Genomic DNA, 56564 nt, shown 5'->3' with positions numbered 1-56564 from the left:
CCCGGTGAGGTTGGGCAGCACCCCCGCGCCACCGCCCAGTTCCGCCGCCGCCAGATGGTTGCGCATCGCGGTGATCGGCTGGCCAAGCTCATGCGTGACCGAGGCCGCGATCTCGCCCAGGGCCGCCAACCGGCTGGCGCGGGCCAGTTCGTCACGGGTGCGTTCCAGCCGACGTTCGGCGGTGCGGCGGTCCTCGATCTCGACGGCGAGGCGGTCATTGGCGAGGCGCAGCGCGGCCTCCTCGGCCTCGGAGCGGTTGAGCGCGGCGCGGATCAACCGGTTGCGGCGCAAGAGCACCAGCACGCCGATGCCGCCCGCGATGACCAGCGCCAGCACCGTGGCCAGCCAGCTTCGCGTCGTGACCGGCCCCAGCGAGGCGAAATAGTGCAATTGCCAGCCATGCGGCAGGTCGTGGCCGGTCAGGTGGATCACCTCGTCGCCGCCGATCCGCGCCCGCCCCGTGCCGTCGCTCTGCCAGTCCAGCAGGTCCAGCGCCTGCCCGCTGAACTGCCGCGCGTCCCGGATCGCGGCGCGTTGACCGGCCTGCAACGGGGCCAGCGTGCGGTAGCGCCATTCGGGGTCCGAGGCCAGCAGCACGACGCCGTCGGCATTGGCCAGTAGCACCTGTTCGCCGCCCTCGCGCCAGGATTGTTCCAGGTCCGACAGGTCCAGCTTGATCGCGATGACACCCTGCACCGTGCCATTCGCGCCGATCACCGGGTCGGCGATGAAATAGCCCGGCAGGCCGGTGGTGGCCCCGATGCCGTAGAACCGCCCCTGCCCGCCTGCCAACGCTTCGCGGAAATAGGGGCGGAAGCCGTAATTCTGGCCGACGAAGGAGCCTTCGGCCCCGGCGTTCGAGGCCGAGATCGTCAGCCCCTCGGGCGTCATCAGGTAGATCGCGTCCAGCCCCGCCTCGGCGGCAAATTCGGCCAGCCGCGCGTCGAGCGTGTCGGTATCGGCCCCCTGCGCCGTGGCGATCACGATCGGATCCTGCGACAGAACGAAGGTCAGGTGCGAGAACCGGTTCAGCTCCGCCACCACGGTGGAGCGGTAGAGCGACAGGCGGCCCTCGGCGCGGGTCACCTCCTCGGAGCGGAAATAGCGGCTCGACAGCAGGTAGGCCCCGGTGGCGATGGCCAGCAGCAGCAGGATCGACAGGAGGGTCCGGGTCGGTTTCAACGAGCGGCTCCGCGCAAGGGTGGCCAAGGTGATATCGGGTTTCGACCGCGATGCAAGGGTGGCGCCGGTCGCCTCATGCCGCCGCAAAGCGGATCACGAAGCGCGCGCCGGCGGCCTGGGACAGGGCCTCGATCCGCGCGCCATGGGCGGCCAGAAGGCTGGAGACGATGGCCAACCCCATGCCGGTGCCGCCCGCATCGCGGCGGGTGGTGTAGAACGGCTCGAATATATGCGGCAGGTTGCCGGACGAGATGCCGGGGCCGTTATCGGTGACGGTCAGGGTGCCATCGCGCGCCGCAAGGGTCACCGCATCCGCGCCCATTTCACGGGCATTGGCCAGCAGGTGCTGAAGCACGATCCCCAACCCCTTGCAAGCCAGCGGCAGAGGGGTCGTTTCGCCCGCGATGGTCAGCGTCAGGCGGCGGTGATCGCGCCGCAGGTCATCCGCCAGATCGGCCAGCGTGCAGGTTCCCCGGTAGCTTGCCTCGCGCGCCCGCATGACGTGGCGCAGCGCCTCCAACTGGCCCTCGATCTGCGCGCCGGCGCTGCGGATCTGGGTCACGAGGCGGCGGTCTTCGGCGCTCAGATCCTCGCTGTCCTCCAGCAGCTCGGTCGCCGCAGAAATCGCCGTTACGGGTGTCTTCAACTCATGCGTGACATGGTCGGTATAGCTGCGGATCGTCGCCTCGCGGTCTTGCAGGGTTGCGGCCATGTCGATGACGCTGCCCCCCATCCGCGACAGCTCGCGCGTGCCGAAATGGGCGGGCGGCGCGGCAGGCTCATCCGGCGTGGCGCGTACCGATGCGGCATAGCCCGCCAGCGCCGTGATCGGGCGCAGCAACAGGCGCAGCAGCAGCCACCACAGCACCGCCGTCAGCCCCGCGATGATCAGCGCCAGCAAGGTGGCCGCGTTGCGAAACCCGATCTCAGGCCCGAGGTAGCGCAGCGCCACCAACCCAAGGAAGGACAGCGCCAATGTGCCCGCCAGCGCGCCGCCCAGAACCAGCCAGAGCGACGGGCGCCATTTGCCTACCTGCCCCGGCATGGCCCCATCCGCATCCCCACGCCATGCGCGGTCTCGATCCCGTCGGCGCAGCCCGCATCCGCCAGTTTCCGGCGCAGGTTGCGCAGGTGGCTGTCCAGCGTCCGGCCCGAAATGTCGCTGCCCGCGCCCCAGATCGCATCGACCGCCTGCGCGCGCGACAGGACGCGGGCCGGGTCGCGCAGGAGCAGCGCCAGAAGACTGCACTCGGTCGCGGTCAGGACCACGTCGCGCCCGTCGAAATCGCAGCTATGCGCCGCGACATCGAGGCTGAGGGCCCCGTGCCGCAGCACCCGCGCCGCGCCACCCATGGCCCGTTTCAGGATCGCGTTCACGCGGGCCACCAGTTCGCGCGGGGAAAACGGCTTGGTCACGTAATCGTCAGCCCCCAGTTCCAGCCCCAGGACGCGGTCGATCTCGTCGTCGCGGGCGGTCAGGAACAGGATCGGCACGTCCGAGGTGGCGCGGATGCGGCGGCAGACCTCGAACCCGTCGCGTTCCGGCAGGCCGACATCCAGCACAATGAGGTCAGGCGCCTCGCGCGCGGCATGGGTGAGGGCGCGCTGCCCGTCGCCCGCCGTCACCACGGCGAAGCCTGCACGCTCCAGCGCGATGCTCACGAGCTCGCGCAGGCGGGCATCGTCATCGACCACGAGTATCTTCATACGCTCCCTCCGCCGCCGCCAGTAAACGCGCCACGCGCCAACTGCGAAAGCCCCAATCGCGCCAGCCGTCGATATGGGGCGCACGCGCGCAGGTCTGCCCCTGCAACGCCACGGCGGCCATCGGCGCGAGGGAACAGGCATAGGACAGGTCGACGCCGCGATCCTGCGACGGATGGGTCAGGTTATAGGCCGCGATGATCTGCGCGAAATTGATGAAGGCGCAGATGTAGAGCGTGACCAGCGCCAGCCCGCCACCGCGCAGCACCAGCCAGGCAGCGGGACGGCGCGCGTGGATGAACCAGCCGATCAGCACCAGCCCCACGGCCACCAGCCCCATCCAGATCGCCGCATGAAGGCGCAGGTAGGTCAGGCCATAGACCTCGACATAGACCCAGAGCCGGTAGGCCGCCGAGGCCGTCAGCAGGACATTCTGCGCCAGCCAGATCATCATCAGCGCCGACAGGCTCTTCCGGCCCCCCAGATGGGGCCGCGCGGCCAGCGCAAAGCCCCCCGCCAGCAGCGCCGTGACCAGCAGCGGATAGGCGCCGCGGCGGGCATAGGTGGCATGGCTCATCCCCTCGGGCAGCGGGCCGCCGCCCCAGAGGAGCGCGATATCCATCAGGGTTTGCAGCCCGAGCAGCAAGTTGAACACAATCAGCGCATTGGCGACCGAGGCGGTGTTGAAACCGAGCGTTGCGCGGGCGCGGGGGCGGTGGGGGCCGATGAACGGGGCGGGCGGCGTGAAGCTGAGGAATGGCCAGACGACCAGCGCCAGACCGGTCCAGAACATCAGGCGCAGCAGGGTTTCCTCGAGATCCCAATCCTCGAACAGCGACAGGTCCAGCCAGCCCTCAAGCACCGGGTTGGCCTGCACCAAAAGCGACAGCAGCACCATCCCGCCGCCAAGCGGCACCGCCCAATTGAGCGCCAAGATGCGCCATTGGCCGGGGGCCGCGCGCGGGGATTTCCGATCCATCGCCCAGGCAATCCCGTCCAGCACCCCCGCAACCGGCAGCGCCGCCCAAAGCCGCAGCGCGCTGCGCGCAAGACCACTGCGCCCGGCCCGCAGCCAGGCGATCGAGGTGATCAGCCCGCCTGCCAGCAGGAAAACGGAAAGGGCTTGCAGATGCTCGATAACGGGCAACCCCGCGAGGAACATCAGCACCGCGGGTCCGACCACGCCGCCCCGGTTTGGCAGCACGGCAACGCTGGCGGCAAAGATCGCGTAGGCGTAGAGGGCAAGGGACAGCCCGACATCGTGCCCGTAGAACAGCAGGTCGCCAAGCGCCAGCAGCACGGCCAGCGCAATCGCGGCGCGGGTCAAGCGCGGGCGGCGGTCGGCGGCAACCGGGGCCGGGGGCGCGGGCGGCTTGACGACGTCGGCCACTTCCTCGCTCAACCACCACGCATCGCGCAAAAGCCCGCGCGGCACGCCGCGCACTGTCATTGTCCCGATCATCCGTGCATCTCCTTGACGGTTTCTTTGCCCGTCAAGATGGCAGGCCGCCCGTGCAGAGCAGGCGCAGGAGATGTGCAGGTTTCGTGCAGAGGCTAAGGGGTCAGCGAAGGGGCGATGAGGAGGCGCCTAATAATCATGGACATGTTCCAGCCGCAGCCCCTGGTCGGCCAGCCCGCGCAGGGTCTCGTCAAGCTCCGTCACCGGCACCAACAGCAGGTGGCGGTAGTCGCCATAGCCCTGCCGCGCGAAACTGTGGATCGCATCCGGGTGGGTCGGCGCATCGGACAGCGCCGTCAGCATGATGTCGTCATTGCCCGCGATCTCGACAAAGCCCGCGCCCGCTTCGGCCATCTGCGCCAGCAACCCGGTGAGTTCGCGATAGCGCGGTGTCTCGATCTCCCATCCCTGCGCGCGCTCGGCGATGACGGTGACGCCCGGAAGTGCCTGCAGATCTGCGCGACCCACCCCCGTCACGATCATGCGCAGGGTCAGTTCGTCAAAACCCACGCCCGCCACCGCCTCGGCGATCACCCCCGCATAGGCGGCTTTCACATTGTTCTCGATCCCCAGGGCAAAGGCGCGTTCCCGGTCGCGCAGCTGATCCGTCGCCGCCGCCTGCAACGCGTCGGCATCGCCCGCGAAGTCCCACCGATACCACGGCACCTGTTGCAGGAACGTGGCATAGCCCCGCGCCTGAACCGCCGCCATCTCATCCAGCGGCGCGCGGGTCTCGCCCCTGATCCAGGTGAAGACGCGGCCCACGGTTTCCTCATAGGCGGCCTTCAGCGCGAGTTCGGCGGTGAAGCTGACGCCGATGACATAGACCATCTGCCGCGTCTCCCAATCCACGCCGCCATGATCCGCCGAGGCCCGCGTGAGCGAGCAGAGCGAGGACCAATAGCCGGTGATCGAACGAAAGAACGCATAGTCATGCGGATCGCCCTCCGAGATCACCTCGGCGTAATCGTCATAGGCATGGACGATATGCCATTCCGGGTAGGTCATGAGGGTGCGCGATTCCAGCCGGCGATGCTCGGGCGGCAGCAGCGCGGCATAGTCGGTCACGGCCGTCTCGCCCTGGCAGGCCAGTTCGACATAACCGACAGGGGTCAGCAAAGCGGCGAGGAGCACAGCGAGGAGCAGCACCAGGCGCTTGAGCCACCGCCACAGGAAGCGCATCACGCCCGGTCCAGCTTGAGGCCCGCGAAGAGGGCGAAGCCGCCAAGCGCCAGATGCGGCAGGTTGGCCAGCACGCGCACGACAGTAAGGGACATGCCCTCGGACGGGTTGGTGAAGATGCCGAGGTCGAGATAGCCGTAGCCGGTGAAGAAGCCGAAGACGCCATCGCCGAGGTAGAGCGCGCCGAAGAGCAGCAGGAAGATGCGTGACGCGCGATGCGAGATCAGCCCCGCCGCCAGCGCCCAAAGCGCCGAGGCGACATGCAGCGCGTCGTCGAATATATCCAGCGCGAAGATGCCGAAGGCGAGGCCGTCCTCATCGGTCAGGCCGGGGATGTAGTTCAGCGACGCGGCGATCATGAGCGCCACGAAATAGCCGAACGCGATAATGCGGAGCGTGGTCATAGCGCCTCCAGGTAGCTGTCCCACAGGGTGTTGCGGAAGATCAATTGCGGGTCCAGCTCCCGCTTGGCCGCCGCGAACGCTTCCGCGCGGGGATAGCTTCGGGTCAGTTGGTCGATCGTGGCATGGGGCCGGTAGGGCAGGTAATAGCTGCCGCCGATCTCGACGATCCGGTCAATCAGGTTGCGCGTCATCCGGGCCATGTCGGCCTCGCCGCGCTGCGTCATCTCCTGGGAAAACGACATCACGGCGGCGATGCGGGGGGTGCGGGCATAGCTCAACACGGCTTCATCATCCTGCGCGACATGGCGCAGGGTGACGTTCAGAAACTCCTGGTAGCTGGCCGGGATCACCTCGCGGCAGGCGGTCAGGAAATCGCCGAAGCGCTCAGGCGCCACGAAATATTCATGCAGAATGTCGGTGCGGTTGTCGTCGCGGTCATCCAGCGTCACCACCGGTTCGTTGATCAGGCTGTTGCGCGTCGCGGGGCCGTCGCCCAGAGCGGGCCCGAGCGTGGTTTCCGTCCACCAGCGCAGGCGCTTCATCGGCTCATTGCCCAATTGCCAGCGGTAGATGCGGCTGGCCAGCCGCGCCATCAGGCCCGAGCCCTCGGCGGGCGGCAGGTCGGCCTGATCCTCGGTGGCGCGATAGGTGATCATCAGCGCGTCTTCGAAAAACCGGGCGCGACCGACGTTGAGGCGGCCATAGGCCATGCTCACGGCGGGCGTGGCGACGGCGTTGGTGAAGGCGGTCGAGAAGGCTTCGGCAGGCATCGTCTCGAAGGACGGCTGCAGGCGCCGGTTCGGGATCATGTCGACCTCCATGTCGATGATCGCGCCGGTCAACCCGTAGCCGCCCATCGTCAGGTTGAAGATCTCGGCGTTCTCTCTCCGCGAGCAGGTCACCAGATCCCCCGTCGGCAACACCATGCGGAAGCTGCGCACCGTCGCCCCCATCGGGCCGAAGGGAACCGGCCAGCCATGCGCGTTGACGCAGAAGGTGGCGGCAACGCCGAAATCGTTGTTCGACTGCATGACGGCGGGCGAAAACCCGATCGGGTCCAGCGCGGCGATGACCTGGGACCAGCGTGCGCCGGCATGGGCGCGATAGGTCTGCGCGGCGGTGTCGGGTTCCACCATGCCGTTATCAAACGTGATCGCATGGCCCGCGCGCGGGATCGCCTGACCGCCCATGGAATGGCGCGCGGCACCGATATTGACCGGGCGGCGATTGCTGGCAGCCTCGGTAATTTCCGCGCGGATCGCGGCGATGAGTGCCTCGCCGGGGTCCTCAGACAGGGTGATGTGGCGGTGGATCGGCGTGCGCGACAAGCCGCTGGCATCGTTGAGGAACCCGGCCTCTGCCGGCATATCCAGCCGGGCCGTGCCCTCATAGACAGGCAGGTGATGTCCGAACTGCCGCGCGCCGATCCAGCCCGCCGCACCACCCGCCCCCACCAGCAACCCGCGTCGTGTCACTTTGCCCATATGGCCCTCGCTTTGCCGGGATAAGACAGCAAGGGTGCCGTCCATACAATCCATGATTGCACGATAGGCACAGGTCCAAGGGGCCCGCGATGGCAGAATACTGGAGCCTGCCGTCGCGTCACGAGTTGACCAACGACCCCTCTATCCGCGCAGGCGGGTGCCGTCCGGGTCGAATGGCGCACCGTTCAGAATGCGCGCGCCGTGTGGCTGGCCAAGGACGGCGACATGCAGCTCCGTCCCCGGCGCGGCGTGCGCGGCCTTGACGTACCCAAGCGCCAGCGACTTGCCGACATGGTAGCCATAAGCGCCCGAACTGACCTGCCCCACCGGCGTGCCGTCGGGCAGAAAGACAGGCTCTCCGCCGCTGGCATCGGCGGTTTCGGCATCGACCTCCATCAGCACCATGATTTCACGCGGCGGGTTGTCAGCCACAGCCTCAAATGCGGCTTTGTTCAGAAACTCCTTGTCCATCTTGATGAGCCGCGCCAGCCCCGATTCCTGCGGCCAGTATTCCGGCGAATATTCCCGCCCCCACGATCCATAGCCCTTCTCGATGCGCAGCGACATCAGGGCGCGGCTGCCCACCGGACCCGCGCCGAACTCACGCCCTGCCTCGATCAGGGCCGAATAGAGCGCCACCTGATCGGCCTCGGCGCAATGCAATTCCCACCCCAGATCGCCGGTAAAGCTGACACGAATGGCAAGAACGTCGATCCCCGCCACCGCGATCCGGGCCGAGCGCATGAAGGGGAAATCCAGGTTCGCCAGCGGCGCATTGGTCAGCCGTTGCAAGAGCGCGCGAGATTGCGGCCCGGCGACGTTGAAGCCGCAAACACCTTCCGTCCGGCTTTCGAATGTCGCGCCCTCGGGCAGTGGCACCGCCTTGAAGAAGCGCTGGTGAAACCGCTCGGCCATGCCCGAGCCGATGATCCAGAATTCCTCCTCCGCCAGCTTCGTCACGGTGAAATCGCCTGCCACGCCACCGCGCTTGCCGATGAGAGGCGTCAGGCAAGAGCGGCCCACAAGGCGCGGCATCCGATTGGCGAAGACCGCGTTCAGCCAGCCTTCCGCCCCCGCCCCCCGCGCCACGTATTTGGCGAAATTGGAGATGTCGATGATCCCCGCCCCGTCGCGCAGCATCCGCGCCTCGCGGCCCACGGGCTCCCACCAGTTCTGGCGGTCGAAGCCATAGGTCTCGTGATCCGGCTCGCCCTCGGCTGCGAACCATAGCGGATGCTCCCACCCGTAATTCAGGCCGAATTGCGCGCCCATGTCCTTTTGCATCGCGTAGCCGGGCCGTGTCCGCACCGGTCGCCCCGCCGCGCGTTCCTCGTTCGGGAAATGGATCTTGAAGCGGTGCGCATATTGATCGCCCACCCGCGCCTTGGTGAAATCCTTGCCCGCCCAGGTCCCGAACCGCGCCATGTCCCAAGCGAACATGTCCAGGCTCGGCTCGCCCTCGACCATCCATTCGGCGGCCAGCTTACCCATGCCGCCGTTCTGGCTGAACCCCGGAATGATCCCGTTGCAGCAGAAATAGCCCGTCAGTTCCGGCGCGGGACCAAAGAGGACATTGCTATCGGGCGACCAGATCATCGGCCCGTTGATCACCCGCTTGATCCCGGCCTCGCCCACGGCGGGCACCCGGTCGATGGCGCGCATCATGTTTTCCTCGATCCGCTCCAGATCGTCGGCGAAAAGCTCATGCCCGAAGCCCTGCGGCGTGCCATCCTCGGCCCAGAAGCGCACATCTTTCTCGTAGGCCCCGACCAGCAGGCCCTTGCCCTCCTGCCGCAGGTAATATTCCCCATCGCGGTCGGCGACCGAGGGCAAACGCCGGTCCATCGCGGCGATCTGCGGGATGGTCTCGGTTACGAAATACTGGTGTTCCGTGGGCAGAAGCGGCAGTTCCAGCCCCGCCATCCGCGCCACCTCGCGGCCCCAGAGACCGGCGGCATTCACCACCCAGGGCGTGCGGATATCGCCCTTGGCGGTGCGCACGATCCAGGTGCCATCGGGCTGCTGCTCCGTGCCTGTGACCGGCGTGAAGCGGTGGATCTCGGCCCCCCGCTGCCGCGCACCCACGGCATAGGCATTGGTCACGCCCGAGGGGTCGACATTGCCGCCATCGGGCTCATACATGATGCAGCGGATGCCATCGTAATCGACCAGCGGATGCAGCCGCTCGGCCTCATCCCGGCTGACCTCGTGGAAATTCATGCCATAACGGCGCGCCTTGGCCTCCTGCAACCGCAGCTGATGCTCGCGCGCCTCAGTCTGCGCCAGGTAGAGCGATCCGGGCTGGAACACGCCACAGCTTTGACCGGTCTCGGCTTCAAGCTCCTTGTAAAGATTCATCGTGTAGTGCTGCAGGCGACTGATATTGGTGCTGTCATGCAGTCCGTGAATATTCGCCGCCGCGTGCCAGGTGGAGCCTGAAGTCAGCTCATCGCGTTCCAGCAGGATCACGTCGGACCAGCCCAGTTTGGCAAGGTGATAGAGGATCGAGCAGCCGATGACGCCGCCGCCGATCACGACGGCCTGGGCATGGGTTTTGATCTCGGGCACGGGGGACGTCTCCGGGGTTTCATACATGTCAGGGTCATCATGCGTGGGTGACCGGCCCGGACTTGCCGGAAACCGACGCGGGCATGCCGGTTTTGTCACGCATCAGGGGCCGACAGCACCAGATCCATCAGCCGCGCGAACCCGACCGCATCGAGCCTGTCGAACCGGCCGCACAGATCCTCGACCTCGGCGGCACGCGGCCCGAGGATATCGCCCGCCAGAAGGTGAAACTTGGCGCTGATCTCACCGTCGCTGAGCGGATCGTCCACGTCGCCGCGCGGGGTGCGGGGCGGGGCCTCCAGCCTCTGGCCATCGGTCAGGACCAATGCCACCGCCGCCCATCTCTGCGCCACGGAGCGCGCCGTCAGGTCCGGGTCGTCGATGAGCCTGGTCGCGCGGCTGAGGCGCAGGATCTCGGGGTCGCGCAGCGCCTCGGGCGTCAGTTCCTGCGGGCCGAGGCGTCCATGCGCGATAATTGCGGCAACCGGCCAGGCGATAGAATAGGCCACGTCGTCCATGGTCTGCGGCTCATGCCCCGCCAGCCGGGTCGCATAGTGAAACGTCCGGATCTCGACCGAAGCAACCCGGTCCGCGGTCAACCCGTGCGCCGCCATCAGATCCTGCGCCGCGTCCATCGCCGGATGCGCCCACCTGCAACAGGGATAGCGCTTGTAATGGGTGTGGGCGATGGTCAGCCAGTCCTCGCCCAACCCTTGCCAGAACGGCGCGGCCTCGCCCCCCTCGCAGGTCAGGGCCGGGGCGCCGGTGAACCCCTCACGCGCCAGGTAGGCCGCCGTGACGCCCGAGGGCGCGCCCCAGCCGACCCCGTCGCGCAGCATCGAAGGATGGTCGATACAGCGCATCATTTGGCTGCGCGGCCCGTGATATTCCCCGATCCCCGCCGCGTGCCGGATCTGTCCCGCGTCACAGCCCAACATCCGCGCCACCGCAACCGCCACGCCCACGGCGGTCCAGGAGCCGGAGGTGTGGTAATCGGGGCAGGTCGCGTGCTGCACCTGACCCGCGCGGTAGGACACCTCGTAGGCCAGGGCCAGCCAGACCGCGAAATCCGCGCCCGTGACGGGCGTGTCCATCGCATCGGCCACTGCCAGCACAGCGGGAAACACCGCCGATCCGGCATGGCCCTTGTTCGGCGTGGTGCCGTCATGCGCGTCGATGCTGTCGATGGTGAAGGCCCCGGCCATTGCCGCGCCCGCAACGCCGAGGGCGCTGCCCTCCATCAAGACCCGTGCCGCGCCGCCGCTGCCCGGCCCGAACACCGCCCGCGCGCCCGCCCGCGCCGCCGCCGCCATCTGCGTCCGCGACCCGATCGCGGCCACCCCCATCGTGTCGAGGAAACTGCGCCTCAGCGTCACGACAAGCGCATCGGGCAAGTCGCCATGGAGAAGGCCAGTGGCAAACTCGGGCATGGTCAATGACATCTGCAATCCCCTCGGGTTGGCGTAACCCAAGAGAAGCCCGCATCGCTGACCTGCCGCAATCCCGGAACCGACATTTCCCGGTCCATGCGTGAAGGTCGGACAATAAGGGGGATGGTGGCGGTGCAGGGACTTGAACCCCGGACACGCGGATTATGATTCCGCTGCTCTAACCAACTGAGCTACACCGCCGAACGACGCGCTAGGTAGGACAGCGGGCACCGCGCGTCAAGGGACAAATCGCGGGCTCTGCGCGGCTCACAGGTCGAAGAACCCCTCGCCCGCCTGCGCGCGCATCTTGCGGGCCATCTCGGCCCCCGCCTCGGCCCCGTCGGCAACCGGCACGCTGACATCGTCGGTGATCACCTCGGAGCCGTCGGGCCGCAGGATCTCGCCCCGCAGCCGCAGGTCTCCGCCCGCCAGCTCGGCGAGCCCCGCAATCGGCGTCTGGCACGACCCGTCCAACCCGGCCAGAAACGCCCGTTCGGCGGCCAGCCGCTGGCCGGTCTCGGCGTCGTGAATGGCCTCCAGCATCGCCGCCACGCGCGTGTCGCCTGCCCGCCGCTCGATCCCGATCGCCCCTTGCGCCACGGCGGGCAGCATGTCCTCGGGTTCCAGTGCGGTCCGCGCCACATGCACCATGTCCAGCCGCCTGAGCCCTGCCATCGCAAGGAAGGTCGCATCGGCCACGCCTTCCCCCAGCTTCCGCATCCGTGTCTGCACATTGCCGCGAAACTCGACCAGCTCCAGGTCGGGCCGCCGCGCCATCATCTGCGCCCGCCGACGCAGCGAGGAGGAGCCGACGCGCGCCCCCGCAGGCAGGGCGTCCAGCCCGCCATGGGCCAGCGAGACGAAGCCGTCGCGCACATCCTCGCGTGGCAGGTAGGTGTCCAGCGCAAGCCCCCCCGGTTGCGCCACCGGCATGTCCTTCATCGAATGCACCGCGATGTCGATGCCCCCCGCCAGCAGCGCCTCCTCGATCTCCCTGGTGAAGAGGCCCTTGCCGCCGATCGTCTTCAGCGGCTGGTCGGCGTCGATCATGGCGCGGTTGTCGCCTGTGGTCTTGATCACCACGATCTCGAACGCCTCGGCGGCCAGGTCAAACGCATCGGCCAATCGACGCCGCGTCTCATGCGCCTGCGCCAGGGCCAGCGGCGATCCACGGGTGCCGATCCTGAGCGGCGCGGAGGGGGAGGGCAAATCCAGTGTCATACCCTTCCCCTAATCCACCCATCCGCCAATCTGAAGCCCCCTCCCATCTTCTTGGCCCAAATACTCGAACTTGCGGCGGCGTCAGCCGCCGCCCCCGGTCGGCGCGCGCGCCCCGCGCGTCGAAACCGCCCATCCCCGCGCACCTCGCCTTGACTCCGGACCCCGCCCGCGAAACATCTGCCACCAGCCCACCGGAGAAGGACGATCCCGATGACCAAGACCCTTTTGCGCGCCCTTGCCGGTGAGACCCTGCCGACACCCCCCGTCTGGATGATGCGGCAAGCGGGACGCTACCTGCCCGAATACCGCGCCACGCGGGCCAAGGCGGGCGATTTCCTGTCGCTATGCTACACCCCGGACCTCGCCGCCGAGGTCACGCTGCAGCCCATTCGCCGCTACGGCTTCGACGCCTCGATCCTCTTCGCCGATATCCTGCTGATTCCGCAGGCGCTCGGCGCCGATCTGTGGTTCGTCACCGGCGAGGGCCCGCGCCTTTCTACGATCACCAGCGCAGGCGACATGGCCCATTTCAAGGGCAAGGACGACATCCACGACACCCTCGCGCCCATTTACGAGACAATCCGCATCCTGACCCGCGACCTCCCCGCGGAAACCACGCTGATCGGCTTCGCCGGGGCCCCCTGGACGGTCGCCACCTACATGATCGCCGGGCGCGGCACGCCGGATCAGGCCCCGGCCCATGCGCTGCGCGAGGCCGACCCCGAGACCTTTGACGCCCTCATCGACCTCATCACCGGGGCCACCATAGAATACCTGTCACAGCAGGTGCAGGCCGGGGCCGAGGTGATCAAGCTCTTCGATTCCTGGGCAGGCAGCCTCAAGGGCGACGCCTTCGAGCGCTATTCCCTTCAACCGATCAAGCGCATCGTCACGGCGCTGAAATCGCGCCATCCCGGCCTGCCGGTCATCGTCTTCCCGCGCGAGGCGGGGGACAATTATCCCGGTTTCGCCAAGGCCGTCGGGGCCGATTGCCTGGCGCTCGACACCAGCGTCGATGCCACCTGGGCCGCCGAAACGCTGCAAGCCCAGACCTGCGTGCAGGGCAACCTGGACCCGAAGCTCCTGGTCACCGGGGGCCAGCCCCTGATCGACGAGGCGCAGCGCATCACCCGCGCCTTCCGGGGCGGCCCGCATGTCTTCAATCTCGGCCACGGCATCACGCCCGATGCCGATCCCGAGAATGTCCATGTCATGCTGGACGCGATCCGCAGCGCCTGACCCCGTCATCTTCTTCGTGCAAGTACCTTCGGGGGAGCGCGAGGGGGCAGACAGCCCCCTCGCACCGGTCGACGCGCGGCACGCGCGGCGAAGCTCCTGTCAGACCCATTTCGCCAGTGGCGGCAGGCTCATCAGCACCGCGTTCGCGTCATGCCCGGTGGCCAGCCCGAACTTGGTGCCGCGATCATAGACCAGGTTGTATTCGGCATAGAGGCCGCGATGGATCAGCTGCGTGTCGCGCTCCGAGTCTCCCCAGTCCATTCCCCGCCGCGTCTCGATGATCGGCAGATAGGCCGGCAGGAAGGCCCGGCCGATATCCTGGGTCAAGGCAAAATCGGCCTCCCAGTCGCCGCTGTTGCGGTCATCCATGAAGACCCCGCCGACGCCGCGCGCGCGCCCGCGATGGGGAATGAAGAAATACTCGTCTGCCCAGGCTTTCAACTCGGGATAAAGCGCCTCGCCATGCGGGGCCAGGTAGCGCGCCTGCACGGCGTGGAAATGTTCGGTATCCTCGGCATATTCGATGCAGGGGTTCAGGTCGGACCCGCCGCCGAACCACCAGGCATGCGGGGTCCAGAACATCCGCGTATTCATGTGGACGGCGGGACAATGCGGGTTCTGCATATGCGCCACCAGGCTGATCCCCGAGGCCCAGAAGCGCGGATCCTCTTCCATCCCCGGCACGCCGCGCGCGGCCATCGCCTTTTGCGCCGCCGCGCCCAGGTTGCCATAGACGGTGGAGATATTGACGCCGACCTTCTCGAACACCCGGCCCCCGCGCATCACGCTCATCACGCCGCCACCCGCGTCCGATCCGTCCTCGGTGGCGCGGCGTGTCTCCGTCACCTCGAATCGCCCGGCGGGGGCTTCGTCCGGCTGGCTTTCCTCAAGGGCTTCAAAGGCGGTGACGATCTCGTCGCGCAATTCGGCGAACCAGGCGGCGGCGCGCGCCTTTCGGACGTCAAACGGGTTACTCATGAGCCGGACCTCCTTCATACCAGGGCACAGAGTGCCGCAGCGCCCCGGCCCCGTCCAGTGCCGCAAGGCACAGATGTAGCGGCCACGCCGCGCGCCGGGGCCAAAATCTGCGCCTTTCCGAAATTGCCTTGAAATCGCCACATTTGGACGCCGCTTTATGATGGATTTGGCTGCGGAAATCGCCTAGGGTTTTCTCAATCGCCGCAACAGACGGCATCCCGAGGTAGACAGAGCAATTTCGTGATCCGAAGACCGCTCCTTTTCACCCTTGTTGGGGTATGTGTGCTGTTCAGCGCGCTGGTACTCGCACCGCGTGCGACCCATGCCGCGCCCTATGCGGCGATGGTGATCGACGCGCGCACCGGCGAGGTGCTGCACAGCCGCAACGCCGACGCCCGCCTGCACCCCGCATCGCTGACCAAGATGATGACGCTCTACATCGCTTTCGAGGCGATCCGCCTGGGCGAAATCACGCTGGATACCGAGGTGACCATTTCGCGCAATGCCGCCTCCGAACCACCTTCGCGGCTTGGCCTTCAGGCAGGCACGCGCATTCGCCTGCGCTACCTGATCCGAGCCGCCGCCGTGCGCTCGGGCAATGACGCCGCCACCGCCATCGGCGAGGCGATCTCGGGCTCCGAGGCCGCCTTTGCCCGCCGCATGAACCGCACCGCCATCGCGCTTGGCATGAACCGCACGACCTTCCGCAATGCCCATGGCCTAACCGAGAACGGGCACCTGAGCACGGCGCGCGACATGACCACGATGGGGCGGCGCCTCTTCTACGACTATCCGCAATACTATAACCTCTTTTCGCGCCGCTCGGCGGATGCGGGCATTGCCACCGTGCGCAACACCAACCGCCGCTTCCTGGATGCCTATCGCGGGGCCGACGGGATCAAGACCGGCTACACCCGCGCGGCGGGCTACAACCTTGTCGCCTCGGCCGAGCGCGGCCAGGAACGGATCATCGCCACCGTCTTCGGTGGCCGCTCGACCGCGACCCGCAATGAACGGATCATGGAACTCCTGGACATGGGCTTTGCCCGCGCGCCCTCGACGGCCACGGTGCGCCGCCCGGAACTGCCGGTCTATGATGATGATGACCGCGTCGGCAGCAGCATCCGCGCGACCGGGGCCGTCACCAGCAGCCTGCGCCCCCTGCCCCGCCCCGGCACCCAGGACGAACTGCCCGAGGTCGCGCCGGAATTGCTGGCCGCCGTCGAGCATGCCGTCGAAGACGCGCTGACCGACCCGCCGACCGAGGAGGTGGCCGAGGAGATCGCCGAGAACCTGCCGACGCCCCGGCCCGACGACTTGCCCGAGGAGCCTGACATCGTGCTGGCCCGCGCCGAGGAGGCCGAGGCCCCCATCCCGACCGCGGAGGGCGCGACAGCGCCGGCCGCGCCCGAAGAACTGCTGGAGGTCGCGGAAACCCGGACCGCGGCAGAAACGCCATCGGTCATCCCGGTCCCGCGTCCCGAGATCCCTTCGGTGGATTCCGCCGAGATCGAACTGGCCGTCATCGACCCCGATCCCGAACCGCCACAGCAGGAAATCGTGACCCGCGCCTCATCCACAGGCACCCGGCTCTACGGCGTCTCGCTTGGCCGCCACCCTTCCCGCAACGCCGCCGAACGCCTGCTCCTGCAGACCGCGCTGACCGAGCTGTCGACCTTTGGCGAGGCACTGCGCAACGTGGTCAACCGGCCCGGCGGCTTCGAGGCGCAGTTTGCCGGCATGAGCGAGGAGGCCGCCGAACGCGCCTGTGCCCGGCTGATGTCGCGCAACGTGACCTGCACCACCTACGGCCCGTAATCGCCATTCGCGATTGCCAAACCCAGCGCCGCGTGTAGCCTGCGCCGCAGAATGGCCGATGCCGACCCGCGCATTGGCCAGACCCGTGGGGAACGCCTGCCATGACACGCCAGCAAGACACCGCGCGCCTGAACGCCGCCATTTTCGCGGGCTGCATGGTCGCCTTCCTGGGTTTCGGGTTCGCCGCCACCTTCGGCGTCTTCCTCGCGCCGATGTCCGCCGAGCTTGGATGGGGGCGCGAGGTGTTCTCGCTCTCGGTCGCGGTGCAGGCGCTGGCCTGGGGCTTTGCGCAACCCGTCGCGGGCGCGGTGGCCGACCGATACGGCACGGCGCGGGTGCTGGCCTTCGGGGCCGTTTGCGCAGGCGCGGGCTTTGCCCTGCGCGGGGTGATCACCGATCCGACCGGTTTCGTGCTGACCGGCGTGCTGGTCGGCGCAGGCACCGGCGCGGCCTCCTTTCCCATCGTCATCGGCGCGCTTGGCAAGATCGTGACGCCCGACAGGCGCAGCTTCATCCTGGGGCTCGGCACGGCGGCGGCATCGCTTGGCATGTTCGTCTCGGCCCCCACTGCCACCTTCATGATCGGCGGCGTCGGCTGGCAACCCGCCCTCTTGCTGATCGGGGCGAGCTTTGCCCTGATCCTGCCCTTCCTCGTCTTCATCGCGCGGGTCTCTGCCCCCACGGCCTCCGGGTCTGGCGCGGGCGCCTTCGGCACCGCCATTGCCACGGCGTTCAGCGACCGCAGTTACCTGTGCCTCTTCTTCGGCTTCTTCGTCTGCGGCTTTCACGTCGCCTTCATCCAGACCCACCTGCCCGCCTATGTGATCGACGCCAATCTCGCCGCCTGGGTCGGCGGCCTGTCGCTGGCCCTGATCGGGCTGTTCAACATCGCGGGCTCGTTCCTGTCGGGTTGGTCGGGGCAGGTCTACTCCAAGAAAAAGGTGCTGAGCGGCATCTACCTGGCCCGCGCCGTGGTCATCACCGCCTTCATCCTGCTACCACTGACCGAGGCCAGCGTCCTGATCTTCTCGGCCATCATGGGGCTTCTGTGGCTCTCGACCGTGCCGCTGACGATGGGGCTGGTCGCGCAGACGCAGGGGCTGCGGTTCCTGTCGACGCTGGCCGGGCTGGTCTTTCTCAGCCACCAGTCGGGCAGCTTCATCGGCGCGTGGTTGGGCGGGCGCATCTATGACCTGACGCAGGATTATACGCCGATGTGGTGGGCCGCCGTGGCGCTTGGCCTGCTGGCCGCGCTCATCCACCTGCCCATCCGCGAGGAACCGGGGCCGCTGGCCCGCGCCGAGCAGGTCTGAGCCTCACTGTTTCGGATGATCGTCGTAATCGTCGCGCAGGATGCGGTTGGCATCGCCGTCAGGGTCATCGAACTGGCCCTTTCTGAGCAGCCAGAAGAACCCCACCAGCCCAAGCGCCCCCAGGAACAGAGAGACCGGGATCAGGATCACCAGAATATCCATGACAGCCCCTATTTCAGCCGCAGCGCGTTCAGCGACACGGTAATCGAACTGGCCGACATCGCCAAGGCGGCGGCGAGCGGCGTGGCGAAGCCCGCAACCGCGAAGGGCACCGCGACGATGTTGTAGACCGTGGCGATCGAGAAGTTTTCCCGGATCCGCTTGCGCGCTTTCACGGCGGTATCAAACGCATCGGCAATCGGTGACAGGTCTTTCCCCAACAGCACCATGTCCGAGGCCACCCGCGCCGCATCCAGCGCCGAGGCGGGCGAGATCGAGACATGCGCCGCCGCCAGCGCCGCCGTATCGTTGAGCCCGTCACCGACCATCAGAACCTTCGCGCCGTCCTCGGACAGCGCCGCGATGCGCGCGGCCTTCTCGGCGGGCAGCGCCTCGGCCAAGACCTCCTCGATCCCGATCTCGTCGGCAAAGCGCCGCACGGCCCCGCGCGTATCGCCCGAGATCAGCATCACCCGCAGCCCTGCCCGTTTGAGCCCGTCCAGTGCCTCCCGTGCGCCGGGGCGGAGGCTGTCGGTGAAGGTGAGCGCGACAGGCTCCGCATCGCCGATCTGCAGGAAGGTCGCGGTGACATCGGGCGCCTCTGCCCCAACCCACGCCGCGCGCCCGAGACGAACGGGCGTCGCGTTCCACATCGCCTCGACCCCGTAGCCCGGAACCTCGCGCAACCCGTCCAGCGCCTCGGCCTCCCGCCCTGCAAGACCGGCGGCCAGGGCCTGCGCCAGCGGATGCGACGAGCCTTGCGCCAGCGCCAGTGCCACCCGTGCCTGCGCGTCCGAAAGCCCCTCCAACCCCACCGGCTGCGGAATACCGAGCGTCAGGGTGCCGGTCTTGTCGAACACCACCGTATCGACCTCGGCCAGCCGCTCCATCGCGGTGCCGTCCTTGATCAGCATGCCCTTGCGGAACAGCCTGCCCGATGCCGCCGTCGTCACCGCGGGCACGGCAAGGCCAAGCGCGCAGGGGCAGGTGATGATCAGCACGGCGGCGGCGATATTCAGCGAAATGCGCAGGTCGAACGTGTAGAGATACCAGCCGACAGCCGCCAGCGCGGCCATGATATGCACCCCCGGCGCGTAAAGCTTGGCGGCCTGATCGGCCAGCGAGGTGTAGCGGCTGCGCCCGCTTTCGGCGATGGCAACCAGGTCGGCGATGCGGTGCAGAGAGCTGTCCTTGCCCGCCGCCGTGACCTCGACCCGCAAGGGGCCGGTCAGGTTGACCTCACCCGCCGAAACGGCGCTGCCGGGGCCTGCATAGGCGGGCAGGCTTTCGCCCGTCATCAGCGCGCGGTCGATCTCGGATTTGCCCTGGGTCACGGTGCCATCGACGGGGATACGCCCGCCGGGACGCACCAGCACGACATCCCCGGGGGCCAGATCGGCGATGCCCACGGTTTCCTCGACCCCGTCCCGCAGCCGGATCGCGCGCGGCACCTCCAACGCGGCCAGTTCCTGCGCGGCAGAGCGTGCCGTGGCCCGCGTGCGGTAATCCAGGTAGCGGCCCGCCAGCAGGAAGAAGGTCAACGCTATCGCCGCGTCGAAATAGGCGTGTTCGCCCGACATGATCGTTTCATAGAGCGACGTGGCCACGGCCAGCAGGATCGCCAGCGTGATCGGCACATCCATGTTCAGCCGCCCCGCCCGAAGCGCCGACCACGCATTGACGTAGAAGGGCTGCCCGGTGAAGACGATGGCGGGCAGCACGATGGCCGCCGACACCCAATGCATCAGGTCGCGCGTCACGCCCTCGGCCCCGGACCAGACCGCGACCGACAGCAGCATCACGTTCATCATCGCAAAGCCCGCCACGGCGAGCCGCATCAGCAGGTCGCGTGCGCCCTTGTCGGCCTCGGTCGCCGCCAGAACGCCGGGGTCCAGCTCATGCGCCTCGTAGCCCGCGCGCTCCAGCACCGCGACAAGGTCACCGGCGGTGATCTCCGGCCCCGCCTCCACCGCCGCCCGTTTCAGGGTCAGGTTCACCCGCGCCGCGCGCACCCCCGCCACGCCCTCCAGCGCGCGTTCGACGCCCGAGATGCAGCCGGCACAATGGATGCCCGGCAGCGACAGCATCAGCCGCGCATCGACCGGCTTGGCGGCCAGCGCTTCCGCCGCCGGGGCGGCATTGCAGGCCGGACAGGCGGCAGGGCGGGGATGTGTGAGGCTGGCGGTCAAATCGGCCTACTCGCGGATCGTGAAGGTGATGTTGTGGCGGTAATCGGTGCCGTCGCGCGCGGTGCCCGTCAACCGCAACCGCCAGCGCCCCGGCGCGATATCGACCGGCGCGGTAAGGGCGCCGCGTTCACGGGTCAATTCCAGTTCCTGATCATCGACCCGGCTCGTGGGCCGGGTCAGGAGCGCGACAAGCTCCGCCGGGAGCGCCGGGCTGCCATCGGCCTCCAGCAGATGCAGGGTCAGGATGCCCTCCTCCACATCGACCTCGACCTCGGCGGTCCAGCCAAGCGCCTCCTGCGCCTCGCGGCGAATGTCGAAATCCTGGCTGTCGGCATAGGAGGACGAGACCTCGAGCCCCGGAAAGGTGCGCACGGCCTGGAACGCCATGAACAGGTTGACGCCGATGATCAGGCCGAAGCCCAGGACAAAGATCAGCAGCACCTTGCGGCCGGTCAGTTCGCGGGGGCGTTTTTCCTCGTCGCTCATGCCGTCACTCCCCTGTGCCGTCGAAGACTGTATCCTGGTAGGCCCTGATATCACTGATCGCATCTTCCACCCAGAACCGGAAATCCGTCCGGTCGGCCTCGGCCGCGGGATCGCCCGGCTCGGCTGTCACATAGGCGCGCAATTGCTGCGTGCTGTCGGCGGGCACGGTGACGCGATCCCCCTCGGCCCCCTCAAGGTCCAGTGCCAGGTCGGCCTCGGAGGTCAGGGTGATCTCGAACACGCGATCCTCATTGGCCATGTTGCGCAGGCGCAGGTCATAGGCGTTGCGGATCGAGCCATCGCTGAGGGTCACAAAGGTCGGGCTGCGCACCGGCTCGACCGTGATGTCGATCTCGGAGCGGATGAAGAGCAGCACCACCAGCGCGATGCCGATCGCCGACCAGAGCACGGTGTAGATGATGGTGCGGGGCCGGAAGATGTGCCGCCAGACCGATTTCGGCGGATTGCCCGCGCGCTCGTTGGTCTCGTCGGTCAGCGCCATATAGTCGATCAGGCCCCGCGGCTTGCCGATCTTGGCCATGATGTCGTCGCAGGCGTCGATGCAGAGCGCGCAGGTGATGCACTCCATCTGCTGCCCGTCGCGGATGTCGATCCCCGCCGGGCAGACATTGACGCAGGCCATGCAGTCGATGCAGTCGCCAAGCTGGTCGGCATCCGCGCCCTTGCGATGCTTGCCGCGCGGCTCGCCCCGCCAGTCGCGATAGGCAACCGTGATCGTGTCCTCGTCCATCATCGCGGCCTGGATGCGCGGCCAGGGGCACATGTAATTGCAGATCTGCTCGCGCATGAAGCCGCCGAAAACGAATGTGGTGGCGGTCAGGATGGCGATGGTGGTGTAGGCCACCGGATGCGCGTTGAGGGTGAAGAGGTCCACCAGCAGCGTCGGCGCGTCGGTGAAATAGAACACCCAGGCCCCGCCGGTCGCCACCGCGATCAAGAGCCAGATGGTCCATTTCGTGACGCGCAGCCGCGCCTTGCGGGCGGTCCAGGGCGCTTTCAGCAGGCGAAGCTGCGCGTTGCGGTCGCCCTCGACCCACCGTTCGACATGTACGAACAGATCGGTCCAGACCGTCTGCGGGCAGGCATAGCCGCACCAGACCCGGCCAAGCGCCGAGGTGAACAGGAACAGGCCGAGCCCCGCCATGATCAACAAGCCCGCGACGAAATAGAACTCATGCGGCCAGATCTCGATCCAGAAGAAGAAAAAGCGCCGGTTGGCCAGGTCGATCAGCACCGCCTGGTCGGGCAATGACGGGCCGCGATCCCAGCGGATCCAGGGCGTCAGGTAATAGATGCCCAGGGTCACCACCATGATGATCCATTTCAGGTTACGGAACGGGCCCTTGACGCGCTTGGGAAAGATCGGCTCACGGGCCGCATAGAGGCTTTGGGGCTGGTCACTGGAACTCATGCGCGGGGGACGCTCCTTGGGAGGCGGGATCGGGGCTATTGTCGCTTCTAGGCAGCACCACGTCACGCAGCCTTGACCCAGATCAAACCCGCACCCGCATGGCGCAACTGTCAGACAGGCCGAAACTAGACCTCCTCTGCACCGAATTCCAGCCGCGCGAAGGTTTTGTCGCAGGGGGGCGTTCTGTGCCAAGGTGGGGCACGCGACGAACAGGATGAAGCGATATGGACGACACCCAGGGCAGGCCCGAGAAACGCAACCCCGACTGCGCGCAGGAATTCACCGCCGCCGAGATCGGGGCCATCGCGCATCTCTATCGCGGCGAGATCTATCGCAGCACGATCTGGCGCACGCGGCTGGACACGACGACGAACTGGGCCGTGGTGACGCTTGGCGTGGCGCTCTCGATCTCCTTCGCAACGCCCGAGGCGTCGCCCCTGCCGCTCTTGCTGGTCGGTATCCTTATGCTGCTGTTCCTGGCGCTGGAGGCGCGGCGCTATCGCTATTTCAACGTCTGGCGGGCGCGGTCGCGCTGGCTGGAGACGCATTTCTACGCGCCGATGCTGCGCGATGGCGGCGATCTGCACACGGAAGAGAACTGGCAGGCGATCCTGGCCGAGGATTACCTGCGGCCGCAGTACCATATCGGGTTCATCACTTCGATGGCGCGGCGGGTGCGGCGCAACTATGTCTGGATCCTGCTGATCCAGGCCGTTGCCTATGTCGGCAAGCTGATGATCCACCCGATGCAGGCGCAGAGCTTTCAGCAATTCGTCGACCGGGCCGATATCGGCCCGGTGCCGGGCATCATCGTGCTGCTGATCGGCGTGATCTATTGCGGCACATTGGCGGCGCTGGCGATCTGGGTGTCCCTGACCGACCGCAAGAAGGTGCGCCTGCGTGGCGAAAAGGGCGGGCAGATGGGATAGGCGCTGCGCCGCCCTTTCCCGGTCAGGACGGGGCCGCGACCAGGCCGCGCGCGATGGCCTCGTCCCGCGCGATGAAGAACTCGTCGTGATAGGTGTCATAGGGGTGACCCGATCCCGCCGGGTAGGAGGCGTATTGCTCCATGTTGTTCATATGCGCCAGCAATTGCGCGTCGTCGAACCCGGCCATCCAAGAGGAATAGCTGTCATAGATGCCGGGATTGCTGGCGTCCCATTGCTGGCGTGCCCAGTCAACGCCGAAGCTGGTTTCGATTTCATAATCGGTCATGACGCCGGATGTGTCGCCCGAGACATCCTCGACCCCGGCGGACACCACCGCCGTTGTCGCCAGGCCAAGCCCGACAAGTCCAGCGGTCAACACGACCCAGTCCACCGTGACGGCGCCTGCATCGTCGGCCAGAAAGCGGGCCAGCTTGGTATCAAGTGTATTCATTGCGCGTTTCCTAGATTGATCCGACGGCGACACTGGCAACGAAAACGTCGGGGATAGGTCTGAATCTAGACGATTTTCGTTTTTTTTGAGGTAAGGTGATGCCGGTTCTGTAGGAAACGCGCGAACAGGACCAGAACCGGCATCTACCGGTGGCCCGCGCGAACGGGCCACCGGGTCTCTTGTCGGGGACTACTCCCCGCCGCCCCGCGAGTGGACGTATATCGACACCGAGCGAAGCTCGGCTTCCGACAGGCGGCCCGCGGACGAGGCTTCCGCCGACCAGGGCGGCATGACCCCGAAGCGGGAATTGCGCACGGTATATTCCAGCGCCTCTTCATCGCCGCCATAAAGCCAGATCGCATCGGTCAGGTTGGGCGCGCCCAGGGCCCTTTCGCCGGTGCCGTCTTCCATGTGGCACGCGGAGCAGTTGTTCAGGTAGACCTCTTCGCCGGCAGCGGCCAGCTCCGCCTCATATTCCTGCCCCGAGATGTTACGGACATATTGCACCACCTGGGAGACTTCCTCGTCACTCAGGACGTCGCCGAACGCGGGCATTTCCGACCAGCGCGCATCGGGATCGTCCTCGTTGCGGATACCGTGGCTGATCGTGTAGTAGATCTCGTCCAGCGAGCCGCCCCAGAGCCAGTTGTCATCCAGAAGGTTGGGATACCCCACCGCGCCCGCCGCGTTCGAGCCATGGCACTGCGCGCACCAGGTGCGGAAGATCGCGCCGCCGCCCTGGACCGCGAAGTTGTAGAGGTCGGGGTTCTCGTCCGGCGTGATCGCGGCCAGCTCGACCTCCTCGATACGCGCCCGGATCGGGTCGTTCATCGCGTCGAACTCGGCGATTTCCTCCGCCACCTCGCCGCGGGTCGAATACCCCAGCAGACCCGCCGTCGCGCCGTTGATCAGCGGCCAGGCCGGATAGGCGATGGTATAGGCGATGCCCCAGAAGATGGTCAAGTAGAACGTCCAGAGCCACCAGCGCGGCATCGGGTTGTCGAACTCCTTGATCCCGTCCCAGACATGGCCCGTGGTGCGGGGATCGCCCTCCTGCAGTTCTTGTTCTTCAGGGTCGGGGATGTGCTTGTCGGTCATTGCCGCGCCTCCGTCTTCTGGCTGGCCGCGGGCGACCTTGCAGGCTTGTCGTCATGGCGGAAGGGGATGTTGGCACTGTCCTGGTGCAGTTTCCGGCTTCCGGGGCGGAAGGTGAAGACGACCGCCACCACGAAGACCGTGAACATGAACAACAGGCCCCAGCTTCCGGCGAAGACCCGCATGATGGTATAGGTATCGTTCATGACGTTCCCTCCTCCTCAGCGGCTTTCATCGGGCGTGAAGGTCGAGAAATCGACCAGGGTGCCCAACATCTGCAGATAGGCGATCAGCGCATCCATTTCCGTCACTTCCGGGTTGCCGTCGAAATCGCGCTGCTGTGCGTTCGGATAGCGTTCCACCACCGCGTCATCGCCGAAATCGGTGGCCTGTTCGACAAAGTCATAGGCCGCGTTCTCGATCATGTCGTCGGTATAGGGAACGCCCACGATGCGATGCGTCTCCATCAGGTCGGCGATATAGGTCGGCTCGATCACCGTTTCGGCCAGGAACCCGTAGGAGGGCATGATCGATTCCGGCACCACCGATTGCGGGTCCGTCAGGTGATCGACATGCCATTCGTCCGAATAGCGCCCGCCGACGCGCGCCAGGTCCGGCCCGGTCCGCTTCGATCCCCACTGGAACGGATGGTCATACATCGATTCCGCCGCGAGGCTGTAATGCCCGTAGCGCTCGACCTCGTCCCGCATCGGGCGGATCATCTGGCTGTGGCAGACATAGCAGCCCTCGCGGATGTAGATCTCGCGCCCCTGCAGCTCCAGCGGGGAATAGGGGCGCATGCCTTCTACGTCCTCGATGGTGTTCTCCAGGTAGTAGAGCGGTGCGATTTCCACGATGCCGCCCACCGACACCACCGCGAGGCTGAGCACCAGCAGAAGGGTCGCGTTGCGCTCGATCTTGCCGTGCTTGTTCAGGAACCAGCTTTGATGCGGCAACTCGTTCGGAACCTCCTCGGGGATGTCCGAGACGGTCGAGACATTGGGGTCGCGCTCGGGGTCGAGGATCTTGTCGTTATCGTCGTTGTTGTTGGCCATTCTCCGACCCTCCTTATTCTGCCGGGGCCGCGGCGCGGGCGGGTGCAGCAGCAACGCCTTTGCGAACGGTCATCCAGAGGTTGTAGGCCATGATCAGCGACCCGCCGAGGAACAGCACGCCACCCAGGCCACGCACGACCAGCATCGGGAACTTTGCCGCCACGGTGTCGGCGAAGGAGTTCACGAGGAAGCCCTGCGCATCCACTTCGCGCCACATCAACCCTTCCATGATCCCGGTCACCCACATGGATGCCGCGTAGAGGACGATGCCGATCGTCGCCAGCCAGTAATGCCACGAGACCAGGCGCAGACTGTAGAGACGCTCACGGTTCCACAGTTTCGGGAACAGGTAGTAGAGCATCCCGAAGGTGATCAGCCCGTTCCAGCCAAGCGCGCCGGAATGCACGTGCCCGATGGTCCAATCGGTGTAATGCGACAGGCTGTTGACCGCCCGGATCGACATCATCGGCCCCTCGAAGGTGGACATGCCGTAGAACGCGATCGAGGTCACCATCATCCGCAGCACCGGGTCGGTGCGCAGCTTGTCCCAGGCCCCAGACAGCGTCATCAACCCGTTGATCATGCCACCCCAGGAGGGCATCCACAGCACGACCGAGAACACCATGCCAAGGGTCGAGGCCCAATCCGGCAGCGCGGTGTAGTGCAGGTGGTGCGGACCCGCCCAGATATAGAGGAAGATCAGCGCCCAGAAGTGGATGATGCTGAGCTTGTAGGAGTAGACCGGACGCTCGGCCTGCTTCGGAATGAAGTAGTACATCATGCCCAGGAAGCCCGCGGTCAGGAAGAAGCCGACGGCGTTATGGCCATACCACCACTGGGTCATCGCGCTTTGCACGCCGGCCATCACGTGGACCGAGCGCGAGCCGAAGATCGACACCGGCACCACCAGGTTGTTGACCACATGCAGCATCGCCACGGTGACGATGAAGGACAGAAGGAACCAGTTGGCGACGTAGATATGCGGCTCTTTCCGCTTGATCAGCGTGCCCATGAAGACAGCCAGGAACGCCACCCAGACCACGGTCAGCCAGATATCGACATACCATTCGGGCTCGGCGTATTCCATGCTCTGCGTGACGCCCATCAGGTACCCGGTCGCGGCCAGCAGGATGAAGAACTGGTAGCCCCAGAAGACGAACCAGGCCAGCCCGCCACCCCACAAACGCGCCGCCGTTGTGCGCTGCACGATGTAGAAACTTGCCGTGATCAGCCCGGTGCCGCCAAAGGCGAAGATCACCGCCGAGGTGTGCAGGGGCCGCAGCCGTCCGAAATTCAGATAGCCTTGCGCCCATTCGAAATTGAGCTGCGGAAAAGCCAGCTGAAACGCGATGAACGTGCCGACCAGAAAGCCGACAACGCCCCAGAACGCGGTCAGGATGGCGCCCCATCTCACGGGCCCATCCATGTATTCGGTTTGCAGCACCGCCGCGGGTACCGGCTCATCCGTGCGGCGCAACTGCCACAGAAACAGGCCCGCCGCGGTGATCATCACGATGATGGCGTGCACCATATAGCCCACGTCGAGCGCGTAATTGGCCGCGATCGCGGCGCTGATCACAACCAGGCCGAGGATCAAAAGCTTCACATAATCCAGCATGGATCGTCCCTTCATCTACCCCCGGTTGCGACTCGAAAGCCTTCCGGAGTGTTCCGTATGATCTCAAATCGCGTTTTAGGGCGATGGAGACCTTGATCCATGTCAAATTGCCGGAAAGGATAGGGTTGATGCAAGTCAAAGCAGCACGGGCGGTACGGCTCTAGTCTGCCCCCGACACCCAGGAAACAAAGGAGCGCCGCCATGGGTTACAAGAGCATTCTGACGATCCTGACCGACATCGACGATGTAGCCCCGGTGCTTGAGGCAACGCTGCCCTTCGCGCGCAGCCAGGGCGCGCATCTGGACGTGCTGTGCCTGGGCATCGACCGGACGCAGACGGGCTATTACTTCGCCGGGGCGACCGCCATCATCCACGAGGAAACGCAGAGCCAATCGCGCGATCACGCCAAGGCGCTGGAGGACGCGGTGCGCGACCGCCTCGGCCGGACCGAGATCACCTGGGCGGTCGAGGCGCTGGTGGCGCAAAGCGCGATGGTCTCGGGCCTCGTGGCCCACCGGGCGCAGTTTTCCGACCTCGTGATGCTGCCCAAACCCTATGGCGAGGGGCGCGCCTCGGACGCGCCGGTGATCGTCGAGGCGGCGATGTTCCAGGGCTCGGCCCCGGTGATGGTGCTGCCCGGCAATGACAGGCTGCCCTCGGACAAACCCACCCGCGCCGTGGTGGCCTGGAACGAAAGCGCCGAGGCGCTCGTGGCGGCGCGCCGCGCCCTGCCGCTTCTGATCGCCGCGGATTGCGTCGAGATCCTGATCATCGACCCGCCGCGCCACGATACCGGGGCCGCCGATCCCGGCGCGGAACTGTCGAAGATGCTGTCGCGCCACGGTGCCCGGGTCGAGGTCTCGGTCATCGCCTGCACGATGCCGCGCATTTCCGACATGATCGAACGCCACGTCCGCGACAGGGATGCGGATCTGCTGGTGATGGGGGCCTATGGTCATTCCCGCCTGCGGGAGGCCATATTGGGCGGGGCGACGCGCAACCTTCTGGAACAGGCCAGCGTGCCGGTCCTGATGGCGCGTTAAGCCCTTTGGTAGAGTAACGAGTGCCGCAGGCGCGCAGGGGATCCCCTCGCGCCTGTTTTCGTATCCGGCACGGGACTGCCGCTGTCTCTTCTCCGAATCACCCTGCACCCGCCCCGATTTCCGCATGATTTCATGGGATATTTCTGGCATGGGGCCACGGCTCCACGACGATGTTCCGGATACACTCTTGCATACGTGTATTTTTTACACTAAAGTGAGTCGCAGAGATCAGAAACGCATTGCCCCAAAGGACCAAGCCCATGTTCTGCACCGCCCATCACACCCCCCGCCCGATCCCGGCCCAGGCCGAGCTGCAACGCCCCGCCGACCGCCGCATCAACGCCACCCCGGCCACGCGCAAGGCCCCCCGCCAGGTCTTTACCGACTGGGCCAGCATTTAAGGGTTTTCAGACAATTCCGACCTTGTTTCAGGTCACCAGCCCGCCATCGGTGTCATCGCCGGTCTCCGCCATCAGACGATGGAAATCGGGCACCACGACATGGCGCTTGCCCTGCAATTCGATCACGCCATCGCGCTTCAGCGCTGACATCTGCCGGCTCACCGTTTCCAGCGTCAGACCCAGGTAATCGGCCATCGCCTCGCGCGTCAGCGGCAGGTCGAACGCCACCTCCGCCTTAAGGGGAACGACATTCGCCGTAGTCCCGCGCCGCGCGATGATGGTGAGGAAACTCGCGATTTTCTCGCGCGCCGTCTTGCGCCCCAGAAGCAGCATCCATTCCCGTGCCGCGTCCAACTCGTCCAGCGTCATTTCAAGCAGGCGCTGGCTGACATGCGGCGTGTCCTCCATCAGCTTGAGAAACGGCTTGCGCCGGAAACAGCACAGCACCACGTCGGTCGAGGCCGTCACGTCATAGGTCACGGTGTCGCGCGACGGGCGGCCCAGGAAATCGCTCGGCAACAGAAGGCCCACCATCTGGCGGCGGCCATCCTCCATGGTCTGGGTCAGGGCCGCGACCCCGCTGACCACCGAGCCCACGAAATCCATCTGATCGCCGGACCAGACGATGGTCTGCCCGGCCTCGAACGTGCGGTAATACTTGATCGCGTCCAGCTGCTCCAGCTCATCGGCTTCGCAGCGGGCACAGACCGCCCGATGCCGAATCGGGCAATTGGAACAATCTTGCAGCAGGGGTGCGGCAAGCGCGGCTTTGGGCATGGGAAAACTCCCCGGTTTTAGGCGACCGAAGTGATGGTCTTGATCTCGATCAATTACAGGAACATAGGCACAGCCTAAGGCTATCTGAATGGATAACCTTGCGCAACTTCGCGCGCTTGGTCTCTTTGAGGCCAAAGTGCCACGCTATACAAGCTACCCGCCGGCCAACAAGTTCTCGAACGACGTGCAGGCCCAAGGGTTTAGCGACTGGATTGCCGCGATTCGGCCAGGCTCGCCCGTCTCGCTCTACCTGCATGTGCCGTTCTGCCGCAGACTCTGCTGGTTCTGCGCCTGCCGCACGCAAGGCGTCAATTCCGACGACCCCGTTCTGGCCTATGTCGCCACCCTGAAACAGGAGATCGCCCAGGTCGGCGCGCTCCTGCCCGAGGGCGTCGAGGTTGCGCGCCTGCATTGGGGCGGCGGCACGCCCACCCTCCTCGGCCCCGAGGCCACCACCGACCTCGCCAATGCCGTCCGCCAGCATTTCACAATGTGCGATGACGCCGAGTTCTCGGTCGAGATCGACCCGAACGAGATCGACGAGGCGCGGCTCGACGCGCTCGCCGCCGCGGGCATGACCCGCGCCTCCATCGGGGTGCAGGATTTCGACCCCGAGATCCAGAAGACCATCGGCCGGATCCAGAGCTACGAGATCACCCGCGACGCGGTGGAAGGGCTGCGCGCGCGCGGCGTCCACTCGCTCAACGCCGACATCCTCTTCGGCCTGCCGCATCAGACCCGCGAGAAGATCGCCGACAGCGTGCAGAAACTGCTCTCGCTCAACCCCGATCGGGTGGCGCTCTACGGCTACGCGCATGTGCCCTGGATGGCCAAGCGCCAGCAGTTGATCCCGACCGACGCCCTGCCGACGCCGCAGGAACGGCTGGACTTGTTCGAGACCGCCGCGCGGCTCTTCTCCTGGGACGGCTATACCCAGATCGGCATCGACCATTTCGCCCGCGCGGGCGACAGCCTGGCACAGGCCGCCCGCACCGGCCATCTGCGGCGTAATTTCCAGGGCTATACGGATGACACCTGCGAGGTGCTGATCGGCCTCGGCGCCTCCTCGATCTCGCGCTTTCCACAGGGCTTCGCGCAGAACGCCCCCGCGACCATGACCTACCAGAAGGCGGTGCGCGCGGGCCAGCTCGCTACCGGGCGCGGCCATGTCTTCAAGGGCGAGGACCGGCTGCGCGCCCGCCTGATCGAGGCGCTGATGTGCGATTTCCGCATCGACAGCCACGAGATCCTCGGCGCGGATCTGACCACGCCCAAGCATCTCGAAACCCTCTACGCCGGCGCCGCCGCCGCCTTCCCCGAGATGGTCCATCATGACGCCTCGGGCTTCGAGATCCTGCCCCCCGGTCGTCCCCTCGCCCGCCTCATCGCGCGCGCCTTCGACGCCTACGAGATGCAGGCCAGCAGCCACAGCTCGGCAATCTAACCCCGCCCCTTCATCTTCTTGGTCCAAATACTCGAATAGCACCGGTCCCGCCCCGCGCCACACCGGCAGACCACACACTGCCTTTCCCGCTTGTCCATGGCAATCCGGTGGCGCGAGGGCTCCCGCAAGGGGGCCAGAGCGTCGCCGGCCCGCGCGGGCGATGCGCCGCAGGCGCAGCGCAATCGCTTACCCGGCGGCGTGTAGATCGAAGGCCGCCGCCATCAGCGCGCGGGTATAGTCGGTCTTGGGATTGTCGAAGATCTCGGCGTTGCTGCCGGTCTCGACCACGTCGCCCTCCTTCATCACCACCACCTTGTGGCTCAGGGCGCGCACCACCTTCAGGTCATGGCTGATGAACAGGTAGGCCAGCTTGTGCCGCTTCTGCAAGTCGCGCAAGAGTTCGACGATCTGCACCTGCACGGTCATGTCCAGGGCCGAGGTCGGCTCGTCCAGCACCACCAGCCGGGGTTGCAGGATCATCGCCCGCGCAATGGCGATCCTTTGCCGCTGGCCGCCGGAAAATTCATGCGGATAGCGGTGCATCATGTCGGGGTCCAGCCCGACCTCGCGCAGGATATTCGCCACCATCGCGCGCCGGTCATGCCCGCCCGAGACCTCATGCACGCTCAGCCCCTCGGCCACGATCTGCTCGACCGTCATGCGCGGGCTGAGGCTGCCATAGGGATCCTGAAAGACGATCTGCATATCCTTGCGCAGGGGCCGGATGCGCTTGGGGTGCCAACCCTGGATGTCATTGCGCAGGAAACTGATCCGCCCCTCCGAGGACAGTAGCCGCATCACCGCCAGCGCCAGCGTCGTCTTGCCCGACCCGCTTTCGCCGACGATACCAAGCGTCTCGCCCTCGCGGACCGAGATGGTGGCATCGTTCACCGCTTTCACATGCCCCACCGTGCGCCGCAGCAACCCCGCCTGGATCGGGAACCACACCTTCAGATGTTCGGTCTCGACGATGGTTTCGGCAAAGTCGCGCACCGGGTCCGGCCCGCCGGTGGCCTCGGCCTCCAGCAGCTTGCGGGTATAGGGGTGGCGCGGGTTGGCGAATATCTCTTCCGTCGGGCCGGTCTCGACGATCTCGCCATCCTTCATCACGCAAACCCGGTCGGCGATCCGGCGCACGATGCCCAGGTCGTGGGTGATGAACAGAAGGCTCAACCCCTCCTCGCGCTTCAAATCCGCCAGCAGTTCCAGGATCTGCGCCTGGATGGTCACGTCCAGCGCCGTCGTCGGTTCATCGGCGACCAGCAGGTCGGGCCCATTGGCCAGCGCCATGGCGATCATCACGCGCTGGCGCTGCCCGCCCGACAATTGATGCGGATAGGCCCCCAGGCGCGATTCCGGGTCGCGGATGCCGACCTTGGTCATCAGCTCCAGGATGCGCGCCCGCGCCGCCGCGCCGCGTAAGCCTTGATGCAGGGCAAGGCTCTCCTCCAACTGCGTCTCCAGCGTGTGCAGCGGGTTCAGCGAAGTCATCGGCTCCTGGAAGATGAAGCTGATATCGTTGCCGCGCACCCGGCGCAATTCGCGCTCCTTCGCGCCGATCATCTCGGCGCCGCCATAGCGCACCGATCCCGTCACCTCGGCGCTGCCAGGCAGAAGCGACACGGTCGACAGCGCGGTGACCGACTTGCCCGACCCGCTTTCGCCGACGATGGCGACGGTCTCACCCTTCTCGACCGAGAAGCTCACATTCTTCACCGCATGGTTGGTGGCCCCGTCCTGGGTGAAGCTGACCGACAGGTTGCGCACGTCCAGAAGGCTCATTGGAACGTCTTTCTGGGATCGAACGCATCGCGCACGCCCTCGAAGATGAAGACCAAGAGCGACAGCATGATGGCGAAGGTGAAGAAGGCGGTGAAGCCGAGCCAGGGCGCCTGCAGGTTGCGCTTGGCCTGCAAGGTCAGCTCGCCCAGGGAGGGGGCCGAGGACGGCAACCCGAAGCCCAGGAAATCCAGCGTCGCCAGCGCCGCGATGGTGCCGGTGACGATGAAGGGCAGCATGGTCAGCGTCGCCACCATCGCATTGGGCAGCACATGGCGGAACATGATCACCAGGTCGCTGACGCCAAGCGCGCGGGCGGCGCGGACATATTCGAAATTGCGCGCGCGCAGGAACTCGGCCCGCACCACACCGACCAGGGCCATCCAGCCGAAGGCCGTCATCAGCAGCACCAATAGCCAGAAATTCATTCGGAAGATCGCCGCGATGATGATGATGATGTAGAGCTGCGGAATACCGCCCCATATCTCCAGGAAGCGCTGGAACAACAGGTCGGTCAGCCCGCCGAAATAGCCCTGCACCGCGCCCGCCACGATACCCACGATCGAGGTCAGGACCGTCACGATCAGGGCAAAGACGATGCTCAGGCGAAAGCCGTAGATCACACGGGCCAGAACGTCGCGGGCGGTGTCGTCGGTGCCGAGCCAGTGGTCGCGATCCGGGGCGGACGGGGCCGACCCCGCGATTTCGGTGACCGTGTTGTAGGCATAGGGCACCGGCGGCCAAAGGATCCAGCCACGGTCGATCTCGGTGCCATCGACAACGCCATCCTCGGCATCCGCCAGCAGGCCGCGCGCGATCTCGCCGGAATCGTCATCGGCGCATTCCTCGATCCCGGTGACGATCAGGCATTCCACCTGAACCGAAAGGTAATTGGCCTCGGTCGGGAAGAACCCGCCGAAATCCCGCTCCGTGTAGAGGTTGAAGATGGGCGTGTAATACTCGCCCTGGTAGCGCACCAGCAGCGGGCGGTCATTGGCCAGGAACTCCGCAAAGAGCGACAGGAAAAACAGCGTCCCGAAGATCCAGAGCGACCAGACCGCGCGCCGGTTCGAGCGGAAGTTGCGCAGCCGCCGCCGGTTGAGCGGCGAAAGGGTAAAGAACGCCATGCCTCAGACCCTCCGCGATTCAAAGTCGATGCGCGGGTCGATCAGCACATAGACGAGATCGGACAGAAGGTTGATCACCAGCCCGATCAGCCCGAAAACAAAGAGCGTGCCGAACATCACCGGGTAATCGCGCGCCACCGTCGCCTCATAGCCCATGCGCCCCAGCCCATCGAGCGAGAAGATCGTTTCGATGATCAGGCTGCCGCCGAAGAAGACCGCGATGAAGAGGCCTGGAAACCCCGCCACCACGATCAGCATCGCGTTGCGGAAGACATGGCCGTAAAGCACCGCCCGTTCCGACAGGCCCTTGGCCTTGGCGGTCATCACGTATTGCTTCTTGATCTCGTCCAGAAAGCTGTTCTTGGTCAGCAGCGTCAGCGTCGCGAAGGCCGAAATCGTCGAGGCCAGCACCGGCAGCGTGATGTGCCAGAAATAATCGCCGATCTGTTGCAGGGTCGTCATGTCCTCGAACCCGTCCGAGGTCAGCCCGCGCAGGGGGAAGACCTGCCAGTATCGCCCGCCCGCGAAGAGGACCAGCAAGAGGATCGCGAAGAGGAAACCGGGGATCGCATATCCCACGATGATCAGCCCGCTGGTCCAGGTGTCAAATTTCGACCCGTCGCGCACCGCCTTGCGAATGCCGAGCGGAATCGAGATCAGGTAGGCCGCCAGCGTCGACCACAGGCCAAGCGTGATCGAGACCGGCATTTTCTCGATCACCAGGTCCACGACCGAGATGGAGCGGAAATAGCTCTCGCCGAAATCGAAGCGCATGTAATCCCACATCATCAGGAAGAACCGCTGCCAGGTCGGGATCGGCTCGGCGCGGCATTCCTCGGCGCGCAGGCGCGGCTCGCCCTCGAACCCCTCCTCGCAGACGATGCGCGAGAAGTGGAACTCGATCTCCAGCTGCTCGATGAACCCGGCGGGCAGGCCGCGCGCGCCAAGATAGCTGTCGCCGCCGCCCAGTTCCTCGGCCCCGGTTTCCGAACCAGAGCCCGAAATACCCGCGAACACGTCGCCCTCACCCTCCAGCTGCGCCATGATCTGGTCGATGGGTCCGCCCGGCACGAATTGCACCAGGGCGAAATTGATCACCAGGATCCCGATCAGCGTGGGGATGATCAGCATGAGCCGTCTGAGAATATAGGCGCCCATCGCGGATCAGAGCGCCCCTTCGGCGCGCAACGCGGCTTCGGCCTCGGCGTCGATCCACCACAGATCGAGGAAGCCCGACGAATAGGGCGGCAGTTCCTCGGGGTGGCGATACATGTTGTAATAGGCGAACCAGTAGCTGTTATTGGTCCATTGCGGCACCCGGAAGCGTTCCCACCGCAAGACGCGATCCAGCGCCCGCACGGCGACGTTCAGCTCCTCCTGGGTCTCGGCATCGACCACCGCCTCGACCAGCACGTCGATGGCAGGGTCCGAAACACCGGCAAGGTTGAACAGCGAATCTTCGCCCTGAACCGAATGGAAATACTGGCGCAGGCCAGAGCTCGGTTCCAGGTCCATGGGGAAATGATCGGTGATGATGTCGAAATCGAAACTGCGCTCGCGTTCCGTCATCTGGGCGCTGTCCACCCGCGTCAGGCGGGCATCGACGCCGATATTTCGCAGGTTCTCCACATAGGGGTTGATGATCCGGTCAAAGAGCGGGTTGGAGTTGAGGAACTCGACCTCCAGCCGGTCGCCATCCTCGTTGCGCAGCAACCCGTCATCTCCGGGGGTCCAGCCGGCCTCCTCCAGCAGGGCGGCGGCCTGCCGGGCCTGGCGGCGATCAAAGGTCCGCTCGGGGCTCGAGGACGGGAAGGCAAAGGGCGGCTCGGTAAAGATCTCGGGGGCCAATTGATCGCGCAGCGGGTCCAGCAGCGCCAGCTCCGCCCCTTCGGGCACCCCCGTCGCCTCCAGGTGATCGACATTCTCCCAGAAGGACGTGATCGGGTTGTAGAGCCCGTAGAACAGCGTCGCGTTGGTCCAGTCGAAATTGAACATCAACCCGATGGCCTCGCGCACGCGGACATCCTGGAATTGGGGGCGGCGCAGGTTGAAGATAAAGCTCTGACCGGGCGAGATATTGCCGTGGTCGATGGTTTCCAGAACGATGGTGCCATCCGTCACCTTGTCGAATTCATAGGCCGTGGCCCATTGCAGCGAACTGCTTTCCTGCCGGAACGTGTAATTGCCGGCGGCCAGCCCTTCAAAGGCGGCGTTGGAATCGCCGTAATACTCGATGCGGATGGTCTCGTAATTGTAGCGTCCCCGGTTGATCGGCAGATCGTTGCCCCACCAGTCGGGATTGCGGCGGTAAACGACGCGCTCATTCGGGCTGACGGACTCCAGCACATAGGCGGACGACCCGATCAGCGGCTCCAGCCGGGAGTCTTCGAAATCGAGGCCCGATGCCTCATGGCTGGCGCGCGAGAAGACCGGCAGGCCGCCCGCGCTTTCGATCCGCCCGCGCAGCGGCGCTTCGGGGTTGAAGTCATAGCGGATGCGCCGCTCGTCCAGCACTTCGGCGCTGGCGATGGTCAGGCCGATCGAGGCGCGGAACGACGGCAGCCCCTCATCGCGCAGGATCTCGTAGCTGAAAAGGGCATCGTCGGCCGTGACCGGCGTGCCGTCCGAAAACGTCGCATCCTCGTGAATGGTGAAGATCACGTAGGAGCGATCCTCGGGGAAGGCCATGCTTTCGCAAAGCAGGCAATAGGAGGAGCCGATCTCGTCATAGGTGCCCTCCAGCATCGCCTCGTAGAAGATGTTCGAGGCCACCGCCGAGCGTCCGTTGCGGCTGTAGGGATGCAGCGAATCGAACCCGCCCGAGGACCAGGCGAAAGACAGCTCGCCCCCCTGCGGCGCGTCCGGGTTCACGTAATCCAGGTATTCGAAATCGGGGCCATAGCGCAGATCGCCGAAGGTCGAGACCCCATGCGTCACCGTCAGCTCACCCTCGTCCTGGGCGAGGGCCGGGGCGGACAAGGCCAGCACCAGCGACAGGCCAAGGGGCAGGAACGAATGGCGGGGTTGGGTCATGAGTGTCTCCGGGGCTAGGGTCACGGGGCGTCATCTCCCTGTTATGGGCTTTCACACCGTAAGGACCAGTGCCGCCTGCGTTCAAGTTGAGATTTCGTGAACATAGCGGAGCGCGACAAAAAGGGCCGCCCGAAGCGGAGCGGCCCTTGAAAATCTGCGGCGATCCCCCGCCTCAATCGTCGAGCGAATCGAGATAGGCCACCATCGCGGCGCGGTCTTCGACGTCGCGCAGGCCGTTGAAGGACATGATCGTGCCCGGCGCGTAGCCGCGCGGGTTTTCCAGGAACCCGTTCAGGCGCTCGGGCGTCCAGTCGCCCTCCATCTCGGCCAGCGTGTCGGAATAGGAGAAGCCATCGACCGACCCGATATCGCGCCCGACCACGCCGTACAGGTAGGGGCCGGTGCCGTTCTCGCCCTGTTCGGTGACATGACAGCTGCGGCACTGACGCCAAAGGGCCTCGCCATCGGCGGGGTCGGCGGCTGCCAGGTACTCGGAGAACGGAACCTCCTCGACCTCTTCGCCGCCAGCCTCGTCTTCCTCGACCTCGATCACGTAGCCCGCGACTTCATCATCGCCGCCGACGCTGTAGAGGCCGCTTGCAGCCCAGCCGCCCAGCAACAGCACCAGCCAGCCGGCGCAGATGGCACCAACGGCCTTGGTAAGGGTCATCGTGTCAAACATGGGGGCCTTCCCGTCCAAATATCGTATCTCGAGGTATCTACCGGCTTTCGCCTCTGCCTTGCAAGGTGTAGTCAGCGCGACAGAACGCCCGATATCCAAGAAAGTCCGTCTCGATGACCGCAATGATCGCCTTCCAGGGGGAACCCGGCGCCTATTCGCATCAGGCCTGCCATGACGCACGGCCCGAAATGGAGGCGCTGCCCTGCGCGACATTCGAGGATGTGATCGCCGCGGTGAAAGGCGGCGAGGCCGACCTGGCCATGCTGCCGGTGGAGAACTCGACCTATGGCCGCGTCGCCGACATCCACCGCCTGCTGCCCGAATCCGGCCTGCATATCCATGACGAGGCTTTCGTGCGGGTCCATATCAACCTGCTGGCGATTCCCGGCACGCGGCTGGCCGATGTGCGCGAGGCCTACAGCCACCTGGTCCTGCTGCCGCAATGCGCGGGCTTCCTGCGCGAAAACGCCATCACGGGCCGCGTCAGCCCCGACAATGCCCGCGCCGCGCGCGACGTGGCGGCGTGGGGCGATGCGTCCAAGGCCGCGCTCGCCTCGGAACTGGCGGGCGAGATCTACGGGCTGGAGGTGCTGGCACGCCATATCGAGGACAGCGATCACAACACGACGCGCTTCCTGATCATGGGGCGCGACCCCGACATGACCCGCCGCGCCGAGCACATGATGACCACCTTCGTCTTCAACGTCCGCAACATCCCCGCCGCGCTCTACAAGGCGATGGGGGGCTTCGCCACCAATGGCGTGAACATGACCAAGCTGGAAAGCTACATGGTCGATGGCAGCTTCACCGCGACGCAATTCTACGCCGATATCGAGGGCCACCCCGACGATCCCATGGTGCAACTGGCGCTGGAGGAGTTGCGCTATTTCACCTCCGAGCTGCACATCCTGGGCACCTATCCGGCGGATGCGGCGCGGGGGTAGGTCATCCCCGCCGGGGCCTCATGCGCCTTCCACCGGTCGCCCCTCCAGATCGAAGATCCTGAACCCCGCCGCCGTCGCCCTCAGCCGGTCGGCGCAGGCCCGCACCGCCTGCCGGAACCACAGCATTTCCGGCTCCTCCTCGCGGCCCTTGCGGCACATCACCCATAGTTGCGATTGCGGCACGATCCCGACCGGGAACGGGGCCACCAGGCGCCCCGCCGCAATATCCTCGGCGACGACGAAATAGCCCCCCATGGCGATATGGCCGGTCTCCCGCGCGACCTCCACCACCGTCATGGTGTAACCGCAGGTCATCTCGAAGCGGTTCGGCGCGCGCAGGCCCTGAAGCTCGAACCACGGCGTCCAGAGGTCGATATGCCGCTCGGCCGCCAGGTCGAAGCCCAGCGTGATCAACCCGTGCTGCAACAGGTCCGCCGGGGCCTTGATCCTGCGCGCGACATCGGCGCGCATCAGCGGCGTGTAGAACTGCCGCAGCAGGGCCTCGGAGAACAGGCTCGGATCGGGATCGCTGGTATAGCGGATGGCGGCGTCGATACCCGACCCCTCCAGGTCCTGGAACGCCTGCGACACGTCCCAGCCGATCCGGAAGGCCCCGAACCGGTTGGTCTGCATCGTCGGCTCGTGCAACAGCCATTTCTGTACCACGGCAATCGGCGCGGTCACCTTGAAGATCCGTTCCGGTTTCGGGGCATGGGCCTCGGTCCAGGCTGCCTCGATGATCTCGAACCCCTTGCCCAGCCGCCGCATCAACGCCATCCCGTCCGGGGTCAGCCGCACCGCGCGGTGGCTGCGGGTGAACAGCGCGCGGCCAAGATCCTCCTCCAGCCGCTTGACCTGGTAGCCGATCGCGGCGGGGCTGACGCGCAACTCCTCGGCGGCCAGGGTGAAGCTCTGGTGCCGGGCCGCCGCCTCGAAGCTGCGCAGCGCGTTGATGGAGGGCAATCGCTTGGTCATCCTGGGCAAGCCTACCTTGTCCAGCGCCGCAACAGAACTGATTTGCGCGCATGTGGGGAACCTTGCCAGATTTCAGACCTGTAACAGGAGGTTTCCATGAAACATCACACGACACTTCTGGCCTGTGGCCTTGTCCTTGCCGCCGCCCCGGCCCTTGCCGACACCCTGCCAATGTCCTGGACCCCGCCCAGCGGCATGACCCCCGGTCCGATCGAAGCGACCAGCGCCCACCTCTGGACCGGTCCCGACGGCGCCTCGGCGATGATCGAGACCGGCGGCCTGACCCCCGGCAATGCCGTCACGATGTGGTTCGTCGCCATCCAGAACCCGGAGGACTGCGCCGCCAATCCCTGCACGCCTGTCGAGGCGATGGGCATGGCCGACCAGATGAATACCGTGGCCACGAATGGCGGCGGGGCCGTGGTGGGGGCCGATGGCCGGGTCCGTATCTCGGCCTTCCTGCCAACGGGCAATGTCGCGGGCAATTTCTACGACACGGCGTTTACCGATCCCGAAACCTCGGAATATCACCTCGTGGTGCATGATCACGGGCCTTTGCTGCCCGAACTGGCCGCCGATCAGCTTTCGTCCTTCCGCGGCGGCTGCACCGCGGACAGCGTCCCGCCCTTCTATCCCGAAAGCTCCCGCACGGATGGCGAGGGCGGGCCGAACACCTGCGTGTCGAGACAGGTCGCGCTGTTCGTCCCGTCGCATCTGCGGACGAACTAGGGCAGCCTTAGGGCCGCATCAGGAACAAGGGACCGGTATCTGCCCCCAAAACGTTGCAATTCTCTGATAGTATCGGTGCAAGAAAGAGGGAGGGGGCCGATGCCAAGCATGGAATACGATGAAGCTGCCGCCGAGCAGCTCGAGGCAATCTACTTGGGGCCTGACGTAACCGCGCAGAGGCAGGACACCCTTCAGCGGCTTGCAATTCGCGAGGGCGAGCGTGTTCTGGATATTGGCAGCGGCCCGGGGTTCCTGGCCGCTGCCATCGCCGAACTGACCGGGCCCGCGGGCGAAGTGGTCGGCGTGGATATCTCGCGGCAAATGGTGGACCGCGCCTGCCAAAGGGCCGACCGGTCCTGGCTGACATATCGTTGCGCTGACGCGACCGCCTTGCCGTTTGACGACAACGTATTTGACGTCATCGTCAGCACGCAGGTTGCCGAATATGTTCCCGACATCGAGATGTTCGCATCCGAAGTCGCTCGAGTGCTCAAGCCGGGCGGACGGGGTCTGATCCTTGCGACGGATTGGGACGCTCTTTGCTGGCATAGTGAAGACCCTGATCGCATGGAAAGGATCCTCGTGGCGTTCAAGTCTCACTGCGCGGACTGCAACCTGCCCCGAACCCTGGCGGCGCGCCTGCGAATGGCCGGATTGCTCGTGGCAGACGTAAGCTATTTCCCGATTGTGAATCTGGATCGGTATGAGGGCTGCTACAGCGAGATGATCGTTCCCTTCATCATGGCCTATGTAGGCGCACAAGAGACCGTATCGGAGGTGGACCTGAAAGCGTGGGCCGACGAACAGATCGCTCTCGATGCGCGGGGCGCGCACTTCTTCTCAACCGGGCGCTTCAACTTCCGGATCTTGAAACCCGACCAGGCGTAGGTGGACAGCAGCTTGTCCAACCGATCCGGCTCAACTCGGCAGGATCGACCGGGCCTCAGCCCTGCTCGCGCCGCCAGGCATCCTCGTATTCATTGGCCAGCGCCACGATGCGCGAGTTGATCTTGGCCTGTACCCGCTTGCGGGTCAGCTTGATGGACTGGATGATCAGTCGCGCGGCCAGCGTCCTTGCCTGCAATTCGGCGACGGCGCGCAGGCGGGTCCTGTCGGGGCCCAGCGCCTCGAACCGCATCTCGAACACCACGTTCATGCCGCCGACCACGGTGTCGATCCGGGCCGCCTCCGGGGGCGCGTAGCGGGTCACCACCGCCTCCACGCCCCGGGTCTTGCCGCGCACCTGCATGGTGCCGCGCCATGTCGCCCCTTCGGCGACCTCGGTGAAACCGCCGACCCGGCGGATATCGGCGCCGTATTTGCGCGCCAACCCCTCATAGCGGGTGAAATCGGTAAAGCGCGCGAAAGTATAGTCCTGAGGGGCGGCAACCTCCTCGATTGTTTCGAATTTCATGGCAGGTCCGTTTTTTCTGTCCCAGCTTTATTGGCGCGGAGTCTCGGGTCAATCCAGCCGGTCCGCAAGCCAATTCTCCATCAAAAATCGCGCGATGGCGCCGGGGCGCGCGGGCAGGAGGGTCGGATGATGACCGGCCAGCGCCGCCACCAGGTCCTCGCGGCTGATCCAGAACGCATCCTCCAGCTCCACCGGGTCCAGCGTGATCTCACGGCTCAGCGCCTCGCCGATACAGCCGAACATGAGCGAGGACGGATAGGGCCAGGGCTGGCTGGAGAGGTAATTGACCCGCCCGACCCGGATCGCGGTTTCCTCGGCCACCTCGCGGCGCACGGCGGCCTCCAGCGTCTCGCCGGGTTCCACGAAACCCGCCAGCAGTGAATACATGCCTTGCGGCCAACCCGGCGAGCGCCCGATCAGCAGGTCATTGCCATGCGTGATCAGCATGATGACGACGGGGTCGGTGCGCGGAAAATGCAGCGCGTTGCAGGACGGGCAGCGGCGGTGCCACCCGGCCAGATCGAACCGGCTTTCCGCCCCGCACTTGGCGCAGAACCGATGCGACCGGTGCCAGCCCAGCATCGCCTTGGCGGTGGCCGCGATCTCGGCCTCGCGGGCGCTCAGCGCGACCATCGCCAGCCGCAATTCGCGGAAACTGGCCTCGGGCAGCGCCGGATGCACCTGCTGGCTGTCATCCGCGAAGCTGTCCAGCGCGGCCTTGTCCACCGCCTCGGGCTCCCAGGCCGAGACATCCGCCGCAAAGCGCAGGCCCTCGCCATCGCGCCCCAGGAAGAGGCGACCCGGTGGGGCGTCGGCCAATATGGCATGATCGCCCGCCACGAATTGCAACGCATCGCCCGCCATCAGAGGCTTGCCGCGCCAGATCGGCAGCACCACCGGATCGCCGCTCTCCAGCGCCGCAGTCAACGCCGCCTGATCGCCGCGCAGTTCCGCCGCGCGCTCCAGCCCGCCGCCGCCGAAGGTCACCGTTTCCGCCAGTCTCATCGCCATCCCTTCCCCTGTCGCCCGGGGCCCATCCCCGTGCGGATCCTCTGGCGGTCATGTCGCAGATGTGGCACACCGGCGCAAACCGCTATGGTATCCTGTCCCAGGGCTCTGGCCATTTATCCACAGGGTTGTTCTAACCAACGCATGACCGACAGGCTTCATAAAAGTTAATGGAAAAGCAAGACGATACACTTGCGACGCGGCACGCGGACCCGGAGCTGCGTGTGACCCTGCTGGCCACCAGCGACCTGCACGGCCATATCCAGCCACATGATTATTACCGCGACGAACCGGCGGGCGGTCTGGGGCTGGCGCGGCTGGCCCCGCTGGTCGAGGCGCAGCGCAGGGCCGCGCCCAACAGCCTGCTTTTCGACAATGGCGACACGCTCCAGGGAACCCCGCTTGGCGACTATGCCGCGCGTGAGCGTGCCCGCGACGGCCGCCCGCACCCGGTGATCGCTGCGATGAACGCGCTTGGCTATGACGCGGCCACTGTCGGCAATCACGATTTCAACTATGGCCCGGATTTCCTGACGAGGACGCTGGCGGATGCCGAATTTCCCGTCGTTCTGGCCAATCTCACCTACCAGGATGGCAGCCCCTTCCTGCCGCCCGCGATCATGCTGAACCACCGGATGCAGGACAGCGCCGGGGAATGGCACGCGATCAGGGTCGGCGTCATCGGCCTCGCGCCGCCGCAGATCACGATCTGGGACAAGCCGGTGTTGCAGGGCCGGTTGCAGAGCCACCCGATCGTCGCCACCGCGGCCCGCGCGGCAATGGGTCTGCGCGCAGAGGGGGCCGACCTGATCGTCGCGCTCTGCCATTCCGGCATCGGCCCCGAGGATGACCGGCCCGAGCTGGAAAACGCGATCCTGCCGCTGGCGCGCCTGGCCGGATGCGATGCCATCGTCGCGGGCCACAGCCACGTCGTGTTCCCGGTCCCCGACAGCTGCGGCACCGGCAACCTGCACGGCACGCCCGTGGTCCAGCCCGGGGCGTTCGGCTCGCATCTCGGGCGGATCGCCCTGACCCTTCGGCGGCGCGATGACGGCTGGCGGGTCACCTCGGCCCAGGCCGACACCCTGCCCGCCCGCGACACGTCCGACGAGATCGGCCCGACCCAGGCCCGCATCCTCGCCGTGACCGCGACCGACCACAAGGCGACGCTCGCCTATATCCGGCGCCGCATCGGCGCCACCACACGCCCGCTGACCAGCTATTTCGCGCTGATCTCGAACACCTCTGCCCTGTCTCTCAAGGCCACGGCCAAGCGTGCCGCCGCCGTTCGCGCGCTCCAGGGCCACCCGCTGGCGCATCTGCCGCTGCTGGCGGTGGCCGCCCCCCTGAAGGCGGGCGGGCGCGGCGGGCCGCAGAACTACATCGACATTCCGGTCGGGCCGCTCTCGATCCGCAATGTCGCCGACCTCTACAGCTATCCCAACAAGCTGCGGATCCTGCGCCTGACAGGGGCCGACATCCGTGACTGGCTGGACCGCGCGGCCTCGATCTTTCGCCAGATCACCCCCGACGGGCGCGACCAGCTTCTGATCGACCCGGCATTCGCCAGCTACAATTTCGACATCCTGAACGGGCTGACCTACACCATCGACCCCAGCCAGCCCGCCGCCTATTCGGCCGATGGCCTGACCCGGTTCGAGACGCCGGGGCGCATTGCCGACCTCTGTTGCCAGGGTCAGCCGGTCATGCCGGGCGATGAGTTCCTCGTCGCCACCAACAGCTACCGCGCCTCGGGCGGCGGTCATTTCGGAGCCGCGACGCGGGGTGATCTGGTGCTGGACCCGAACCTGACGGCGCAGGACATCCTGATCCGCCATATCACCGATCACGCGCCGGTCACGCCCGAGCCGCTGAACACCTGGCGCTTCGCCCCGATGCCCGGCACGTCCGTGATCTACGAGACCGGCCCCGGTGCCGCCAACCACCCCCAGGACATCGCGGCGCTGAACCTCACCCGGCTGGAGGACAGCCCGACCGGCTTTGCCCGCTTCCGCATGGAGCTTTAGCTTGCGCCGCCTCTACATCTCCGTGCTGGCCCTCGTCGCCCTCGCCTTCCTCGCCGCGACGGGCCTGCTGCTGGCCCCGATGCTGTCCGGGCCTGCGCAGATGACGGTCGCCGACCCCACCGCCCCGCCTGGCACCCTGACCGAAACGGAACGCCCGGACCTGCGCCCCGCCCTGCCCGCATCGCTGGACTATGCGCCCGATGTCACCGGGGCCACGCGCCACCCGGTGCTGGACGGCATCATGCCCCGGACATGGTGGGGCTACGCGCCGGAGGGCCTCGACACGCCGGCCCCGGTGATCGTGCTTTTTCATGGCGCGGGCCGCGACGGGCTTTCGATGATCGACATGTGGCAGCCGGTGGCCGATGCAAATGGCCTGATCCTTGTGGCGATCGACGACGCGAATGGCGCACCGGGAGAGATCCCCGAAGGCGCCTTCCTGCACAGCGTCATCAACGCGGCGGTGGAGATCTACCCCGTCGACCGCACCCGGATGTTCCTCTTCGGTCATTCGGCGGGCGCGATCACCGCGCAGCTTGCCGCCAACCGCGTCATCGGCCCCTGGCGCGGCGTGGCGGCACATGCGGGCTATGTGAACCCGACGCTTCTGCACCCGATCCGCGACGCGCCGCCGATCCGGCTCTACCTTGGCACATCGGACCAGATCTTCGACGTGACCAGCGCCCGTATCGCCGCCGATTACCTGTCGCGCGCGGGCCATGATTATCAGTTGGTCCTGATCCCCGGCCACACGCATTGGTTCTACGAGGGCGGCCCCGACTTCGCGGCGGATGCCTGGGACTGGTTCGCGTCCCTCTAGACATGCGCCGCCCCTTGCACGGGCCGCCCCGATCCCCTAAATGACGGATCGAGGGGTTGGCGCGGGCAAGCGCCTCGCCAACCTGGTCAGATCCGGAAGGAAGCAGCCACAACGAGCCCCGCTTGGGTCGTCGTCCAACCTCTCACCCCCGTCGGGTTCTGCAAAGCAGGTTCCGACGCCCGGCAGGCGGCGAATGCCGCCGAGAGGGGACGAGGGTTCTGCGAAGCAGGTTCCGACGCGACCGCGCTTTTGCGCCAGCAAAACGCGACGCCCCGGCAGGCGCTGAACAGCGCCGAGAGGGTCCGCCGATCTCTTCGCACCGCCCCTCTCGCCCCTCCCCCAAAAACTTGACAAACCTGTTAGAAAAAGCGGACAAACCTGTCAGGTTTTGCACCCCGCAAACCCGGCCCGCCCGCAGGAGGCTTCATGGAGATTGCAGCACCCTTCCGGGCCGACGCGGCATAATTTCCGCCGTCTCGACCCGAGCAACAGACCCGCGCGGCCCCAGGGCCAGCGCCCTCTCATGACTTGCTTCGGGACACCTGAAAATTGACTGACTACACTCTGAAAGACCTCGGCTGGTCGCCTTTCTTCGCGGCGCAAACCGATCCTGAAACCCTTGATTTCGCGGCACGAATCAGCACCGTCGCCCGCGACCGCGTCACCGTTCTGTCACCGCACGGCACACTCACCCTGCGCACGCCCGAGACGACCGGGGATTATGCCGTCGGCGATTGGGTTCTGACCACGCCCGACCGCGGCGCCGTGGCTGAACGGCTGGAGCGCCAGACCAGCCTCAAACGCCGCGCGGCGGGGCATGACGTGTCGGCGCAACTGATCGCCGCCAATGTCGAAACCTTCGGAATCGTCACCTCCTGCAACGAGGATTTCAACATCGCGCGGCTGGAGCGTTACCTTGCCCTGGCCGCCAGCGCCGGATGTATGCCCCTGATTATCCTCACGAAATCTGACCTGTGCGACGATCCGCACAGCTATGCGAAGCAGGCCGACCGGCTGTCACCCCTGGTCACCGCCGTCACCCTGAACGCCACCGATCCGGACGAGCTGGACACTCTCGCACCCTGGTGCCGGAACGGTCAGACGCTGGTTCTGGCCGGCTCCTCCGGGGTGGGAAAATCCACGCTGTCCAACCTGTTGACCGGCGGCGATGCCGCAACGCAAGGCATCCGCGAGGATGACGCCAAGGGCCGCCACACCACGACATCGCGCGATCTGGCCCGCACCCGGTTCGGCGGCTGGCTCATTGACACGCCGGGGATGCGGTCTCTGCCGCTGGCCGATGTGGCGGATGGGATCGAGGCCGTTTTCGAGGATATCGAGACGCTGGCAGCCGCCTGCAAGTTCAACGATTGCGCCCATGAGACCGAGCCGGGATGCGCCATACAGGCCGCCGTGGAGGCGGGCGACCTTGACCCCAAGCGACTGAAACGATGGCAGAAACTGAAGCGCGAGGATGCCCATAACTCCGAGGCGCTGCACGAGGCGCGGGCGCGGCACAGGTCTTTGCACAAGACCTATCGTGGCGCGCAATCGGCCAAGCGGGACCGCGACGGGCGCTGAGGTTACCGGGGCGCGCTGGCCCAGGCCAGTTGTGCCTCGGTCTCGACCGCGCAAGGGCGCACGGCGCGCAGGCGGATCAGCGCCGCCTGCGCGTCCTCGCCCGCCTCGACCATCAGCCGCAGCACCGCCATGCCCGAGCGCCCGCAACCGCCATAGCAATGCGCCAGCACCCCGCCGCCGCTGGAGAGGATCCCTGCTGCCAGCGCCGAGACCTCGGGCCAGGCCGCCACGACCCCCTGCCCCGGCGCACCGAAATCGACGATGGGCAGGTGCCGCCAGCCGATGCCGTTCCGGGCCAGGTCTTCGCCCAGATGCGCCGCCCCGGTCCCCGCCATCTCGGGCAGGGTCGTCATCGACAGAACCAGGTCGGGCTGCCAGTCCAGAATCCTTGAGAAATCAACATCGTAAGACACACCCCGCCCCGGCAAGCGACACAGGCCAAGCCGACCGCCACCAACCGCAAGGTCGTGGATCGTGAAGCCCACGCTCATCCGTCCATGACGATCACGTAGAGGATGATCCCGCCCACCAGCAGCACCAGCGCCAGCGCCAGCAGGATCGGCACCAGCGTCAAGCGGCGCAGCCAGCGCGCCTCGGCCCAACCGCGCACCGACAGCACGATCAGAGCGATGACCAGCGCCGCCGCCTGAAAGCCGAGAAACCCCTCGATCCGGTTCAGCCCGCGGGCGAAGCCATCGCCGGTCGGCGGCTGAAACATGGCGTTCACCGACAGCGCCACAGCGACCGCCCAAAGCGCCAGCAAGACCCAGATCACACCCAATCGCATCGCCCTGTTCCCCCTTGTCCGGGGCCAGCCTAGCGCAGACGGGCCCCTTTCCCAAAGGCTCAGATCACCTGACCGGGATAGGATGCGGCCCAATCGGCCAGGAACGCGGCCACGGCGTCATCCGCCGCGAACCCGATCGCGCGCCTTGGCAGGGCCACGCCATGCTCCAGCGCCAGCCGCAGACAGGCGACATGGTCGCGTTCCGCCCGTGCGGGGCAGTTCTCGGAGCCGTGGATGATCGTCGACAGCAACGTGCCGCCGTAGGCGTTGACATGGGCCAGGTCCGGTTTCAGCGACAGCAGATAGGCCATCTCTTCCGGCAACCCCTCCCATCCCGCGATCTGCACGGGCGTCAACCCGCTGCCATCCGGGCGGTCATATTCGACGCCGAGCGCCACCAGCGCCCGGATATGGGGCAGTTTGCCGGGCAGGCCCACGATCTCGCGGAGGATGTTGCGATAGGCGTCTGGCAGTTTCGCGGGGTCGATCCAGGTTTCCTCCGGCACCGCGCCCTCGGCGGCCATGGCCAGCAGGCCCTCGTCCCGTGTCAGGTCGGTGGCCTTGCCGCGCGCCTCGATGGCGCGGGCCAGGTCGGTATTGCCGAAAACGCGCGCATAGCCATAGGCCGACGCGCCCTGATGCACGCGCGCGGGGTCCGCGCCGGCCTCCAGCAGCAGCGCGACCATTTCGGCATCGCACATGCGCCGCGCGGCCTGGTGCAGGGCGGGCATGGTCCAGGGGGCCTCGCCGCCCACCTCGCTCTCGTCGAAATCATCGGCCCGCGCGCCGTTCTCCAGCAGCATCCGCACCGCCGCGTGGTCGTGGAAATCCATCGCGCGCAGCAGGGCGTTTGTGCGCTTTGGGTCGGCCCCCGCGGCCAGCAACAGGCGCAGCCCCTCGTGATGGCCAAGCTCGGTCGAATGATAAAGAGATTCACCATCATTCGGGTCGGCCCCGTGATCCAGCAGCCACTCGGCCAGCACCATGTTATCGGCATGGCCGATGGCGAAATAGAGCGGCGACAGCATGTGGTCGGAGCCTTGCGCAGCCGGCGCGCCCCGGTTCACATCGGCGCCGTGATCGAGCAACATCCGCGCAATCGCCAGCATGTCGCCCTCCCGCTCGGGCCAGAGCCGGAACATGCGCGATTGCGCCAGATGCACCAGCGGCGGGGCCATGCCGCGCAACTCGGTCGCGGCGGAAGGATTTTTGGCCAGTGTCGCGGCGACGGCATCACGATTATAGAGCGCCACCTCCAGCCCGAAACTGCCATCGGCAAGGTCGGGGGTCTCCGCAAGCAACCGCTCCACCACCTCCACCTGCCCGTGATGCAGCGCGATCTTGAGGCGTTGCAGCTTTGCCGCGCGGTCCATCCCCATGATCTCGACCGCCTCTTTCAGGGCGGGCCAGCTGGCAAAACTGTTCTCGCGCGCGATCACATGCAGGTAATCGGCGTGCTTCAGGGCCTGGCCCTCGGGGCGCGGCTGATAGGTGGCAATGCGGGCGCGCGCATCTGGGGTTCCGGCCTCATGGGCCTGCCTCAGCGCCTTGGCATCGCGGCGCAACCTGTCTAGGGTTTTCGTCATCGGCTTACCTTTCATACCGCCCGCGATCCGCTTGATCGGGCAAAGGTCAAACCGAAGGGTATGTCCGTTCGATAACAGGGGGTGCCGGTGACGGCTTTCCGCGGATCTGGATGCCTCACCCCGAAGGCTGTTGCACAATAGCCTGAAACGCCGGGCTTCACAATTCCCGCATTGCCGGATGGCCAAACTGTGGTAATTTCAAGGCCATGGCAGAGTGGGCGTTCAGATCCGCCTGCCGGGCGGAGCAGACATGCCGAAGATCAACGTTACGGAAAATGGTGAGGTCACCGTTGGTGACAACGATTCCGTACGCGTGGACATCCCCGGCGGCGGGGCGGTGACGATCTCGGCCGATCCCAATGACGATGTGGACAAGATCAGGATCGAGTTCCGTGACGACAGCCATTCCGACTACGTCACGATCAACCTGTCCAGCTTCGACCAGGACGACCTCCGGATCGACATCCACCATTACGATCCCTCCGATTCGATCTCGCTCCTGGGGGCGCTGTCGACCTGGGTCGATCCGAACAACCCCGATGAATACCAGTTCACCTATCTGGGCGCCGACGGAGAGGTGCATACCGGATTCATTCGCGCCAAGGACGGCGGCGAGAAGGATTTCACCGATCCCTTCCAGCCCATTCAGTTCATGTGTTTCGGCGATGGCACCCTGATTGCCACGCCCGAGGGCGAGGTGCCCATCGAGATGCTTCAGGTCGGCGATCTTGTCCTGACCCGCGACAGCGGCGCGATGCCCATCCGCTGGATCGGACGGCGGCACATGGACGGGCTGGCCCTGGCCCGCGCGCAGTATCTGCGCCCCATCGCGGTGCGCGCCGGGGCGCTTGGCGACGGGCTGCCGGTGCAGGATCTGATCCTGTCGCCCAATCACCGCGTCCTTCTGACCGACTGGCGGGCCGAGTATCTCTTTGGCGAGGCCGAGGTTCTCGTGGCCATCAAGGCGCTGGTCAACGACCACAGCATCTTGTGGCAGAGCGGGGCCTGCGGCGTGACCTATTATCACATCCTGCTGGACAGCCACGAGGTTCTGCTGTCGAACGGGCTGCCCGCCGAAAGCCTGATGCCCGGTCCGATGGCCATGCAGTCGCTGGACAGCCAGTCCATCCGCGAGATCCATGAGATCTTCCCCGAGTTGTGCGGCCTGGACACCGATCCCGGCGATCCCGCGCGGGCGATCCTCAAGACCTATGAAGGCGCGATCATGGGGCGCGTCGCGGCGTGAGGCACGGTGCCGGTGCTTGTCTGCCACCGCGCCGCGCGCCTATGCTGCCAAAATGAGCAAGAGGGAAGACCAGGCCCAACAGCGTACCGAGCAGGCCGAGGAGCGCACTGATTGGGCGCAGGACCGCACCATCCTGGCCAATGAGCGCACGTTCAATTCCTGGATGGGCACCGGGCTTGGCTGTATCGGCGTGGCCATCGCACTGAGGGCCGTGTTCGGCGCGTTCGAGCCGACCTGGGCGGCCAAGCTGGTGGCCTCGACCTTCCTCCTGATCGCGGTGCTGATCTTCTGGTCGGCGCGCAACCGGGCGCATGAGACGCATGAGCGGCTGAACAGCACCGATGCAAAGCCGATCCAGCGCAAGAATTTCACCCGGCTGGCGATTGTCATGACCACGGCCACCCTTCTTGTCGGCGCAATCCTGTGGATGCTGTAGCGGGCGGGTTGTTGCAGGCGCGGCGCGGCGCTACACCTTTGGCCTGAACCGCAGGGGGATCGCGAGCAATGACAGACACGCAGACCGGCACCGGCTACCAGGTGCTCGCACGCAAATACCGCCCCGCCAGCTTTGCCGACCTGAAGGGGCAGGAGGCGATGGTGCGCACCCTCAAGAACGCCTTCGCCGCCGACCGGATCGCGCAGGCCTTCATCCTGACGGGCATTCGCGGCACCGGCAAGACCACCACCGCGCGGATCATCGCCAAGGGGCTGAACTGCACCGGGCCGGACGGCACCGGCGGCCCCACGACGGAACCCTGCGGGCAATGCCGCAACTGCGTGGGCATCATGGCGGGGCAGCATGTCGACGTGATCGAGATGGACGGCGCCAGCCAGACCAAGATCGACGACATCCGCTCGAACGTGCTGGACTCGGTGCATTACGCCCCCGCCACCGCGCGTTTCAAGGTCTATATCATCGACGAGGTTCACATGCTCTCGACCAGCGCCTTCAACGCGCTGCTGAAAACGCTGGAGGAGCCGCCCGCCCATGTGAAATTCATCTTCGCCACCACCGAGATCCGCAAGGTTCCGGTCACGGTCCTGTCGCGCTGCCAGCGTTTCGATCTGCGCCGGATCGAGCCCGAGGTGATGATCGCCCACCTGAAGTCCATCGCCACTGCCGAAAATGCCGAGATCGCCGAGGAGGCGCTGGCGCTTATCACCCGCGCCGCCGAAGGCTCGGTCCGCGACGCGATGAGCCTGATGGACCAGGCCATTTCCCACGGCGCGGGCGAGACCACCGCCGACCAGGTCCGCGCCATGCTGGGGCTGGCCGATCGGGGCCGGGTCATGGACCTCTTCGATCACATAATGTCGGGCAACGCGGCGGGCGCGCTGGACGAGTTGGGCGCGCAATATGCCGATGGCGCCGACCCGATGGCGGTCTTGCGGGATCTGGCCGAGATCACCCATTGGCTGAGCGTCATCCGCATCACGCCCGACGCCGCCGAAGACCCCACCATCGGCCCGGATGAACGCACGCGCGGGCAGGCGATGGCCGCCAAGCTGTCGATGCGGGTGCTGACCCGGACCTGGCAGATGCTTCTGAAGGCGCTGGAGGAGGTGGCGATTGCCCCCAACGCGATGATGGCCGCCGAAATGGCGGTGATCCGGTTGACCCATGTGGCCGACCTGCCGCCGCCCGAAGACCTGCTGCGCAAGCTGAGTGACATGCCGGTGCCGCCCGCCCCCGCCGCGCCATCGCCCGCCCCCCAGGGCGGTCCCGGCCCCCGCGCCCACGCCCCGCGCGGCCCCTCGGGCGGCGCGGCCCCGGCGCTGGAGGCGCAATCCGACACCGCGCTGGCCCATTACGCGACGTTCGACCGGGTGGTCGCGCTGATCGAATCCAACCGCGACATCAAGCTGCTGATCGAGGTGAAATCCTGCCTGCGCCTGGTCTCCTACGCGCCGGGACGCATCACGTTCCAGCCGACCGACCGTGCGCCACAGGACCTCGCGCCGCGGCTGGCGCAGAGCCTGAAGAACTGGACCGGCGTACGCTGGACGGTGAGCCTGGCCAACGAGGGCGGCGGCCCGACGCTGGAGGAACAGGCCAATGCCGAACGCGACGCGCTCAGGGAAAAGGCGCTGGAGCATCCCCTGATGCAGGCCGTCCTGCACGCCTTCCCGCAGGCGAAGATCACCGAGATCCGCAGCCGCGAGGACATGGCCGATGAGGCCGCCGTCACCGCCCTGCCCGAGGTCGAGGATGAATGGGACCCTTTCGAGGAGGACTGACGCCGCCTTGTGCGACGCGCCTCGCGCCCGTATCTACAGACCAACGCGATTGATCAGAGGAACGTGACGATGCTGAAAGGTTTGGGCCAGCTTGGCGACATGGCCAAGGTGATGAAACAGGCGCAGGAAATGCAGGGCAAGATGGCCGAGATGCAGGAAACCCTCGCCACGATCACGGTCGAGGGCTCCTCGGGCGCGGGCCTCGTGCGCGCCACGGCCACCGCCAAGGGTGAATTGACGGGGCTGGATATCGACCCCTCGATCTTCGATCCCAATGAAAAGGAAGTGGTCGAGGACCTGATCCTGGCCGCGATCAAGGATGCGCAGGTCAAGGCGCAGGAGCGCAGCCAAAAGGAAATGGCGCGCCTGACCGAAGGGCTGAACCTGCCCGAAGGCATGAAGCTGCCGTTCTGATCTTGGCCGACGCCCCGCGCGATATCGAGGCCCTGATCGAGGTCATGGCCAAGCTGCCCGGTCTCGGCCCCCGCTCGGCCCGGCGCGCGGTCTTGCACCTGATCAAGAAGCGCGCGCTTCTGATGACGCCGCTGGCCGACCTGATGATGTCGGTCGCGGCCTCGGCGCGCGAATGCCTGACCTGCGGCAATATCGGAACATCCGAAACCTGCGCCATCTGCCTCAGCGAAAAACGCGCCAACGGCCAGATTTGCGTGGTCGAGGATGTCGCCGACCTCTGGGCGATGGAACGCGGCCAGGTGTTTTCCGGCCGCTACCATGTGCTTGGCGGTACGCTGTCGGCGCTGGATGCGGTGGGGCCGGAGGATCTGCGCATCCCCAAGCTCATGGACCGGCTGGAGCGCGAGGGCGTGACCGAAGTGATCCTGGCCCTGAACGCGACGGTGGATGGCCAGACCACCGCCCATTACATCGCGGGCGAATTGGAGCCGCGCAATATCGAGGTCACCTCGCTGGCCCAGGGCGTGCCCATCGGCGGTGAACTGGATTACCTCGACGATGGCACGATCTCCGCCGCTTTGCGCGCCCGCAAGGCGTTCTGACGTCAGGATCAAAGATGCCGCTGACATGCGCCAGGGCGGATCCTCGACCGGCGCATAGCACCCGCGCCGCAAGCCTCAACATCCGCATCCCCGGCCCCTTCCGCATGACTCCCTGGCAAAGGATCGCCGGACAGGATGAGATCAATTTGACTAAAATTTTCCTTCTTTGTTCCGTAAATATCCCGGGGAGCGCGAGGGGCTGGCCCCTCGCTCCCGCCCTCTCCCCTCAGCGCATCGGCGCGAAAATCGCCTCCTGCAAGGAACAGTCCCGCGCCACGTCCCGCCCGCATTCGCGGGGGTCAAGGTCGCGGGTCAGGCAGATGCGGATCTCCTGCACGCGACCATCGCGGCAGGTCACGGTCGTGGTCTCGTCGCGCAGATCCGGGTTCTCCTCCAGGAAGGCTTCCTCGATCACCTCGGCGGGCAGGCGCACCTCGCGGCCCAGGTTGCGCAGGAGGTCGGGGCGCGTCACCCGCTCATAGGCAAGCCGGGACAGGGCGAAATAGTCACGGGCCGACAGGCCGGAACAGACCCCGTGCTTGTTCCACTGGTGCCAGGCCAGCCCGCTCGATCCCATGATATCGGCCATATCCGCCGTCATCCCGCGCGAGGGATTGCGCTCACTTGTCGGGCAATAGCTTGGCCAGCCCGCCTCGTATTGCGGCCAGAGCCCGTGCAGGGTGAAGCCGAACCCCTGCCCCGGATCGCATTGCGGCGAGCCGCGCCCGTCGCCTTCGATCGCGCACCATGTCGGGGTCCAGCTCAAGGCCAGCACGTAATAGTCGAACGCGCCTGCGCGCTCGCCCTCGGCCCGTGCCGCGCCCGCGATCAGCATCAGTGCCATGATCAGTCGTATCATTTGCCCTTCCCTCCCGGCTTTATCCTGCTTATATACGCCACGACCTCCCTTACAACGACGTCACGCCAGGCCAGACCCGGCGAGCCGTTTCCCGGCACGGGAGAGATTTGCGAAACCCAAGGAGCCGCTCAAGATGAACAAACCGATCATGGCCAAAGCCACCGCTGTCTGGCTGGTCGACAACACCACGCTCAGCTTCCGTCAGATCGGCGATTTCTGCGGGTTGCACGAGCTTGAGGTGCAGGGCATCGCCGATGGTGACGTGGCCGCCGGTGTCAAGGGGTTCGATCCGATTGCCAACAATCAGCTGACCCAGGAAGAGATCGACACCGCCGAGAAGGATCCCTCCCACAAGCTGAAGCTCAAGTTCAACCCGTCTGCCGTGGGCGAGGAAAAGCGCCGCGGGCCGCGCTACACGCCGCTCAGCAAGCGCCAGGATCGTCCGGCCTCGATCCTGTGGCTGGTCAAGTTCCACCCCGAGCTGACCGATGGCCAGATCTCCAAGCTGGTCGGCACCACCAAGCCGACGATCCAGGCGATTCGCGAGCGCACGCATTGGAACATCGCCAATATCCAGCCGATCGACCCGGTGGCGCTTGGCCTGTGCAAGCAATCCGAGCTTGACGCCGTGGTGCAGAAGGCGGCGGCCAAGATCGCGGCCGAGGGCGGAGGCATGACCGATGACGAACGCCGCAAGCTGGTCTCGACCGAGCAATCGCTCGGCATGGAACCCGAGGCGCGGATTCCTTCCGCGATTTCGGGGCTGGAAACCTTCTCGCTCAGCGACAGTTCGGATCGCGATGAAGAGGAGGACGACGACAAGGACGAAAAGGATGTCCGCGACGCCGACAGTTTCTTCAACCTGCCCGACAGCGAGGACGACGACGAGGATGATGAGGACGACCGCCGCTGAGGCCCTCACCTCCGTGACAGCGAACACCCCCTGCCGGTCCCGCCGCAGGGGGTTTTTCGTGGCCGTTCGACTGCCGTGATCAGGGAACGCGTCGGCTTGTCCCGGCCTGCCTCGGGCCCGGGCTGCGGACAGCGGGGTTGATCTTGGTCAATGCGACGTTCGCCGCGTGCCCGAGAATGGAGGCTCATTCACCGACAAAAGCCGGGAGGCCCCGCCATGCGTAAGTTCCTTGCCGCCTTCACCTGTTTCACGACGCTTCTTGCCACGCCCCTTGCAGCGCAGCAAGATGACCCGCTGTGTGAGGATCTGTGGTTCGCCCGCAACCTGATCCATGATCGCGCCGGGTATTGCTTTTCGTCGCCCCTTGGCCAAGCCCAGTTCGACAACTCGGATTGCACGACCCGCAATGCGACGCTGGCCCCGGCACAGGCGGCACAGGTCGCCCGCATCCGCCAGTCCGAGTCCCAGTATTCCTGCAACCTCGACACCAACCGCACCTGGCTGACCTACCCCGATGAGCTGGAGCCCTATCGGCGCATGGCCGATGTTCCGGTGCGCGATTTCGGGGCCACGGGTTGCATCGGCTATCGCGGCCCGGTGCTGACGCTGCGCAATGGCGCGAGCCACGCCGCCGCCGCGATTGGCCAGCTCCGGCCCGGAGCCTCGATCACCTTTGCCCATTGGCCGCTGAACGGGTGGAGCTATGTCTCGATCTATCCGCAAGGATACGCGCCCGAC

Annotated in this window: 53 protein-coding genes, 1 tRNA gene and 1 other RNA gene (2 of these 55 cut by a window edge); 21 read left to right on the top strand and 34 right to left on the bottom strand. The window is 66.2% G+C overall.

The genetic code is table 11. The features are described 5' to 3' along the window. The 11 genes from AC13C7_RS18675 to hemC all read right to left on the bottom strand — a co-directional run. On the bottom strand, positions 1-1182 hold the 5' portion of the coding sequence (locus tag AC13C7_RS18675) for a sensor histidine kinase (RefSeq protein WP_482868348.1). 537 nt of this gene lie to the left of the window's left edge; only the first 1182 of its 1719 coding nucleotides appear in the window; it begins with the start codon at positions 1180-1182; the stop codon falls past the left edge of the window. Between the two features lie 73 nt (positions 1183-1255). After that, positions 1256-2227, bottom strand: a complete 972-nt coding sequence (locus tag AC13C7_RS18670) for a sensor histidine kinase (RefSeq protein WP_482868347.1) — start codon at positions 2225-2227, stop codon at positions 1256-1258. Then, the gene (locus tag AC13C7_RS18665) at positions 2212-2889 is read right to left on the bottom strand and encodes a response regulator transcription factor (protein ID WP_482868346.1); all 678 of its coding nucleotides are present in this window, start codon (positions 2887-2889) and stop codon (positions 2212-2214) included. The genes AC13C7_RS18670 and AC13C7_RS18665 overlap by 16 nt, the downstream gene beginning before the upstream one ends. Further along, positions 2867-4348, bottom strand: a complete 1482-nt coding sequence (locus AC13C7_RS18660) for a DUF4153 domain-containing protein (RefSeq protein ID WP_482868345.1) — start codon at positions 4346-4348, stop codon at positions 2867-2869. Before AC13C7_RS18660 ends, AC13C7_RS18665 begins: the two co-directional genes overlap by 23 nt. Positions 4349-4474: 126 nt before the next feature. Then, on the bottom strand, positions 4475-5527 hold the full coding sequence (locus tag AC13C7_RS18655) for a hypothetical protein (protein WP_482868451.1): 1053 nt from the start codon (positions 5525-5527) through the stop codon (positions 4475-4477). Continuing rightward, a complete protein-coding gene (locus AC13C7_RS18650; protein ID WP_482868344.1) occupies positions 5527-5931 on the bottom strand; it encodes a hypothetical protein in 405 nt (134 codons plus the stop codon). Before AC13C7_RS18650 ends, AC13C7_RS18655 begins: the two co-directional genes overlap by 1 nt. Beyond that, on the bottom strand, positions 5928-7415 hold the full coding sequence (locus AC13C7_RS18645; RefSeq protein ID WP_172320012.1) for an FAD-binding oxidoreductase: 1488 nt from the start codon (positions 7413-7415) through the stop codon (positions 5928-5930). The genes AC13C7_RS18650 and AC13C7_RS18645 overlap by 4 nt, the downstream gene beginning before the upstream one ends. A gap of 141 nt (positions 7416-7556) precedes the next feature. Continuing rightward, positions 7557-9974, bottom strand: a complete 2418-nt coding sequence (locus tag AC13C7_RS18640) for a GcvT family protein (RefSeq protein WP_482868450.1) — start codon at positions 9972-9974, stop codon at positions 7557-7559. A gap of 104 nt (positions 9975-10078) precedes the next feature. Then, complete coding sequence (locus AC13C7_RS18635) at positions 10079-11425, bottom strand: MmgE/PrpD family protein (protein WP_482868343.1); 1347 nt, start codon at positions 11423-11425, stop codon at positions 10079-10081. Positions 11426-11537: 112 nt separating this feature from the next. Further along, a tRNA-Met gene (locus tag AC13C7_RS18630) sits at positions 11538-11614 on the bottom strand. Between the two features lie 66 nt (positions 11615-11680). Continuing rightward, positions 11681-12634 (bottom strand): hydroxymethylbilane synthase, encoded by a 954-nt coding sequence (gene hemC / locus AC13C7_RS18625; protein ID WP_482868342.1) that lies wholly within the window; start codon positions 12632-12634, stop codon positions 11681-11683. Between the two features lie 210 nt (positions 12635-12844). Between hemC and hemE the strand changes: the two genes are divergently transcribed. Continuing rightward, positions 12845-13873, top strand: a complete 1029-nt coding sequence (gene hemE / locus AC13C7_RS18620; RefSeq protein WP_482868341.1) for a uroporphyrinogen decarboxylase — start codon at positions 12845-12847, stop codon at positions 13871-13873. A gap of 99 nt (positions 13874-13972) precedes the next feature. Here hemE and hemF read toward each other — a convergent pair whose 3' ends face one another. Beyond that, complete coding sequence (gene hemF, locus AC13C7_RS18615; protein WP_482868340.1) at positions 13973-14851, bottom strand: oxygen-dependent coproporphyrinogen oxidase; 879 nt, start codon at positions 14849-14851, stop codon at positions 13973-13975. 282 nt (positions 14852-15133) lie between these two features. On the opposite strand from hemF, the gene AC13C7_RS18610 reads away from it, so the two are divergent. Continuing rightward, on the top strand, positions 15134-16669 hold the full coding sequence (locus AC13C7_RS18610; RefSeq protein WP_482868339.1) for a D-alanyl-D-alanine carboxypeptidase family protein: 1536 nt from the start codon (positions 15134-15136) through the stop codon (positions 16667-16669). A 101-nt stretch (positions 16670-16770) separates the two neighbouring features. Continuing rightward, a complete protein-coding gene (locus AC13C7_RS18605) occupies positions 16771-17982 on the top strand; it encodes an MFS transporter (RefSeq protein ID WP_482868338.1) in 1212 nt (403 codons plus the stop codon). A gap of 3 nt (positions 17983-17985) precedes the next feature. Here AC13C7_RS18605 and ccoS read toward each other — a convergent pair whose 3' ends face one another. From ccoS to ccoG, 4 genes are read right to left on the bottom strand one after another with little or no spacing between them, the layout of a single operon-like run. Then, positions 17986-18144, bottom strand: a complete 159-nt coding sequence (gene ccoS / locus AC13C7_RS18600; protein WP_172320017.1) for a cbb3-type cytochrome oxidase assembly protein CcoS — start codon at positions 18142-18144, stop codon at positions 17986-17988. Positions 18145-18152: 8 nt separating this feature from the next. Then, on the bottom strand, positions 18153-20330 hold the full coding sequence (locus AC13C7_RS18595) for a heavy metal translocating P-type ATPase (protein WP_172320018.1): 2178 nt from the start codon (positions 20328-20330) through the stop codon (positions 18153-18155). Positions 20331-20336: 6 nt separating this feature from the next. Further along, positions 20337-20816, bottom strand: coding sequence for a FixH family protein (locus tag AC13C7_RS18590; protein ID WP_172320019.1), 480 nt, complete (start codon positions 20814-20816; stop codon positions 20337-20339). Between the two features lie 4 nt (positions 20817-20820). Further along, positions 20821-22248 (bottom strand): cytochrome c oxidase accessory protein CcoG, encoded by a 1428-nt coding sequence (gene ccoG / locus AC13C7_RS18585; protein ID WP_482868337.1) that lies wholly within the window; start codon positions 22246-22248, stop codon positions 20821-20823. 224 nt (positions 22249-22472) lie between these two features. Between ccoG and AC13C7_RS18580 the strand changes: the two genes are divergently transcribed. Further along, positions 22473-23177 (top strand): DUF2270 domain-containing protein, encoded by a 705-nt coding sequence (locus AC13C7_RS18580; RefSeq protein WP_446120894.1) that lies wholly within the window; start codon positions 22473-22475, stop codon positions 23175-23177. Positions 23178-23199: 22 nt separating this feature from the next. On the opposite strand, the gene AC13C7_RS18575 is transcribed toward AC13C7_RS18580, so the two are convergent. The 5 genes from AC13C7_RS18575 to ccoN form a co-directional block, all read right to left on the bottom strand. Continuing rightward, complete coding sequence (locus AC13C7_RS18575) at positions 23200-23628, bottom strand: hypothetical protein (RefSeq protein WP_446120892.1); 429 nt, start codon at positions 23626-23628, stop codon at positions 23200-23202. Positions 23629-23817: 189 nt separating this feature from the next. After that, complete coding sequence (gene ccoP, locus AC13C7_RS18570) at positions 23818-24726, bottom strand: cytochrome-c oxidase, cbb3-type subunit III (protein ID WP_482868336.1); 909 nt, start codon at positions 24724-24726, stop codon at positions 23818-23820. Next, positions 24723-24929 carry a cbb3-type cytochrome c oxidase subunit 3 gene (locus tag AC13C7_RS18565; RefSeq protein WP_482868335.1) on the bottom strand — a complete coding sequence of 69 codons (207 nt, stop codon included), beginning with the start codon at positions 24927-24929 and terminating at the stop codon, positions 24723-24725. Before AC13C7_RS18565 ends, ccoP begins: the two co-directional genes overlap by 4 nt. Positions 24930-24944: 15 nt before the next feature. Then, positions 24945-25778, bottom strand: coding sequence for a cytochrome-c oxidase, cbb3-type subunit II (gene ccoO, locus AC13C7_RS18560; protein ID WP_482868334.1), 834 nt, complete (start codon positions 25776-25778; stop codon positions 24945-24947). Between the two features lie 13 nt (positions 25779-25791). Next, positions 25792-27396, bottom strand: a complete 1605-nt coding sequence (gene ccoN, locus AC13C7_RS18555; RefSeq protein ID WP_482868449.1) for a cytochrome-c oxidase, cbb3-type subunit I — start codon at positions 27394-27396, stop codon at positions 25792-25794. 201 nt (positions 27397-27597) lie between these two features. Between ccoN and AC13C7_RS18550 the strand changes: the two genes are divergently transcribed. Then, positions 27598-28440, top strand: a complete 843-nt coding sequence (locus AC13C7_RS18550; RefSeq protein ID WP_482868333.1) for a universal stress protein — start codon at positions 27598-27600, stop codon at positions 28438-28440. Between the two features lie 260 nt (positions 28441-28700). Beyond that, complete coding sequence (locus AC13C7_RS18545) at positions 28701-28841, top strand: hypothetical protein (RefSeq protein WP_446169826.1); 141 nt, start codon at positions 28701-28703, stop codon at positions 28839-28841. Between the two features lie 27 nt (positions 28842-28868). On the opposite strand, the gene fnrL is transcribed toward AC13C7_RS18545, so the two are convergent. After that, positions 28869-29618, bottom strand: a complete 750-nt coding sequence (gene fnrL / locus AC13C7_RS18540; protein ID WP_446120882.1) for a transcriptional regulator FnrL — start codon at positions 29616-29618, stop codon at positions 28869-28871. 88 nt (positions 29619-29706) lie between these two features. Here fnrL and hemN point away from each other — a divergent pair, with 88 nt between their 5' ends. Beyond that, positions 29707-31062 (top strand): oxygen-independent coproporphyrinogen III oxidase, encoded by a 1356-nt coding sequence (gene hemN, locus AC13C7_RS18535; RefSeq protein WP_482868332.1) that lies wholly within the window; start codon positions 29707-29709, stop codon positions 31060-31062. Between the two features lie 186 nt (positions 31063-31248). Here hemN and AC13C7_RS18530 read toward each other — a convergent pair whose 3' ends face one another. The 5 genes from AC13C7_RS18530 to AC13C7_RS18510 all read right to left on the bottom strand — a co-directional run bounded on the left by AC13C7_RS18530 (position 31249) and on the right by AC13C7_RS18510 (position 37683). Then, entirely contained in the window at positions 31249-32844 is a 1596-nt protein-coding gene (locus AC13C7_RS18530; protein WP_482868331.1) for an ABC transporter ATP-binding protein, read from the bottom strand. After that, on the bottom strand, positions 32841-33968 hold the full coding sequence (locus tag AC13C7_RS18525; protein WP_172320030.1) for an ABC transporter permease: 1128 nt from the start codon (positions 33966-33968) through the stop codon (positions 32841-32843). Before AC13C7_RS18525 ends, AC13C7_RS18530 begins: the two co-directional genes overlap by 4 nt. Before the next feature lie 3 nt (positions 33969-33971). After that, positions 33972-35126 (bottom strand): microcin C ABC transporter permease YejB, encoded by a 1155-nt coding sequence (locus AC13C7_RS18520; RefSeq protein ID WP_172320031.1) that lies wholly within the window; start codon positions 35124-35126, stop codon positions 33972-33974. A 6-nt stretch (positions 35127-35132) separates the two neighbouring features. After that, positions 35133-37001 (bottom strand): extracellular solute-binding protein, encoded by a 1869-nt coding sequence (locus AC13C7_RS18515; RefSeq protein WP_482868330.1) that lies wholly within the window; start codon positions 36999-37001, stop codon positions 35133-35135. A 172-nt stretch (positions 37002-37173) separates the two neighbouring features. Further along, on the bottom strand, positions 37174-37683 hold the full coding sequence (locus tag AC13C7_RS18510) for a c-type cytochrome (RefSeq protein WP_172320033.1): 510 nt from the start codon (positions 37681-37683) through the stop codon (positions 37174-37176). Between the two features lie 113 nt (positions 37684-37796). Here AC13C7_RS18510 and AC13C7_RS18505 point away from each other — a divergent pair, with 113 nt between their 5' ends. Then, positions 37797-38627, top strand: a complete 831-nt coding sequence (locus AC13C7_RS18505) for a prephenate dehydratase (protein ID WP_172320034.1) — start codon at positions 37797-37799, stop codon at positions 38625-38627. An 18-nt stretch (positions 38628-38645) separates the two neighbouring features. Here the strand turns inward: AC13C7_RS18505 and AC13C7_RS18500 are convergent, their stop codons facing one another. Continuing rightward, positions 38646-39602: a LysR family transcriptional regulator gene (locus AC13C7_RS18500; RefSeq protein WP_482868329.1), complete on the bottom strand. Its 957-nt coding sequence runs from the start codon at positions 39600-39602 to the stop codon at positions 38646-38648. A 96-nt stretch (positions 39603-39698) separates the two neighbouring features. Here AC13C7_RS18500 and AC13C7_RS18495 point away from each other — a divergent pair, with 96 nt between their 5' ends. Both AC13C7_RS18495 and AC13C7_RS18490 read left to right on the top strand, forming a co-directional pair. Beyond that, positions 39699-40331 carry a hypothetical protein gene (locus tag AC13C7_RS18495; RefSeq protein ID WP_482868328.1) on the top strand — a complete coding sequence of 211 codons (633 nt, stop codon included), beginning with the start codon at positions 39699-39701 and terminating at the stop codon, positions 40329-40331. Between the two features lie 108 nt (positions 40332-40439). After that, positions 40440-41219 carry a methyltransferase domain-containing protein gene (locus AC13C7_RS18490; RefSeq protein WP_172320037.1) on the top strand — a complete coding sequence of 260 codons (780 nt, stop codon included), beginning with the start codon at positions 40440-40442 and terminating at the stop codon, positions 41217-41219. 55 nt (positions 41220-41274) lie between these two features. Here the strand turns inward: AC13C7_RS18490 and AC13C7_RS18485 are convergent, their stop codons facing one another. Both AC13C7_RS18485 and nudC read right to left on the bottom strand, forming a co-directional pair. Next, on the bottom strand, positions 41275-41745 hold the full coding sequence (locus tag AC13C7_RS18485) for an SRPBCC family protein (protein WP_446122207.1): 471 nt from the start codon (positions 41743-41745) through the stop codon (positions 41275-41277). A gap of 48 nt (positions 41746-41793) precedes the next feature. Beyond that, on the bottom strand, positions 41794-42750 hold the full coding sequence (gene nudC, locus AC13C7_RS18480; RefSeq protein ID WP_482868327.1) for an NAD(+) diphosphatase: 957 nt from the start codon (positions 42748-42750) through the stop codon (positions 41794-41796). A 173-nt stretch (positions 42751-42923) separates the two neighbouring features. Between nudC and AC13C7_RS18475 the strand changes: the two genes are divergently transcribed. The 4 genes from AC13C7_RS18475 to rsgA all read left to right on the top strand — a co-directional run bounded on the left by AC13C7_RS18475 (position 42924) and on the right by rsgA (position 47181). Beyond that, positions 42924-44780 carry a bifunctional 2',3'-cyclic-nucleotide 2'-phosphodiesterase/3'-nucleotidase gene (locus AC13C7_RS18475; protein ID WP_482868326.1) on the top strand — a complete coding sequence of 619 codons (1857 nt, stop codon included), beginning with the start codon at positions 42924-42926 and terminating at the stop codon, positions 44778-44780. A 1-nt stretch (position 44781) separates the two neighbouring features. Then, complete coding sequence (locus AC13C7_RS18470) at positions 44782-45600, top strand: alpha/beta hydrolase family protein (protein WP_482868325.1); 819 nt, start codon at positions 44782-44784, stop codon at positions 45598-45600. 49 nt (positions 45601-45649) lie between these two features. Further along, positions 45650-45748: signal recognition particle sRNA small type (ffs, locus tag AC13C7_RS18465), an RNA gene on the top strand. Positions 45749-46149: 401 nt separating this feature from the next. Next, positions 46150-47181 (top strand): ribosome small subunit-dependent GTPase A, encoded by a 1032-nt coding sequence (rsgA, locus tag AC13C7_RS18460; RefSeq protein ID WP_482868324.1) that lies wholly within the window; start codon positions 46150-46152, stop codon positions 47179-47181. Between the two features lie 2 nt (positions 47182-47183). Here rsgA and AC13C7_RS18455 read toward each other — a convergent pair whose 3' ends face one another. From AC13C7_RS18455 to AC13C7_RS18445, 3 genes are all read right to left on the bottom strand, one after another. Further along, a complete protein-coding gene (locus AC13C7_RS18455) occupies positions 47184-47594 on the bottom strand; it encodes a protein-tyrosine phosphatase family protein (RefSeq protein ID WP_482868323.1) in 411 nt (136 codons plus the stop codon). A 74-nt stretch (positions 47595-47668) separates the two neighbouring features. Then, positions 47669-47968, bottom strand: coding sequence for a hypothetical protein (locus AC13C7_RS18450; protein ID WP_482868322.1), 300 nt, complete (start codon positions 47966-47968; stop codon positions 47669-47671). A gap of 59 nt (positions 47969-48027) precedes the next feature. After that, a complete protein-coding gene (locus tag AC13C7_RS18445; RefSeq protein ID WP_482868321.1) occupies positions 48028-49554 on the bottom strand; it encodes an ankyrin repeat domain-containing protein in 1527 nt (508 codons plus the stop codon). 250 nt (positions 49555-49804) lie between these two features. Here AC13C7_RS18445 and AC13C7_RS18440 point away from each other — a divergent pair, with 250 nt between their 5' ends. The 5 genes from AC13C7_RS18440 to recR all read left to right on the top strand — a co-directional run bounded on the left by AC13C7_RS18440 (position 49805) and on the right by recR (position 54054). Next, complete coding sequence (locus AC13C7_RS18440) at positions 49805-50800, top strand: Hint domain-containing protein (protein ID WP_482868320.1); 996 nt, start codon at positions 49805-49807, stop codon at positions 50798-50800. Between the two features lie 52 nt (positions 50801-50852). Then, complete coding sequence (locus tag AC13C7_RS18435) at positions 50853-51236, top strand: YidH family protein (protein WP_474887492.1); 384 nt, start codon at positions 50853-50855, stop codon at positions 51234-51236. Positions 51237-51304: 68 nt separating this feature from the next. Then, positions 51305-53038: a DNA polymerase III subunit gamma/tau gene (locus AC13C7_RS18430; protein WP_482868319.1), complete on the top strand. Its 1734-nt coding sequence runs from the start codon at positions 51305-51307 to the stop codon at positions 53036-53038. A 69-nt stretch (positions 53039-53107) separates the two neighbouring features. Further along, positions 53108-53452, top strand: a complete 345-nt coding sequence (locus AC13C7_RS18425) for a YbaB/EbfC family nucleoid-associated protein (protein ID WP_172320048.1) — start codon at positions 53108-53110, stop codon at positions 53450-53452. A 2-nt stretch (positions 53453-53454) separates the two neighbouring features. Continuing rightward, positions 53455-54054, top strand: a complete 600-nt coding sequence (gene recR, locus AC13C7_RS18420) for a recombination mediator RecR (protein ID WP_172320049.1) — start codon at positions 53455-53457, stop codon at positions 54052-54054. 226 nt (positions 54055-54280) lie between these two features. On the opposite strand, the gene AC13C7_RS18415 is transcribed toward recR, so the two are convergent. Then, the gene (locus AC13C7_RS18415; protein WP_482868318.1) at positions 54281-54913 is read right to left on the bottom strand and encodes a ribonuclease T2 family protein; all 633 of its coding nucleotides are present in this window, start codon (positions 54911-54913) and stop codon (positions 54281-54283) included. A gap of 133 nt (positions 54914-55046) precedes the next feature. Here AC13C7_RS18415 and AC13C7_RS18410 point away from each other — a divergent pair, with 133 nt between their 5' ends. Together AC13C7_RS18410 and AC13C7_RS18405 are read left to right on the top strand one after the other, a co-directional pair. Further along, complete coding sequence (locus tag AC13C7_RS18410) at positions 55047-55826, top strand: DUF1013 domain-containing protein (protein WP_172320051.1); 780 nt, start codon at positions 55047-55049, stop codon at positions 55824-55826. Between the two features lie 216 nt (positions 55827-56042). Beyond that, positions 56043-56564 carry the 5' portion of a DUF4453 domain-containing protein gene (locus AC13C7_RS18405; protein ID WP_172320052.1) on the top strand. The gene runs 69 nt beyond the window's last position, so 522 of the gene's 591 nt are visible here — the first part of the coding sequence; it begins with the start codon at positions 56043-56045; its stop codon lies off the right edge, out of view.

This window comes from Alterinioella sp. B-7 (assembly GCF_056857775.1).
This window is presented reverse-complemented; position numbering and strand designations above follow the sequence as displayed.

Bases quoted from the DNA above. Each gene is read 5' to 3' on its own strand.
- AC13C7_RS18670 (WP_482868347.1), bottom strand. From the start codon at position 2,227: ATGCCGGGGCAGGTAGGCAAATGGCGCCCGTCGCTCTGGCTGGTTCTG.
- AC13C7_RS18665 (WP_482868346.1), bottom strand. From the start codon at position 2,889: ATGAAGATACTCGTGGTCGATGACGATGCCCGCCTGCGCGAGCTCGTG.
- AC13C7_RS18660 (WP_482868345.1), bottom strand. From the start codon at position 4,348: ATGATCGGGACAATGACAGTGCGCGGCGTGCCGCGCGGGCTTTTGCGC.
- AC13C7_RS18655 (WP_482868451.1), bottom strand. From the start codon at position 5,527: ATGCGCTTCCTGTGGCGGTGGCTCAAGCGCCTGGTGCTGCTCCTCGCT.
- AC13C7_RS18650 (WP_482868344.1), bottom strand. From the start codon at position 5,931: ATGACCACGCTCCGCATTATCGCGTTCGGCTATTTCGTGGCGCTCATG.
- AC13C7_RS18645 (WP_172320012.1), bottom strand. From the start codon at position 7,415: ATGGGCAAAGTGACACGACGCGGGTTGCTGGTGGGGGCGGGTGGTGCG.
- AC13C7_RS18635 (WP_482868343.1), bottom strand. From the start codon at position 11,425: ATGTCATTGACCATGCCCGAGTTTGCCACTGGCCTTCTCCATGGCGAC.
- hemC (WP_482868342.1), bottom strand. From the start codon at position 12,634: ATGACACTGGATTTGCCCTCCCCCTCCGCGCCGCTCAGGATCGGCACC.
- hemE (WP_482868341.1), top strand. From the start codon at position 12,845: ATGACCAAGACCCTTTTGCGCGCCCTTGCCGGTGAGACCCTGCCGACA.
- hemF (WP_482868340.1), bottom strand. From the start codon at position 14,851: ATGAGTAACCCGTTTGACGTCCGAAAGGCGCGCGCCGCCGCCTGGTTC.
- AC13C7_RS18605 (WP_482868338.1), top strand. From the start codon at position 16,771: ATGACACGCCAGCAAGACACCGCGCGCCTGAACGCCGCCATTTTCGCG.
- ccoS (WP_172320017.1), bottom strand. From the start codon at position 18,144: ATGGATATTCTGGTGATCCTGATCCCGGTCTCTCTGTTCCTGGGGGCG.
- AC13C7_RS18590 (WP_172320019.1), bottom strand. From the start codon at position 20,816: ATGAGCGACGAGGAAAAACGCCCCCGCGAACTGACCGGCCGCAAGGTG.
- ccoG (WP_482868337.1), bottom strand. From the start codon at position 22,248: ATGAGTTCCAGTGACCAGCCCCAAAGCCTCTATGCGGCCCGTGAGCCG.
- AC13C7_RS18580 (WP_446120894.1), top strand. From the start codon at position 22,473: ATGGACGACACCCAGGGCAGGCCCGAGAAACGCAACCCCGACTGCGCG.
- AC13C7_RS18575 (WP_446120892.1), bottom strand. From the start codon at position 23,628: ATGAATACACTTGATACCAAGCTGGCCCGCTTTCTGGCCGACGATGCA.
- ccoP (WP_482868336.1), bottom strand. From the start codon at position 24,726: ATGACCGACAAGCACATCCCCGACCCTGAAGAACAAGAACTGCAGGAG.
- AC13C7_RS18565 (WP_482868335.1), bottom strand. From the start codon at position 24,929: ATGAACGATACCTATACCATCATGCGGGTCTTCGCCGGAAGCTGGGGC.
- ccoO (WP_482868334.1), bottom strand. From the start codon at position 25,778: ATGGCCAACAACAACGACGATAACGACAAGATCCTCGACCCCGAGCGC.
- ccoN (WP_482868449.1), bottom strand. From the start codon at position 27,396: ATGCTGGATTATGTGAAGCTTTTGATCCTCGGCCTGGTTGTGATCAGC.
- AC13C7_RS18550 (WP_482868333.1), top strand. From the start codon at position 27,598: ATGGGTTACAAGAGCATTCTGACGATCCTGACCGACATCGACGATGTA.
- AC13C7_RS18545 (WP_446169826.1), top strand. From the start codon at position 28,701: ATGTTCTGCACCGCCCATCACACCCCCCGCCCGATCCCGGCCCAGGCC.
- fnrL (WP_446120882.1), bottom strand. From the start codon at position 29,618: ATGCCCAAAGCCGCGCTTGCCGCACCCCTGCTGCAAGATTGTTCCAAT.
- hemN (WP_482868332.1), top strand. From the start codon at position 29,707: ATGGATAACCTTGCGCAACTTCGCGCGCTTGGTCTCTTTGAGGCCAAA.
- AC13C7_RS18530 (WP_482868331.1), bottom strand. From the start codon at position 32,844: ATGAGCCTTCTGGACGTGCGCAACCTGTCGGTCAGCTTCACCCAGGAC.
- AC13C7_RS18525 (WP_172320030.1), bottom strand. From the start codon at position 33,968: ATGGCGTTCTTTACCCTTTCGCCGCTCAACCGGCGGCGGCTGCGCAAC.
- AC13C7_RS18520 (WP_172320031.1), bottom strand. From the start codon at position 35,126: ATGGGCGCCTATATTCTCAGACGGCTCATGCTGATCATCCCCACGCTG.
- AC13C7_RS18515 (WP_482868330.1), bottom strand. From the start codon at position 37,001: ATGACCCAACCCCGCCATTCGTTCCTGCCCCTTGGCCTGTCGCTGGTG.
- AC13C7_RS18510 (WP_172320033.1), bottom strand. From the start codon at position 37,683: ATGTTTGACACGATGACCCTTACCAAGGCCGTTGGTGCCATCTGCGCC.
- AC13C7_RS18505 (WP_172320034.1), top strand. From the start codon at position 37,797: ATGACCGCAATGATCGCCTTCCAGGGGGAACCCGGCGCCTATTCGCAT.
- AC13C7_RS18500 (WP_482868329.1), bottom strand. From the start codon at position 39,602: ATGACCAAGCGATTGCCCTCCATCAACGCGCTGCGCAGCTTCGAGGCG.
- AC13C7_RS18495 (WP_482868328.1), top strand. From the start codon at position 39,699: ATGAAACATCACACGACACTTCTGGCCTGTGGCCTTGTCCTTGCCGCC.
- AC13C7_RS18490 (WP_172320037.1), top strand. From the start codon at position 40,440: ATGGAATACGATGAAGCTGCCGCCGAGCAGCTCGAGGCAATCTACTTG.
- AC13C7_RS18485 (WP_446122207.1), bottom strand. From the start codon at position 41,745: ATGAAATTCGAAACAATCGAGGAGGTTGCCGCCCCTCAGGACTATACT.
- nudC (WP_482868327.1), bottom strand. From the start codon at position 42,750: ATGAGACTGGCGGAAACGGTGACCTTCGGCGGCGGCGGGCTGGAGCGC.
- AC13C7_RS18475 (WP_482868326.1), top strand. From the start codon at position 42,924: ATGGAAAAGCAAGACGATACACTTGCGACGCGGCACGCGGACCCGGAG.
- AC13C7_RS18450 (WP_482868322.1), bottom strand. From the start codon at position 47,968: ATGCGATTGGGTGTGATCTGGGTCTTGCTGGCGCTTTGGGCGGTCGCT.
- AC13C7_RS18445 (WP_482868321.1), bottom strand. From the start codon at position 49,554: ATGACGAAAACCCTAGACAGGTTGCGCCGCGATGCCAAGGCGCTGAGG.
- AC13C7_RS18440 (WP_482868320.1), top strand. From the start codon at position 49,805: ATGCCGAAGATCAACGTTACGGAAAATGGTGAGGTCACCGTTGGTGAC.
- AC13C7_RS18435 (WP_474887492.1), top strand. From the start codon at position 50,853: ATGAGCAAGAGGGAAGACCAGGCCCAACAGCGTACCGAGCAGGCCGAG.
- AC13C7_RS18430 (WP_482868319.1), top strand. From the start codon at position 51,305: ATGACAGACACGCAGACCGGCACCGGCTACCAGGTGCTCGCACGCAAA.
- AC13C7_RS18425 (WP_172320048.1), top strand. From the start codon at position 53,108: ATGCTGAAAGGTTTGGGCCAGCTTGGCGACATGGCCAAGGTGATGAAA.
- AC13C7_RS18415 (WP_482868318.1), bottom strand. From the start codon at position 54,913: ATGATACGACTGATCATGGCACTGATGCTGATCGCGGGCGCGGCACGG.
- AC13C7_RS18410 (WP_172320051.1), top strand. From the start codon at position 55,047: ATGAACAAACCGATCATGGCCAAAGCCACCGCTGTCTGGCTGGTCGAC.